At 65.5% G+C, this 57,671-nt stretch carries 50 protein-coding genes and 1 pseudogene (2 of these 51 running past the window's edge); 24 read left to right on the top strand and 27 right to left on the bottom strand.

All coding sequences use genetic code 11. The annotated features are described in order from the left end of the window. A protein-coding gene (locus tag FLL57_RS10900; RefSeq protein ID WP_235677273.1) for a beta strand repeat-containing protein crosses the window boundary here: on the bottom strand, positions 1-4,298 show its 5' portion. The gene continues 559 nt to the left of window position 1, outside the view; only the first 4,298 of its 4,857 coding nucleotides appear in the window; the start codon lies at positions 4,296-4,298; the stop codon falls past the left edge of the window. A 707-nt stretch (positions 4,299-5,005) separates the two neighbouring features. On the opposite strand from FLL57_RS10900, the gene FLL57_RS10895 reads away from it, so the two are divergent. Further along, positions 5,006-5,641: a phage tail protein gene (locus FLL57_RS10895; protein WP_013502053.1), complete on the top strand. Its 636-nt coding sequence runs from the start codon at positions 5,006-5,008 to the stop codon at positions 5,639-5,641. A gap of 68 nt (positions 5,642-5,709) precedes the next feature. On the opposite strand, the gene FLL57_RS10890 is transcribed toward FLL57_RS10895, so the two are convergent. Beyond that, complete coding sequence (locus FLL57_RS10890) at positions 5,710-5,997, bottom strand: DUF6916 family protein (protein WP_013502054.1); 288 nt, start codon at positions 5,995-5,997, stop codon at positions 5,710-5,712. Between the two features lie 123 nt (positions 5,998-6,120). Between FLL57_RS10890 and FLL57_RS10885 the strand changes: the two genes are divergently transcribed. After that, the gene (locus FLL57_RS10885; protein WP_142882899.1) at positions 6,121-6,693 is read left to right on the top strand and encodes a GNAT family N-acetyltransferase; all 573 of its coding nucleotides are present in this window, start codon (positions 6,121-6,123) and stop codon (positions 6,691-6,693) included. 85 nt (positions 6,694-6,778) lie between these two features. Here the strand turns inward: FLL57_RS10885 and FLL57_RS10880 are convergent, their stop codons facing one another. From FLL57_RS10880 to radA, 5 genes are all read right to left on the bottom strand, one after another. Continuing rightward, positions 6,779-8,005, bottom strand: a complete 1,227-nt coding sequence (locus FLL57_RS10880) for an ABC transporter substrate-binding protein (RefSeq protein ID WP_013502056.1) — start codon at positions 8,003-8,005, stop codon at positions 6,779-6,781. A gap of 83 nt (positions 8,006-8,088) precedes the next feature. After that, positions 8,089-8,832 carry an SDR family NAD(P)-dependent oxidoreductase gene (locus tag FLL57_RS10875; RefSeq protein WP_013502057.1) on the bottom strand — a complete coding sequence of 248 codons (744 nt, stop codon included), beginning with the start codon at positions 8,830-8,832 and terminating at the stop codon, positions 8,089-8,091. Between the two features lie 149 nt (positions 8,833-8,981). Continuing rightward, positions 8,982-10,511: an amidophosphoribosyltransferase gene (purF, locus tag FLL57_RS10870; protein WP_142882898.1), complete on the bottom strand. Its 1,530-nt coding sequence runs from the start codon at positions 10,509-10,511 to the stop codon at positions 8,982-8,984. 23 nt (positions 10,512-10,534) lie between these two features. Next, a complete protein-coding gene (locus tag FLL57_RS10865) occupies positions 10,535-11,170 on the bottom strand; it encodes a CvpA family protein (protein WP_013502059.1) in 636 nt (211 codons plus the stop codon). A 213-nt stretch (positions 11,171-11,383) separates the two neighbouring features. Next, a complete protein-coding gene (radA, locus tag FLL57_RS10860; protein ID WP_142882897.1) occupies positions 11,384-12,841 on the bottom strand; it encodes a DNA repair protein RadA in 1,458 nt (485 codons plus the stop codon). Between the two features lie 150 nt (positions 12,842-12,991). Here radA and FLL57_RS10855 point away from each other — a divergent pair, with 150 nt between their 5' ends. Together FLL57_RS10855 and FLL57_RS10850 are read left to right on the top strand one after the other, a co-directional pair. Next, positions 12,992-13,384 carry a NifB/NifX family molybdenum-iron cluster-binding protein gene (locus FLL57_RS10855; protein ID WP_142882896.1) on the top strand — a complete coding sequence of 131 codons (393 nt, stop codon included), beginning with the start codon at positions 12,992-12,994 and terminating at the stop codon, positions 13,382-13,384. A 106-nt stretch (positions 13,385-13,490) separates the two neighbouring features. Continuing rightward, positions 13,491-13,745: a hypothetical protein gene (locus FLL57_RS10850; RefSeq protein ID WP_142882895.1), complete on the top strand. Its 255-nt coding sequence runs from the start codon at positions 13,491-13,493 to the stop codon at positions 13,743-13,745. A 134-nt stretch (positions 13,746-13,879) separates the two neighbouring features. Here the strand turns inward: FLL57_RS10850 and alr are convergent, their stop codons facing one another. Together alr and FLL57_RS10840 are read right to left on the bottom strand one after the other, a co-directional pair. Next, complete coding sequence (gene alr / locus FLL57_RS10845) at positions 13,880-15,127, bottom strand: alanine racemase (protein WP_013502063.1); 1,248 nt, start codon at positions 15,125-15,127, stop codon at positions 13,880-13,882. Positions 15,128-15,194: 67 nt separating this feature from the next. After that, the gene (locus FLL57_RS10840; RefSeq protein WP_013502064.1) at positions 15,195-16,691 is read right to left on the bottom strand and encodes a replicative DNA helicase; all 1,497 of its coding nucleotides are present in this window, start codon (positions 16,689-16,691) and stop codon (positions 15,195-15,197) included. Between the two features lie 381 nt (positions 16,692-17,072). On the opposite strand from FLL57_RS10840, the gene FLL57_RS10835 reads away from it, so the two are divergent. Next, a complete protein-coding gene (locus tag FLL57_RS10835) occupies positions 17,073-17,294 on the top strand; it encodes a hypothetical protein (protein WP_235677257.1) in 222 nt (73 codons plus the stop codon). 22 nt (positions 17,295-17,316) lie between these two features. On the opposite strand, the gene FLL57_RS10830 is transcribed toward FLL57_RS10835, so the two are convergent. Beyond that, on the bottom strand, positions 17,317-18,570 hold the full coding sequence (locus tag FLL57_RS10830) for an SAM-dependent methyltransferase (protein WP_142882894.1): 1,254 nt from the start codon (positions 18,568-18,570) through the stop codon (positions 17,317-17,319). A gap of 433 nt (positions 18,571-19,003) precedes the next feature. On the opposite strand from FLL57_RS10830, the gene FLL57_RS10825 reads away from it, so the two are divergent. Then, on the top strand, positions 19,004-19,798 hold the full coding sequence (locus FLL57_RS10825; RefSeq protein WP_235677290.1) for a hypothetical protein: 795 nt from the start codon (positions 19,004-19,006) through the stop codon (positions 19,796-19,798). Between the two features lie 112 nt (positions 19,799-19,910). Further along, positions 19,911-21,281: pseudogene (locus FLL57_RS10820) on the top strand (IS1182 family transposase). A gap of 128 nt (positions 21,282-21,409) precedes the next feature. Here the strand turns inward: FLL57_RS10820 and rplI are convergent. The 4 genes from rplI to rpsF all read right to left on the bottom strand — a co-directional run bounded on the left by rplI (position 21,410) and on the right by rpsF (position 23,830). After that, complete coding sequence (gene rplI, locus FLL57_RS10815) at positions 21,410-21,997, bottom strand: 50S ribosomal protein L9 (RefSeq protein WP_142882893.1); 588 nt, start codon at positions 21,995-21,997, stop codon at positions 21,410-21,412. Positions 21,998-22,033: 36 nt separating this feature from the next. Further along, the gene (locus FLL57_RS10810) at positions 22,034-22,984 is read right to left on the bottom strand and encodes a hypothetical protein (RefSeq protein WP_047307113.1); all 951 of its coding nucleotides are present in this window, start codon (positions 22,982-22,984) and stop codon (positions 22,034-22,036) included. Between the two features lie 124 nt (positions 22,985-23,108). Further along, positions 23,109-23,348, bottom strand: a complete 240-nt coding sequence (gene rpsR / locus FLL57_RS10805) for a 30S ribosomal protein S18 (protein WP_011158623.1) — start codon at positions 23,346-23,348, stop codon at positions 23,109-23,111. Positions 23,349-23,353: 5 nt separating this feature from the next. Then, positions 23,354-23,830, bottom strand: a complete 477-nt coding sequence (gene rpsF, locus FLL57_RS10800) for a 30S ribosomal protein S6 (RefSeq protein ID WP_011158622.1) — start codon at positions 23,828-23,830, stop codon at positions 23,354-23,356. Between the two features lie 713 nt (positions 23,831-24,543). On the opposite strand from rpsF, the gene fabD reads away from it, so the two are divergent. The 7 genes from fabD (at position 24,544) to gmk (ending at position 31,278) form a co-directional block, all read left to right on the top strand. Then, positions 24,544-25,503, top strand: coding sequence for an ACP S-malonyltransferase (gene fabD, locus FLL57_RS10795; protein WP_142882892.1), 960 nt, complete (start codon positions 24,544-24,546; stop codon positions 25,501-25,503). Positions 25,504-25,522: 19 nt separating this feature from the next. Continuing rightward, complete coding sequence (fabG, locus tag FLL57_RS10790) at positions 25,523-26,260, top strand: 3-oxoacyl-[acyl-carrier-protein] reductase (protein ID WP_142882891.1); 738 nt, start codon at positions 25,523-25,525, stop codon at positions 26,258-26,260. A gap of 304 nt (positions 26,261-26,564) precedes the next feature. Further along, positions 26,565-26,804 carry an acyl carrier protein gene (locus FLL57_RS10785; RefSeq protein ID WP_002716125.1) on the top strand — a complete coding sequence of 80 codons (240 nt, stop codon included), beginning with the start codon at positions 26,565-26,567 and terminating at the stop codon, positions 26,802-26,804. 96 nt (positions 26,805-26,900) lie between these two features. Next, positions 26,901-28,166 (top strand): beta-ketoacyl-ACP synthase II, encoded by a 1,266-nt coding sequence (gene fabF / locus FLL57_RS10780; protein WP_142882890.1) that lies wholly within the window; start codon positions 26,901-26,903, stop codon positions 28,164-28,166. Between the two features lie 203 nt (positions 28,167-28,369). Then, positions 28,370-29,623, top strand: coding sequence for an endolytic transglycosylase MltG (gene mltG / locus FLL57_RS10775; RefSeq protein ID WP_013502075.1), 1,254 nt, complete (start codon positions 28,370-28,372; stop codon positions 29,621-29,623). Positions 29,624-29,725: 102 nt separating this feature from the next. Further along, positions 29,726-30,613: a YicC/YloC family endoribonuclease gene (locus FLL57_RS10770; RefSeq protein ID WP_013502076.1), complete on the top strand. Its 888-nt coding sequence runs from the start codon at positions 29,726-29,728 to the stop codon at positions 30,611-30,613. A 2-nt stretch (positions 30,614-30,615) separates the two neighbouring features. After that, entirely contained in the window at positions 30,616-31,278 is a 663-nt protein-coding gene (gene gmk / locus FLL57_RS10765; RefSeq protein WP_013502077.1) for a guanylate kinase, read from the top strand. A gap of 4 nt (positions 31,279-31,282) precedes the next feature. Here the strand turns inward: gmk and FLL57_RS10760 are convergent, their stop codons facing one another. From FLL57_RS10760 to lptF, 8 genes are all read right to left on the bottom strand, one after another. Then, positions 31,283-32,479, bottom strand: a complete 1,197-nt coding sequence (locus FLL57_RS10760) for a hypothetical protein (protein ID WP_142882889.1) — start codon at positions 32,477-32,479, stop codon at positions 31,283-31,285. A gap of 168 nt (positions 32,480-32,647) precedes the next feature. Next, complete coding sequence (locus tag FLL57_RS10755; protein WP_013502079.1) at positions 32,648-33,706, bottom strand: alcohol dehydrogenase; 1,059 nt, start codon at positions 33,704-33,706, stop codon at positions 32,648-32,650. A 16-nt stretch (positions 33,707-33,722) separates the two neighbouring features. Beyond that, on the bottom strand, positions 33,723-34,586 hold the full coding sequence (rsmA, locus tag FLL57_RS10750) for a 16S rRNA (adenine(1518)-N(6)/adenine(1519)-N(6))-dimethyltransferase RsmA (RefSeq protein WP_142882888.1): 864 nt from the start codon (positions 34,584-34,586) through the stop codon (positions 33,723-33,725). Further along, complete coding sequence (gene pdxA, locus FLL57_RS10745) at positions 34,583-35,596, bottom strand: 4-hydroxythreonine-4-phosphate dehydrogenase PdxA (protein ID WP_142882887.1); 1,014 nt, start codon at positions 35,594-35,596, stop codon at positions 34,583-34,585. The genes rsmA and pdxA overlap by 4 nt, the downstream gene beginning before the upstream one ends. 61 nt (positions 35,597-35,657) lie before the next feature. Continuing rightward, the gene (locus FLL57_RS10740; RefSeq protein WP_013502082.1) at positions 35,658-36,584 is read right to left on the bottom strand and encodes a SurA N-terminal domain-containing protein; all 927 of its coding nucleotides are present in this window, start codon (positions 36,582-36,584) and stop codon (positions 35,658-35,660) included. A gap of 74 nt (positions 36,585-36,658) precedes the next feature. Further along, positions 36,659-39,166, bottom strand: a complete 2,508-nt coding sequence (locus FLL57_RS10735; RefSeq protein ID WP_142882886.1) for an LPS-assembly protein LptD — start codon at positions 39,164-39,166, stop codon at positions 36,659-36,661. Further along, positions 39,166-40,251, bottom strand: a complete 1,086-nt coding sequence (gene lptG, locus FLL57_RS10730; protein ID WP_013502084.1) for an LPS export ABC transporter permease LptG — start codon at positions 40,249-40,251, stop codon at positions 39,166-39,168. The genes FLL57_RS10735 and lptG overlap by 1 nt, the downstream gene beginning before the upstream one ends. A 13-nt stretch (positions 40,252-40,264) precedes the next feature. Next, on the bottom strand, positions 40,265-41,431 hold the full coding sequence (gene lptF, locus FLL57_RS10725) for an LPS export ABC transporter permease LptF (protein WP_013502085.1): 1,167 nt from the start codon (positions 41,429-41,431) through the stop codon (positions 40,265-40,267). A 400-nt stretch (positions 41,432-41,831) separates the two neighbouring features. Here lptF and FLL57_RS10720 point away from each other — a divergent pair, with 400 nt between their 5' ends. The 3 genes from FLL57_RS10720 (at position 41,832) to FLL57_RS10710 (ending at position 44,446) form a co-directional block, all read left to right on the top strand. Then, the gene (locus tag FLL57_RS10720; RefSeq protein WP_142882885.1) at positions 41,832-43,334 is read left to right on the top strand and encodes a leucyl aminopeptidase; all 1,503 of its coding nucleotides are present in this window, start codon (positions 41,832-41,834) and stop codon (positions 43,332-43,334) included. 9 nt (positions 43,335-43,343) lie between these two features. Continuing rightward, on the top strand, positions 43,344-43,796 hold the full coding sequence (locus tag FLL57_RS10715; RefSeq protein ID WP_013502087.1) for a DNA polymerase III subunit chi: 453 nt from the start codon (positions 43,344-43,346) through the stop codon (positions 43,794-43,796). Positions 43,797-43,909: 113 nt separating this feature from the next. Then, positions 43,910-44,446, top strand: a complete 537-nt coding sequence (locus tag FLL57_RS10710) for a hypothetical protein (protein WP_041807242.1) — start codon at positions 43,910-43,912, stop codon at positions 44,444-44,446. A 226-nt stretch (positions 44,447-44,672) separates the two neighbouring features. Here the strand turns inward: FLL57_RS10710 and FLL57_RS10705 are convergent, their stop codons facing one another. Then, a complete protein-coding gene (locus FLL57_RS10705) occupies positions 44,673-46,550 on the bottom strand; it encodes an ABC-F family ATP-binding cassette domain-containing protein (protein ID WP_142882884.1) in 1,878 nt (625 codons plus the stop codon). 146 nt (positions 46,551-46,696) lie between these two features. Here FLL57_RS10705 and ndk point away from each other — a divergent pair, with 146 nt between their 5' ends. After that, a complete protein-coding gene (gene ndk, locus FLL57_RS10700) occupies positions 46,697-47,119 on the top strand; it encodes a nucleoside-diphosphate kinase (RefSeq protein WP_013502090.1) in 423 nt (140 codons plus the stop codon). 74 nt (positions 47,120-47,193) lie between these two features. Beyond that, complete coding sequence (locus FLL57_RS10695; RefSeq protein ID WP_142882883.1) at positions 47,194-48,015, top strand: TerC family protein; 822 nt, start codon at positions 47,194-47,196, stop codon at positions 48,013-48,015. 80 nt (positions 48,016-48,095) lie between these two features. On the opposite strand, the gene FLL57_RS10690 is transcribed toward FLL57_RS10695, so the two are convergent. Continuing rightward, on the bottom strand, positions 48,096-48,869 hold the full coding sequence (locus FLL57_RS10690) for a Crp/Fnr family transcriptional regulator (RefSeq protein ID WP_013502092.1): 774 nt from the start codon (positions 48,867-48,869) through the stop codon (positions 48,096-48,098). Positions 48,870-49,350: 481 nt separating this feature from the next. Here FLL57_RS10690 and FLL57_RS10685 point away from each other — a divergent pair, with 481 nt between their 5' ends. After that, a complete protein-coding gene (locus tag FLL57_RS10685; protein WP_013502093.1) occupies positions 49,351-49,554 on the top strand; it encodes a cold-shock protein in 204 nt (67 codons plus the stop codon). A gap of 63 nt (positions 49,555-49,617) precedes the next feature. Here FLL57_RS10685 and purN read toward each other — a convergent pair whose 3' ends face one another. Both purN and purM read right to left on the bottom strand, forming a co-directional pair. Next, positions 49,618-50,271, bottom strand: coding sequence for a phosphoribosylglycinamide formyltransferase (gene purN, locus FLL57_RS10680; protein WP_142882882.1), 654 nt, complete (start codon positions 50,269-50,271; stop codon positions 49,618-49,620). An 8-nt stretch (positions 50,272-50,279) separates the two neighbouring features. Continuing rightward, positions 50,280-51,353 (bottom strand): phosphoribosylformylglycinamidine cyclo-ligase, encoded by a 1,074-nt coding sequence (gene purM, locus FLL57_RS10675; RefSeq protein ID WP_142882881.1) that lies wholly within the window; start codon positions 51,351-51,353, stop codon positions 50,280-50,282. Between the two features lie 263 nt (positions 51,354-51,616). Here purM and FLL57_RS10670 point away from each other — a divergent pair, with 263 nt between their 5' ends. The 4 genes from FLL57_RS10670 to ppx all read left to right on the top strand — a co-directional run bounded on the left by FLL57_RS10670 (position 51,617) and on the right by ppx (position 56,759). Beyond that, positions 51,617-52,162: a CDP-alcohol phosphatidyltransferase family protein gene (locus tag FLL57_RS10670; protein ID WP_013502096.1), complete on the top strand. Its 546-nt coding sequence runs from the start codon at positions 51,617-51,619 to the stop codon at positions 52,160-52,162. 43 nt (positions 52,163-52,205) lie between these two features. Continuing rightward, on the top strand, positions 52,206-52,883 hold the full coding sequence (locus tag FLL57_RS10665; RefSeq protein ID WP_013502097.1) for a chromosomal replication initiator protein DnaA: 678 nt from the start codon (positions 52,206-52,208) through the stop codon (positions 52,881-52,883). Positions 52,884-53,030: 147 nt separating this feature from the next. Continuing rightward, positions 53,031-55,241 (top strand): RNA degradosome polyphosphate kinase, encoded by a 2,211-nt coding sequence (locus tag FLL57_RS10660; protein ID WP_142882880.1) that lies wholly within the window; start codon positions 53,031-53,033, stop codon positions 55,239-55,241. 12 nt (positions 55,242-55,253) lie between these two features. Continuing rightward, positions 55,254-56,759, top strand: a complete 1,506-nt coding sequence (ppx, locus tag FLL57_RS10655) for an exopolyphosphatase (protein ID WP_142882879.1) — start codon at positions 55,254-55,256, stop codon at positions 56,757-56,759. A gap of 12 nt (positions 56,760-56,771) precedes the next feature. Here the strand turns inward: ppx and FLL57_RS10650 are convergent, their stop codons facing one another. After that, on the bottom strand, positions 56,772-57,671 hold the 3' portion of the coding sequence (locus FLL57_RS10650; RefSeq protein ID WP_142882878.1) for a bestrophin family protein. The gene runs 24 nt beyond the window's last position; the window shows 900 of its 924 coding nt (coding positions 25-924); the start codon falls outside the window, past its right edge — the gene reads right to left on this strand; it ends in the stop codon at positions 56,772-56,774.

The raw sequence follows: 57,671 nt of genomic DNA, 5'->3' as shown, positions 1-57,671 counted from the left end.
CACGCGGCATAGGAGCCGATCGTCCAACCGTCGCCCCTGAGCCGGCCGTTGAGCGTGTCCGACCTGTAGTCGAAGGTCTCGTAGCCGCCGAGCAGGCCGATCAGGAAGTCCGGCGACGGCTTCCGGGTCAGTCCGATCAACGCGTTGACCTGGTTGCCGGATAGCACCGAGGTGGCCCCGGTCGCATTCCATTGGCCGATGCCGGCCCCCTTCACCTCGGCCCACATCAGCCAATCCTTCGGCTCGGTCAGTCGTTTGGCGGGGGCCTTGGCGGAGGAGCTGCGATCGATCGCTGCGAAGGTGTCGTCGAACCGTGAGCGACCGCGCCCGGCCGGTCCGGGGATGCCGATGCCGAGCCCGATCGCCGGGGTGGCGGGCCCGTCGCTGCGCAGGCCAGATCCCGGCCAGCGGCTCTCGATCGCGCTGGCCGTGGTGCCGGCTCTGCCTTGCGACAGATCGTCGGTGAAGTTCAGGCGCAGGCCCGTTCCGGACGGGGTGATCAGTTCGCCTCCGTCGTTGAAGCCTTCGGAGATCGCGGTGTCGATAGCGCCGGAGATGGCCGCACCGGAGGTTTGCGCGACGGTCTTGCTGGCCAGGATCTGCATGGCGCGCAGCTTCAGGCTGTCCTGAGGCGTGTTCACGGCCTGCAGCAATGGCGGCGAGGCGCTGGCGGCGAAACTGGCGTTGGCCGCGAAGGCCGCGACGATGGTATGCGACCCGACCGTCAGGCTGCTGGTGGTGAGCGTCGCGGTGCCGCCCGACAGGGCGACCGAGCCGATCGTGACTCCGCCATCGGTGAAGGTGACGGTGCCGGTGGGGACCGCGCCGCTTGCCGTCACCGTCGCGGTGAAGCTCACCGCCTGACCCGCCTCGCTGGGGTTGCGCGACGAGGAGAGGGTGGTGGTCGTGGCTGCCACGATGTAGCTGAACAGTCCTGCGCCGGTGCTGCTGCCGCCGGGAGTGGTGACGGTGACGTCGACGACGCCGACCGCATGGGCGGGGGTGGTTGCGGTCATCGAGGTTGCGCTTGTCACGCTGACGGCGGTCGCCGCGGCACCGCCGAAACTGACCGCGGTCGCGCCGGTCAGGTTGCTGCCGGTGATCGTGACTGAGGTGCCGCCCACGCTCGGACCGCTGGCCGGACTGACCGAGGTGACCGTAGGGCCGGCCGCGTAGCTGTAGAGTCCTGCTCCTGTGGCGGTGCCGCCCGGTGTCGTGACGACGACATCGACGGTTCCCGCGGCGTGGGCCGGGGTGGTCGCCGTGATTGTGGTGGCATTGACGACGATGACGTTGGTAGCGGCGGCGCCACCGATGGTCACGGCCGTTGCGCCGCTCAAGTTCGTTCCAGTGATGGTCACCGAGGTGCCGCCACTGATCGGGCCTGCTGCGGGCGCGATCGACGTCACGGTCGCTGTCGCGATATAGGTGAAGCCTCCGGTCGAAGTGGCTGAGCCGCCGGCTGTGGTCACCACGACGTCGCGTGCGCCCGCGGAGCCCGCCGGCGTCGTGATCATGATCGAGGTCGCCGTATTGGTGCCGAGCGTTGCCGCCGCCCCGCCGACCGTCACGGCAGTAACGCCCGAAAGGTCGGTGCCGGTGATCGTCACCGACGTGCCGCCGCCTGCCGGGCCCGAGTTCGGCGCAATCGTGCCGATCGTCGGGCCTGCCACATAGGTGAATCCTGCGGTGGACGTCGTCGTTCCTCCGGCTGTGGTCAGGACGACGTCGCGTGCACCGGCGGTGCCTGCTGGCGTCGTGATCACGATCGATGTCGCTGTGTTGGTGCCGAGCGACGCGGCAGCGCCGCCGATGGTAACGGAAATCACGCCGGCAAGATCGCTGCCGGTGATGGTGACGGAGGAGCCGCCGCCGGTGGGCCCCGAGCTGGGCGAGATCGTGCTGATCGCCGGCGGACCAGCATAGGTGAAGCCGCCGGTCGAGGTGACCGATCCGCCGGCGGTCGTCACCACGACGTCGCGTGCGCCGGCTGTGCCGGCCGGCGTCGTCACGACGATCGACGTCGACGTGTTGGTGCCGAGCGTTGCGGCCGCGCCGCCAATGGTGACCGAGGTGACGCCTGACAGATTGGTGCCGGTGATCGTTACCGATGTTCCACCGGCGGTCGGACCCGCATTCGGCGAAACCGTGCTGATCGACGGCGACAGGATATAGGTGAAACCGCCGGTCGAGGTGACGGAGCCTCCTGCCGTGGTCAGCACGACATCACGCGCGCCGGCGGTTCCGGCCGGGGTGGTGATCTCGATCGACGTCGACGTGTTGGTGCCGAGCGTTGCGGTCGCGCCGCCAATGGTGACCGACGTGACGCCGGACAGGTTGGTGCCGGTGATAGTGACGGAGGTGCCGCCGCCCGTGGAGCCGGAACTCGGCGTAATGGTGCCGATCGTTGGGGCCGCCGCATAGGTGAAGCCGCCGGTCGATGTGACCGAGCCGCCGGCCGTGGTCAGTACGACATCGCGCGCGCCTGCAGTGCCGGCCGGCGTCGTGATCTGAATCGAGGTGGATGTATTGGTGCCGAGGGTCGCCGATGCGCCGCCGACCGTCACCGACGTAACGCCGGACAGGTTGGTGCCGGTGATGGTGACGCTGGTACCACCCGCTGTGGGGCCGGCACTCGGGGAAATCGTGCTGATGGCCGGACCGGCGATGTAGGTGAAGCCGCCGGTCGAGGTCACTGAGCCGCCGGCCGTGGTCAGAACGACGTCGCGCGCGCCGGCGGTTCCGGCCGGGGTGGTGATCTGGATCGACGTCGACGTGTTGGTGCCGAGCGTCGCCGCGGCCCCGCCCACGGTCACGCCGGTCACCCCTGACAGGTTGGTGCCGGTGATAGTCACCGAGGTGCCGCCTGCCACCGGGCCGGAACTGGGCGATATCGTGCCGATGGTCGGCGCCGCGACATAGGTGAAGCCGCCGGTCGAGGTCACTGAGCCGCCGGCCGTGGTCAGAACGACGTCGCGTGCGCCGGCCGTACCAGCCGGCGTTGTGATCTGAATCGAGGTCGACGTATTGGTGCCGAGTGTCGCCGCGGCTCCGCCCACGGTCACGCCGGTCACCCCGGACAGGTTGGTACCGGTGATGGTCACCGAGGTGCCGCCCGCCACCGGGCCGGAACTGGGGGAGATCGTGCCGATGGTCGGCGCGGCGATATAGGTGAATCCGCCGGTCGACGTCGCCGAACCGCCGGCCGTCGTCACCACCACGTTCTGCGCGCCTGCCGTGCCGGCCGGGGTTGTGATTGCGATCGAAGTCGAGGTGTTGGTGCCGAGCGTCGCTGCGACGCCGCCGACGGTCACGCCTGTGACGCCCGACAGATCGGTGCCCGTAATGGTGACGCTGGTGCCGCCCGCGACCGGGCCCGAGTTCGGCGTAATCGTGTCGATCGTCGGGGCTGCCAGATAGGTGAAGCCGCCGGTCGAGGTGACCGAACCTCCCGCTGTCGTCAGCACGACGTCGCGCGCGCCGGCTGTGCCGGCCGGCGTTGTGATCTGAATCGATGTCGACGTATTGGTGCCGAGTGTTGCCGCTGCTCCGCCGACGGTCACGCCGGTGACCCCGGACAGGTTGGTGCCGGTGATGGTCACCGAGGTGCCGCCTGCGACCGGGCCGGAACTAGGCGAGATCGTGCCGATGGTCGGCGCCGCGACGTAGGTGAACTGATCGTTTGAATTGGTCGGGGATGTGCCGGTGGCGTTGGTCACCGTAACGTGGACCGTCCCGGCGCTGCCGGCCGGCGAGGGCACGACGATCTGTGTCCCGGAACTGCTGGTGAAACTGGAACTCGGCACCGACGTCGCGCCGAAGCTCACCGACGTGGCGCCGGTGAAATTCGTGCCGGTGATGGTCACCGAGGTGCCACCCGCCGTGGGGCCTGAGGACGGCGCGACCGCGGTGACGGCCGGGGTGCCTGCCGCGGTGCAGGTCGCTGCAAGCGAAACGCTACCGGTGAATCCTTGGAAATTCCCGTAAAATGCCTCTGCATAGAGCCCTGAGGTCGAGTCGATGTCACTGACGTCGATCGACGTCAATTGGTATTGCCCCGTGACGCTCGACGAAAAGCCGCCGCCTGTGTTGTTGTTGAAGCCCGTTGGTATTCCGAAGCTGAAGTCGGCTAGAAAGCCTGCCTCGATCGATCCGGCCGTCGGGTTGATGGTGACCGAATAGTTGATGATGTCGCCCGTAGCGAACCCTGTGACCTGTGTGCTCTTGTAGCCCTGCCCATCATCCGGCGTATCGGGCGTCGAAAACGAGACCGTGTAGTTGAGTGCGCCGCCGTTCACGGCGTTGCAGCCCGCAGACGCCGCCCAGCTCAGCGAGGGTGCCAGTGCGGCCAACGCGCAGGCCGATGTCGCCAAAGCAAGGATACGGGCCCGGCGCGCCAGCGGTACAATCAGTCTGACCGCCGTCGCGGAGACCCCTGCGGCGTGGAGCCGCCATCCGAGCTGACACCTGAGCTTCTGTCGGATCTGCCGTCGGAGCTGTGGCTCTGATCTCAGCTCCACAGTTTCAAAAGCAAATTCAGTCGACGCTCTCTGTTCGGCTCGTGGACCGGCCGACGATATGCGTTCATCCAGTTGCATGTCGTTCGCCGCTGCTTGGCACGCCGCCGTGCCATTCAAATAATTGCAGTTGCTGTACGGACGAGGCTCAGAGTTGTAACGAGTCGATTGTTCGCATTAGGAGGTGTGTGGTATCAAGTACAACCAGCAATTGATCGTGCGAAATTCGATCGTCAGATGCAAGAAGGTAACAGGTCGTCAGTTTGTGCCGCTACAGCATGGTTTCGTGAATAGCACGTAGCGGTGTGTCGGTGCCGCGCGCTGATGTTTGTAGGTACTTTGATAGTTGTGAAACAGCTTGGTTGTGCGCCGCAACGCTTCTGCTGCTCGGCAGAGATGTGACTAACAGGATGGATCGGATTCGGAATGGCGGGATGCGGGTGCCCGCGTTTTTACACCCGATCATTGACTGAGCGAGGATGGATCAGATGGCAGAAGCATTCATTGGCCAGATCATGCAGGTCGCCTTCAATTTTGCTCCGGTCGATTGGGCGGTCGCAGCCGGACAGACGTTCAACGTCACGCAGAACCAGGCCCTGTTCGCACTGATCGGTGGAACCTTCGGCGGTGACGGGCGAACCACCTTTCAGCTTCCCAATCTTCAGTCCCGGGTGATCATCGGCTCCGGGCAAGGACCGGGTCTCAGCAGCTACGCCTGGGGCGCGCATGCCGGTGTGGAGCGCGTGACGCTCACGCAGGCCAACCTGCCGGCGCATTCACATGCCGCGGTATTTACCCCCACAGGTAGTGGCAGCGGCGGAGCAGCGGTGGTTCAGGCGTTGACGGGCGCACCTGTCAGTTCGCTGTCGGCCACGCCGGCCGCCGGCTCCCAACTGGCGAATACCGGTCCGACGGGAGCCTCGCAGCCGAAGATCTACGCGCCGGCTGGTACATCGGGCACACCGGTCAATCTCGGTGGTGTGAGCGGTGGCGGAGGTGGGATTACCGGAGGTACGGTCCAGATCGGCAACACCGGCAGCAATGTTCCGGTCGAGACCTTGCCGCCTTATTTGGCGCTCCGAACCAATATCTGCCTGTCGGGTCTCTATCCGGTGCAGGATTGATCGGTCCGTCTTCAGGGCCCGCGGCGGCAGTGCCGTCGGCCCCTGAAGGTGGCTGTCGTCGATTTGTCTCAGTTGAAGACAGCCTGGTATCGGCGTCGGCCGTTCTTCGGTTGCAACTGGGAAATCAGGATGGTGTAGGGGCCGCCCCGGCCGCAATCGAATTCATAGGCGGCATCGAGCAGGTAGACGTCTTCCGGTGATTCAAAGAACAGGCTGAACGGCTCGCGCTCGGCGCCGATGAACACCGGCTTGCGCTGCAGCCTGACGAGCGTGATTTCAACAGGCTCGGGGACGGTCGCGATACGGACGCTACGTCCCACCCATGGTTCGAAGTCTTCGGGCTTCATCAGATACATCTGCCACCTCGATCACTGCAATGTCGTGGTCGACAAAACTGATTATCGCCTTAGCTGTGGACGTCATCCCGCGTCAATGCGGCACCGCAAAGCACGAGTGCGTCGATTATTTCGGAAGTGGTGATGAGCAGCATTGCGGCGCATGTCCGACTGCCGACGCCGGGGTTGGCGATTCGACCGGCGCAGGCCGCGGACGATGTGTTCTGCCGTTGCCTGTCCGACGCCACGCTCCGCGCGATGTTCGCGTCCATGGGGCTGCCGGAGCCGCTGCTTGCGACATTGCTCGCGCAACAGTTCGAGGCGCAACGCATCGGTTATCGGCGGAGCTTTCCGGCCGCGGAGTATTTCGTCATCACCGAGCGGGAAGTTGCTGTGGGTCGGGTCGTCGTTACAATCGATCCGGCCGAGGCGGGGCTGTGCGACGGCAGCGACGTGGACGGTGAAGCCGCGGCTCGATCCTGGGGCAACCGGGCGCTCCGGATCGTCGATATTGCGCTGCTTCCGGCAGCACAGGGGCGCGGCATTGGGCGCGAAGTCATCGCCGGTCTGGTCGGGGCCGCAGAAGCGATCGGTTTGCGGCGGCTGACGTTGTCGGTGCAATCGTCCAATGACCGGGCGCGCAGTCTGTACCTCCGGTTGGGTTTCATCGAGACCGAAGGCGAGGGATATCTGCACATGACGAGGCGGTTGGGCTGATCAGGTCGTGGCATGCGCCGCTCCTGAAAGCAAATGGCCGGGCACAAGCCCGGCCATTCAGAATCGGCAGCGTTGACCGCGAGACTTACTTCTTCACCAGCGGACACTCGCTCTGGGACAGCGGTCGCGCGGCGTCCTCGGCCGAGATATCGGCGATCTTCTTGTAGTAATCCCACGGCCCCTTGGACTCGGCCGGGGACTTCACCTCGAACAGGAACGCTGGGACCATCCGGCGGCCGTCGGCGCGGATCACCGACTTGCCGAACGGCACGTCGTCGGCCGGGATCTCCTTCATCTTGGCGACGACCTTGGCGCCATCGTGCGGATTGCCGCCCATCGCCTCCAGGGTCTTGAGATAGTGAAGCACCGCCGCATAGACGCCCGCCTGGGTCATCGAGGGTCTGGCGTTGTTCTTGGCCAGTTTCTGGAAACGATCGGCGAAAGCGCGGGTGTTGTCGTTGAGATCCCAATAATAGGACTCGGTGAAAGTCAGGCCCTGCGCGGTCTTCAGCCCGAGCGAATGCACGTCGTTGATGAACAGCAGCAGCGCCGCGAGCTTCTGTCCGCCCGCGGTGATCCCGAATTCGGAGGCCTGCTTGATCGAGTTGGTGGTGTCGCCGCCGGCATTGGCGAGGCCGATCACCTTGGCTTTCGACGCCTGCGCTTGCAGCAGGAACGACGAGAAGTCGGGTGTGTTCAGCGGGTGCTTGACGCTGCCGAGAACCTTGCCGCCGTTGGCCTTGACGACCGCGGTCGTATCTCGCTCCAGCGCGGCGCCGAACGCGTAGTCGGCGGTGAGGAAGTACCAACTGTCGCCGCCGGCTTTGGTCAAGGCCTGTCCGGTGCCGTTCGCCAGCATGTAGGTGTCGTAAGTCATCGAGATGGTGTTGGCGTTGCACGCCTTGCCGGTCAGGTCGGCGCTGGCGCCGCCCGAATTCATCAGGATGGCGTTCTTTTCCTTGACCAGATTGCTGATCGCCAGCGCGACGCCGGAGTTCGGCGTATCGGTGATCAGGTCGACCTTGTCGACATCGATCCACTGCCGCGCCAGATTGACGCCGATGTCCGGTTTGTTCTGATGATCGCCGGAGACCAGATCGATCTTCCAGCCCTTCGCTTCCAGACCTGAATCGGCGATCGCCATCTTGGCTGCGACCACCGAATTCGGACCGCCGATGTCGGCATAGAGGCTCGACATGTCGTTGAGCACGCCGATCTTGGCGGTCTTGTCACCGGACTGCGCAGCAGCCGGCGCGGTCAACGCCGCACTCACCAACGCGGCCGCGATGGCGTGCGAGAACACTCCTCTCATCACTTCCCCCTCTGTATGGCTGGCTGATTGACACGCGGATGTTTCCCCGCTTGCCGTCAGTCAATCGCGCTGCCGGGGCGAAGTCAATCGGCCAGAGGGTCTTTCAGGGAGCGGGAGGGGCCGTCGAACAGCTTGCCGGTTTCGGTGAAGGACGGCAGGCACAGCGGCAGCAGCAGTTCTGCGGCCTGGTCCGGCGTCGGCAGGGTCTCCGGATCTTCGCCTGGCATCACGTTGGCGCGTAGCTTGGTGCGGGTCGGGCCGGGATCGAACAGATTGATGCGGATCGGCGTGGTATTGGCCGTTTCCTTGGCCCACACCTGCACCAGCGTTTCCAGCGCCGCCTTCGAGGCCGCATAAGGGCCACGATAGGCCGGCGCCTTGCCGCCGGCGCGCGAGGTCAGGAACACCGCACGGCCGGCGTCGGATGCCCGCAACAGCGGTTCCATGCAGCGGACGAGCTGGAAGTTCACATTGAGGTTGATGCCGATCACGTCGAGCCACGGCTTCAGATCGATATGGCCGAGCGGCGATGATGGTCCGGCGATACCGGCGTTGCCGACCAGCACGTCGAGCTTGCCGTGGCGTTCGTAGATCGTGCCGCCGAGCCGGCCGATCGCCTGATAGTCGGTGAGATCCAGCGGGACCAGCGTCAGCGGATGGCCGCCGTCCTTGCGGACCTCGTCATCGAGCTCTTCCAGCCCGCCCTGGGTGCGGGCGACGGCAATCACATGGGCGCCGGCCTTGGCGAGCGCCTTGGCGGTGGCGTAGCCGATGCCGCGCGAGGCGCCGGTGACGAGAGCGATGCGGGAAGCGAGAGGTTGGGTCATGGCGAGGTCCGGCTCAAGATATATCGGACTTCCTCATACGCGGACCGGACCCGAGTATCCATCCTCTAAAAGAGGTATCTTCAAACGCTGGGTTCAAAGCAAACGCCGCCACCGGCGAAGCCGGTGACGGCGTTTGGGCAGATCGCAGCTCAGCTCGCTTCGGCCAACAGCGACAATTGCCGCGGCGCCGATTCGGTCTGGTTGAGATCGGTGAGGCCGGTCGGATAGTCGCCGGTAAAGCAGTGGTCGGTAAATTTCGGCAGCGCCGGGTCGCGGCCCGGTTCGCCCATTGCGCGGTAGATGCCGTCGACCGACAGGAAGGCCAGCGTGTCGGCGCCGATCAGGTCCCGCATCTCTTCGAGCGAATGCGTTGCGGCGAGCAGGCCGGCGCGGTCCGGCGTGTCGATGCCGTAATAGTCGGGATGGGTGATCGGCGGCGAGGCGATGCGGAAGTGCACCTCGCGGGCGCCGGCATCGCGCATCATCTTGACGATCTTCCTGGACGTGGTGCCGCGGACGAGGCTGTCGTCGATCAGCACGATCCGCTTGCCTTCGATCGCGGCGCGGTTGGCCGAGTGCTTCATCCGCACGCCGAGTTCGCGCACGCTCTGGGTCGGCTGGATGAAGGTGCGGCCGACATAATGGTTGCGGATGATGCCGAGCTCGAACGGCACGCCCGACTGGCGCGAGTAGCCGATCGCCGCCGGCACGCCGGAATCCGGCACCGGTACCACCACGTCGGATTCGACGTGGCTCTCGACTGCGAGCTGGGCACCGAATGCCTTGCGGACGTCGTACACCGAGCGGCCGCCGACGATCGAATCCGGACGCGCGAAATAGATGTACTCGAAGATGCAGGGGCGGGGCGCCTGCGGCGGGAACGGCTTGTGGCTGGTGACACCGTGGCGATCGAACACGATGACTTCGCCGGGCTCGACGTCTCGGACGTAACGCGCGCCGATGATGTCGAGCGCGCAGGTCTCCGAGGCGAGGATCGGGCAGCCGTCGAGCTCGCCGAGCACCAGCGGGCGGATGCCCAGCGGATCGCGGGCGCCGACCAGTTTCTTGTTGGTCAGCGACACCAGCGAGTAGGCGCCTTCCAGCGCCCGCAGCGACTCGATGAAGCGTTCGATGAAGCGTGTCTTCTGGGAGTGCGCGACCAGATGCAGGATCACCTCGGTGTCGGTGGTCGACTGCATGATCGCGCCGCTGCGGATCAGTTCGCGCCGCAGGGTGAGGCCGTTGGTGAGATTGCCGTTGTGGCCCACCGCGAAGCCGCCGGCATTGAGCTCGGCGAACAGCGGCTGGACGTTGCGCAGGATGGTCTCGCCGGTGGTCGAATAGCGGACGTGGCCGATCGCCGAGTTGCCGGGCAGCCGCGCGATCACGTCGGCGCGGGAGAAGGTGTCGCCGACCAGGCCGAGCCGGCGCTCGGAATGAAACCGGCCGTTGTCGAACGAGACGATGCCGGCAGCTTCCTGGCCGCGGTGCTGCAGGGCGTGCAGCCCGAGCGCGGTGATCGCTGCGGCCTCGGGGTGGCCGAAAATGCCGAACACGCCGCACTCTTCGCGCAGCGTGTCACCATCGGTATCGAAAACGGTATCGTCGAGGATGTGCTGGTCGCGAGCGTCCGAAGCGGGCGTTGCGGCGTCGTCGGAAGAGCTGGGCATCGCGTCCATCGCGCCTCTCTTGTGGGACACGCTCAGCGCGTGGCCGGTTTGCCCTCTATCAGGTTTTTCAGGCCGTCACGGGCGGGTTTGCTGTAGCCGTCATTGGCACCGGGCGCAGCCGAATCCTCGGTCTGCTGCTGGTCTTCGTCCGGCTTGTTCTTCTTGAACCGCTTCAAGATGGTATTTTCAGGGTCGTCCGGCAAGAGCGTCATCAGCCAGTCACCGGTTCCTTGCAGGACGGTGCGCGACTTGGCGTTGGTGACCCATTCGGGGCGCTGCTTGTCCGGCACCAGCCAGTTGAAGAACAGATACGCCACCACCACGATCAGCAGGCCGCGGGCCAGACCGAACATAAAACCGAGGGTGCGATCGAGCGCGCCAATGCGCGAATCCAGGATCATGTCCGAGATCCGCACCGTGATGATCGACACGATGATCAGCGTGCCGAGGAAAACGCCGGCGATCACCACGATGGCCGCGACCGTCTCGGACGAGAAATAGGTCCGGGCCATCGGCATCAGCTTCTGGAACGCGTACAGCGTCACCAGCGCGGCCGCGCCCCAGGCCGCGATCGACAGCACTTCGCGCATGAAGCCGCGCACCATCGCGAGCAGGCCGGACACCAACATCACCGCGAGAACGACGAGATCGAGGATGGTAATCGGCATCGGCAGGTCAGGTCCGCTCGGTCAGCACAACGGCGAATCGGCGTGCACGGGGTCGGCACAGGTGACGGTGGTATGGCACGCGGCGCAAGGCGAGAAAACCACCCCGGTCCGCCTCGCCACAGCAATGTTCCGCTGGGTTAAAGCTTGGTGGCCGGATACGTTCAGCTTGCGCGGGCGTTGTATAGCGGCGCGCCCCCGAAACGTCACGCCGCTTCAACCCTCCTGGCGCCGGAATCGCGCCGGTGTTGCATTTGAGGCAGCTTTGGTCCGCGGCGTACCATCGTCGTGGCTCCGCCGCGTGCCGCGCGCGGCGATGTCCGCGACCAGGCTGGACAGCCCGCCGACCGATTGCAGCGCCAGCCCGGCATCGGCCGGAGCTTCGCCGCGGGTCTGTTCCGGCAGCACCGCACGGGCGAAGCCGAGCTTGGCGGCTTCCTTCAGCCGGGCCGGGGTCTGCGCCACCGGGCGAACCGCGCCCGACAGCGAGATCTCGCCGAAATACACCGCGTCCGGCGGCAGCGGCGCGTTGGCCAGGGACGAAACCAGTGCGGCGGCGGCGGCGAGGTCGGCGGCGGGCTCGTTGATGCGCAGGCCGCCGGCGACGTTGAAATAGACGTCGTAGCCGCTCAGCTTGACGCCGCAATGCGCCTCCAGCACCGCCAGCACCATCGACAGCCGCGCCGAATCCCATCCGACCACCGCGCGCCGCGGGGTGCCGAGCGTCGAAGGGGCCACCAGAGCCTGTAATTCCACCAGCACCGGGCGGGTGCCTTCGATCCCGGCAAACACCGCGGTGCCCGGCGAGCCGAGATCGCGCTCCGACAGAAACAGCTCGGAGGGATTGCTGACCTCGCGCAGGCCCAGCCCGGTCATTTCGAACACGCCGATCTCGTCGGTGGGACCGAACCGGTTCTTCACCGAGCGCAGGATCCGGAACTGCTGCGATCCTTCGCCCTCGAACGACAGCACCGCGTCGACCATGTGCTCGACCACGCGGGGGCCGGCGATCTGGCCGTCCTTGGTGACGTGGCCGACCAGGATGATCGCCGCGCCGGTCTTCTTGGCGAAGCGGATCAGCGCCTGCGCCGAGGCGCGGACCTGGGTCACCGTACCCGGCGCCGACTCCACCGTGTCGGTCCACATCGTCTGAATTGAATCGATCACGATCAGCTTCGGCGTCGCGCCTTCGGACAGCGTCGCGATGATGTCTTCGACCGAGGTCTCGGCGGCGAGTTCGACAGGTGCGGAGGCGAGGCCCAGCCGTTCGGCGCGCAGCCGGACCTGCGCGATCGCTTCTTCGCCGGAGATGTACACGGTGCGATGTCCGGCCTTGGCCATCAGGCTGGTGGCCTGGGTCAGCAGCGTCGATTTGCCGATGCCGGGATCGCCGCCGACCAGCAGCACCGAGCCGCGCACGAAGCCGCCGCCGGTGACGCGGTCGAGTTCGGCCATGCCCGACGGCAGCCGCGGCGCGTCGTTGCTCTTGCCGGCCAGCGACTCCAGCTTGAACGTCCGGCCGCGGCGCTTGGCGCGGATCGACACCGGCACCGCGTTGTCGCCGGCCTCTTCGACCAGCGTATTCCACTCGCCGCACGCCTCGCATTTGCCCTGCCAGCGATTGAACGCCGCGCCGCAGTTCTGACAGACGAAGGAGGAGGTGGCTTTGGCCATCGCGTGCTCGGGTGGACCGGGGACAGATACATTCTTGATGTTCACATTTTGTTCTGTTCGTCAACGGTCCAGCAGACAGACACCGAAGTTTGTTCGAGAATGCGGTGGACTCCGGGCGCCCGCCCGGGGCGTATTTGGGGAAGTGAGGACATGAAAATCGCCATTCCAACCAAGGATTGGCTCACCATCAGCGGCCACGCCGGGCAGGCGCCGCGCTGGCTGGTCTATGATCTGGCCGGACACAGCGCCGGCGAGCCGTTGCCGGCACCGGCTCGGATCGAATTGGTGAAGGAGCAGCTTCCCCATTACTTCAAGGACGACGGCCCGCATCCGCTCGACGGAGTCGAACTGATCGTGGCCGGGAGCGCTGGCGACGGCTACGTCCGCCACATGAAGAAGCGCGGCGCCGACGTGCTGCTGACCGGCGAGACCGACCCGGCGACCGCGATCGATCTGATCATCAAGGGCGAAGATCTGCCCGATCAGAGTTTCGACATCACCACCACGCTGTGCCGATTGCGCGATCTGTTCGCGCGTCACTGAGCTTCGGGGCGCGCGGCGCCGGCGGAGGGAGCATCACCACCGCCGCAATGATCCGCCCCCGGGGACGCTTCCGGAACGGCCGCCGCTCGGCTACGTTCAATCCGCTATGCGAGACGACAGACATCGGGACTACGAGCGGCGGAAGTGGCGGCAGGTCGCCGGCCATTTCGCGATGGGCGCAGCGTTCGGGGCGCTGTTCGCGGGCATCGTGCTGTACAACAATTACTTCGGCCTGTCGGGCGTGATCGCCACCAGCGAAGCGCCGACCCTGGTGCGGATCGTCTTCGTGGTCGGTGTGTCCGGTTCGTTCGCCTTCATGGCGGCGATCACCGGATTTCTGTTTTTGGTCCACGAGGATTGAGCCGGCTGGCCGATCCGGTGACAGGCTTCGTCATCGCGAGCGCAGCGAAGCACCCAACCGACGCGGTGGACTGCGCTCGGGATCGCTTGGTCGCTGCGCTCCTCGCAATGCCGCTGAGAGTTCGTGCTTGGGACTCAGCCGGCCGAGGCGGTGGGCAGGCCGTCACCCTCGGCAGGCTTGTTCTCCGGCTTGGCGTCGCCGCCCTTGTAGATCCGGGTGTAGCGCGGTCCGAGACTGGTCAGCACTTCGTAGCCGATCGTGCCGAAGTGATGGCCGAGTTCGTCGACGGTGATGCCGTCGCCGATCAGGGTCGCCATCATGCCGCGCCGGGCGGCGTTGGCGGGCAGGTCGGTGACGTCGACCGCGAGCAGGTCCATCGAGATGCGGCCGGCGATCGGGCAGCGTTCGCCGGCGATGATCACCTCGGCGCCGCGGGTGCCGTCGCTGGAGCCGGCGGCCCGGAAATAACCGTCCGCATAACCGGCCGACAGCACCGCGATTTTGCTCGGGCGCCGTGCGCTCCAGGTCGCGCCGTAGCCGACGGTGTCGCCGCGCTCGACGCTGCGGACCTGCACGATCCGCGCCTTCAGGTCGACCACCGGCTGCATCGGATTGTCGGCTTCCGGCGTGGGATTGATGCCGTACAGCGCCGCGCCGGGGCGCACCAGATCGAACGCGAATTGCGGGCCGAGGAAGATCCCCGAAGACGCCGACAGTGACGCCGATACGCCGGTGAACTGACCGGCGATTTCGCGAAATGCGGTCACCTGCCTGGCGTTCAGCGGATGATTGACGAGATCGGCGCAGGCGAGGTGACTCATCACCAGCGTGATGCCGTGGTCGCCGGCGACGATCCGCGGCACGATGCCTTGCGCCTCGGTGATCGTCAGGCCGAGCCGGCTCATCCCGGTGTCGATGTGCAGGGCCGCGCCGCCGCGCCAGCCGGTGCGGCGGCAGAACACGTCCCATTCGGCCAGTTCGTACAGATCGCCGATCACCGGTTGGCAGTTCAGCCTGGCGAATTCGTCGCCGGAATACGGAAAGAACCCGTCGAGGACGTAGAGTGTCGCCTCCGGTGCGACCTCGCGCACTGCGCGGGCTTCGCCGAGCGTCGCCACGAAGAACGTCTTGCAGCCCGCGCCGAGCAGAGCCTTGACCACCGGGCCGGCGCCGCAGCCATAAGCGTCGCCCTTGACCACGCCGGCGCATTCCGACGGCACCGCGGTCTTTTCGAGCTTGCGCCAGTTCGCAACCAGCGCGTCGAGATCGATGGTGAGAATGCCGGAAGCGGCCGCGGTGGCCGCGGCGAACTCGGCGGCTTTTCCCGCCTCCGGTGTCAACAACTCGGCAACGGTAGCGTTCGGATCGGGGAGGATGTGCATGGCGCACCTTATGCTTTGCCTGCGGCCCGTTCAACGGCAGCCGGCGCGGCTCAGGTCCGCTCCGGCGTCAAATACGTTCCGGCAGGTGGCTGTCGTCGGTGAGATCGCTGAAGCGGGTGAACTGACCTTCGAACTGCAGATCGACGGTGCCGGTCGGACCATGACGCTGCTTGGCGATGATCACTTCGGCCTTGCCGTGGACCAGCTCCATGTCGGTCGCCCACTTCTCATGTTCGGGAGTGCCCGGCCGCGGCTCCTTGTTCTGCAGATAGTATTCTTCGCGGTACACGAACATCACCACGTCGGCGTCCTGCTCGATCGAACCTGATTCACGCAGGTCCGCGAGCTGCGGTCGCTTGTCGTCGCGGGATTCGACCTGACGCGAAAGCTGCGACAGCGCGATGACCGGGATGTTCAATTCCTTCGCCAGCGCCTTGAGGCTGGTGGTGATCTCGGTGACTTCCTGGACGCGGTTGTCGCCCTTCTTGCTCGAGCCCTGCAAGAGCTGGATGTAGTCGACCACCAGCATGTCGAGGCCCTTCTGCCGCTTCAGGCGGCGGGCGCGGGCGGTGAGCTGCGCGATCGACAGGCCGCCGGTTTCGTCGACGAACAGCGGCAGCGACTGCAACTCGATCGAAACGTCGCGGATCTTGTCGAAGTCGGCTTCCGAGATGCCGCCGCGGCGGATCTTGCTCGAGGCGATCTCGGCCTGCTCGGCGAGAATACGGGTCGCGAGCTGTTCGGCCGACATTTCGCAACTGAAGAAGCCGACGATGCCGCCGTTGACGGTCTTGGTCGAGCCGTCCGGCTGCACCTCGCCGCGATAGGCCTTGGCGACATTGTAGGCGATGTTGGTGGCCAGCGCGGTCTTGCCCATACCGGGGCGCCCTGCGAGCACGATCAAGTCGGAGTGCTGCAAGCCGCCCATCCGGGTGTCGAGGTCGCGCAGTCCGCTGGAGATGCCGGACAGCTTGCCGTCGCGCTGGAACGCCTTCGCCGCCATGTCTACGGCGGTGGTCAGCGCCTGGGAGAATTTCTGGAAACCGCCGTCGTAGCGGCCGGATTCCGCCAGCTCATACAGCCGGCGCTCGGCGTCCTCGATCTGATTGCGCGGGGCGAAGTCGACCGGAGCGTCGTAGGCGACGTTGACCATGTCGGTGCCGATGCCGATCAGATCACGGCGCAGCGACAACTCGTAGATCGTCCGCCCATAGTCCTGGGCGTTGATGATGGTGGTGGCTTCGGCGGCAAGCCGCGCCAGATACTGCGCGACCGTGAGGCCGCCGAGATCGAGATCGGCCGCCAGGAACGTCTTCAGCGTGACCGGGGTCGCGATCTTGCCGGCTCGGATGATGCTGGCCGCGGTTTCGAAGATGGTCTGATGGATCGGCTCGAAGAAATGTTTCGGCTCGAGAAAGTCCGACACCCGATAGAACGCATCGTTGTTGACCAGGATCGCGCCCAGCAGGGCCTGCTCGGCCTCGATGTTGTGGGGCGCGGTCCGGTATGCCGGCACGCCGGGTTCCGGCGCAAGCTTCAGAACGTTCGAATCGGTTGCGGCCATAGCTCTCGAATATCGGGTCGAATTTGTCGGATGCGGGGCGCGACTAAAGCGCCGATTTCGGCGGGAGCGAAAGCCGCATTCGCGCGTTATGCACCAGCGCGACAAGAGTGTGGATGACCGCTGGAGCGGCCGTACCCCGTGCTTGACGCGTTCCGGCCGCGGCGGCGGAAGGCTTGAACCTTCTGCCGTTGTCCGGCGACAGTTCAAAATGAACGGTCGAGACAGATCGAACCGCTCCGGTCGGGGATTCGTAAGAATTTTCGGCGAGGATAGCGGAAGACGCGATCATCGAGGCGCCCACATTGTGGGAAGCTCCAACAAGGTGACGCGACACAGGGCAAGAGCGTCGAGGACTCCGCAGCCGCTCGCGGATCACCTCGGATGATGGACACAGCGCAGATGGCACAGCAGTATTGCCACCACCACTCCGATCGCGATTGGCTGAACTTGCTGATCGACTCCTTCGAGCGCGCATCGGCCGAAGAGGCCGAGCACAGGTTGTCCGACAGCGCGTTGGTGTGCGCTGCGCAGGCCCATCTGGCACGGCCGCTGCCGCAAGAAGCGGATCGGGAAGGTTGCCGCCGACTGGTGAACTGCAGCTAGCGCATGATGCCGGCCGGCGCTCTTACTCGCCGGCGAGTTGCAGCCGCGGTGGACGCTCGTTTTCGATCGACGCCAGCCGCCGCTCTTCCGCAGCGATATAGTCTCGCGTGATCGGCACCACGCCCTGGCGCCGCGTGAGCTGGATCTGGAACACCATGGTGTTCTGTTTGCGAAACGACATTTCCGCAGCCGCCAGATAGAACTCCCACATCCTGACGAAACGGGCGTCGTACAGCCGCTCCGCTTCCTCGCGACGGGCCAGGAAGCGCTCGCGCCACGCCCTCAGCGTTTCGGCGTAATGCAGCCGCAGGATCTCGATGTCGCAGACCAACAATCCGGCGCGCTCGATCGCCGGCAGCACCTCCGACAGCGCGGGCAGATAGCCGCCGGGGAAGATGTACTTGGCGATCCACGGATTGGTGAAGCCGGGCCCTTCGGAGCGGCCGATCGAATGCAGCAGCATCACGCCGTCGTGCTCGAGCAATTCGGCACAGCGTCGGAAGAAGGCGTCGTAATGTGCGACGCCGACGTGCTCGAACATGCCTACGGAGACGATGCGGTCGAACGGGCCGCCGGGGACGTCGCGATAGTCCTGCAACATGAAGCGGGCCCGACCGGCAAGGCTGCGCTCGGCCGCGCGGGCGTTGGAGACCTGGAGCTGCTCCTGCGACAGCGTCACGCCGGTAACGTCTGCGCCGCAAGTCTCCGCCAGATACAGTGCCAAGCCGCCCCAGCCCGAACCGATGTCGAGTACCCGCTGCCGCGGGGCGGCGAGCAGCTTGGCGGCGATATGCCGCTTCTTGGCGAGTTGAGCGTCATCGAGGCTGGCGTCGGGCGTTTCGAAATAGCCGCAACTGTATTGCCTGTCGGAGTCCAGAAACAGCGCGTACAGCCGGCCGTCGAGATCGTAGTGACGTGCGACATTGTCGCGCGATCGGCCGCGCGGGTTGAACTGGTGCAGCGTCCTGGCCCAGTAGCGGACCAGCCCGTGAAATCTCGCCCAGTCCGGTGTCCAGTCAGGCTGATCCATTGCCACAGCGAGCAGGTCGGCGATCGTGCCGTGCTGCATCACGAGGCCGCCGTCCATGTAGATCTCGCCCAGGGCGAGCTCCGGATCGCGCAGCAGGCGACGTTGTGCCGCGGCGCTCGTCAGCCGTGCGTGCACCGGCTCTCCGGTGCCGTCTCCGCAAGTAAATGTGGTGCCGCTCGCGGTGGTGAAGACGATGGTGCCGCGTTGAATGAAGCGGCTCAGCAGCAGACGAAACAATCCGTCCATCGGCAGGCCTCGCTCTCGGGCGCCGACCCTGAGCAGCGCCTCGACTGCTACAACACTGGCCTTGCGGCTTGTTCCTGTCGCGTCGCCGCAAGCACCGCGATCGAAGTATAGTCAAGCATCGCAGGTATCATTAGTGACATGAGCGTGAGGCTGAGCTGCTGCCTCATTTCATGCACCGTGATGTTCCATCTCTGCGCTTCCAATCATCTCACAATTCGCTAAAAGGTCACCGCCGCGGCTGCGGTGATTTTTTGCATCGGAGGGCTAAATGGTAAGCCGATCGCTCAGTTCGGTAGCGGTATTGCTCGTGCTCGGGGTTGCCGTCGCACAGCCCGCCCGAGCCCAGAATTTGGAAGCGGGCAAGAGCTCGGCGCAAATCTTCTCGAGCACCTGCGCCGTCTGTCACAAGAGCCCGCGCGGGCTGCTTCGGACGGTGCCGCCGAACGCCGCAGCGTCGTTCCTCAGGCAGCACTACACCACCAGCAGCGACATGGCCGCCATGCTGGCCGGCTATCTGGTCGCCAATGGCGGCACCGATGCGCGTGGCAGGCAGGACGCCCGTCCGGAGTCGAGGGCGCGCCGGCAACGCCGGGGGGCCGAGGAAGCCGCCAGGCCCGAAGAGGTCGCTCCTCCCCAGCAAGCCGAAGAAGGAAAGAGCCAGCGTAGCCGGAACACCAAACGCCGCCCCGCGCCGCCGGTCGAAACAGAGGAGCCGGCCGCTGCGCCGGCTGCAGAAGCCGAACCCGCAGCGGCGCCTGCGCCCGAGGCCAAGACCGAGAAGAAGCGCGGCAAGGCCAAGCGTACCCGCGAGAAGCCGGCCGAGCCCGCTGCCGCAAAGCCGGACACCCCTGCGTCCGAGCCGGGCAAAGAGCCGGGTAAGGAACCGGGCAAGGAGGAGGCGGGGTCTGCGCCCAAGCCCGGTGCGACCAAGCCAGCCGCTGCGCCGGCTGCCGAGACCCCGGTGCGCTCCGATCCGGTACCCGCAGTAACCCCGGCACCGAAGGCGGCCGAACCCGAAACGCCGAAGCCTCAAACCTCCGAGCCTTCGGGGAACAAGCCACCTGAGTCGGCGGCGCCCGTGTCCGCCCCGGAACCGAAGCCGGCTCCGGCTCCTTCGCCGGCGGGGCCGCCGGCCGAGAAGTCGTCCGAGACTGTGCCGGCGCAGCCGCAGCCGTCCACCGAGTCGGCGCCGTCGACCGGCTCGACCGAGGCGCCGGCCGCGAAATAGTCCGCTCGCTTCCTGGTCGAAGATAGAAAAAGCCCGGCCTGATGCGATCAGGCCGGGCTCAGACTGCTGACAAACTCCTCGCCATTGGCGGGGAGTTTTGATTCCATGGGTGATGCTTCGCAAACCCTCACCGCAACAGACTTCGATCGAGATGGTCAGTCTCGACGGTCTGGTTCCGAAGGATCACCTGCTTCGCAAGATCGACGCGGTGATCGATTTTTCGTTCATCCACGATCGGGTCGCCGGGCTGTATTGCCCAGACAACGGCCGGCCGCCGCTCGATCCGACGCTGATGTTCAAGGCGCTGTTCATCGGCTACCTGTTCGGCATCCGCTCCGAGCGGCAGCTGGTGCGCGAGATCGAGGTCAACGTCGCCTATCGGTGGTTTCTGGGGTTGAAGCTGACCGATCCGGTGTTCGACGCCTCGACGCTCAGCCAGAACCGGCGGCGCCGCTACAACGACACTGCGGTCGCGCAGGACATCTTCGACGCGATCGTGACCCAGGCGATCGCCAAGGGGCTGGTCGATGGCACGGTGCTCTACACCGATTCCACGCATCTGAAGGCCAACGCCAACAAGAACCGCTACGACACCGCAGTGGTCGCCAAATCGCGGGCCGATTACTGGGATGATCTGGACGCCGCGATCGAGGCGGATCGCGCGGCCCACGGCAAGAAACCCCTCCCGGAGAAAGAGCGACAGCCGGTCGAGAAGGAGACCAAGGTGTCGCGGACCGATCCGGATGCCGGCTACATGGTGCGCGAAGGCAAGCCGAAGGGATTCTTCTACCTCGACCACCGCACCGTCGACGGCCGGCTCGGGATCATCACCGATACACACGCCACGCCGGCCAACGTCCACGACTCGATCGTCTATCTCGGCCGGCTCGATCGCCAACGGCAACGCTTCGGCTTTGATGTCGCCGCCGTCGGCCTCGACGCCGGCTATGCCACCTCAGGAATCGCCCACGGCCTGGAACAGCGCAACATTCCGGGCGTCATCGGCTATCGCCGGCCAACCCCGCCGCGGCCCGGCATGATGCCGAACAAGGCCTTCGCCTATGAAGCGGAGCTGGACAGCTATCGTTGCCCGCAGGGACAGTTACTCAGCTACTCCACCACCGATCGCACCGGCTACCGCCACTACAAGAGCGATCCTGCGATCTGCAAAGACTGTCCGCTGCTCGCCTCGTGCACGTCGAGCCGCAACGCGGTTCGTCTGATCACCCGCCACGTCTGGGCCGAGGCCCGCGAGCGCACCGACGCCAACCGTCTAACGCCCTGGGGCAAGCGCATCTACAAACGCCGCAAGGAGACGGTCGAACGTTCCTTTGCCGACGCCAAACAGCTCCATGGCCACCGCTAAGCGCGCTTCAGAGGCCTGGTGGCCGTCAAATGCCAGTGCCTGCTGGCAGCCGCCGCCCAGAACATCAAGAAGATAGCCCTCGCACTGGCCACCGGGCCAATTCCCGCGCCAGGCTGAGACACCGGGCGCTGCGCCACTCGCCAAAAACAAAACCCCGCCGAAAATCGACTGGGTTTGTCAGCGGTCTGAGCCCGGCCTGATGCGATCAGGCCGGGCTTTCATTTTGATCGGACGCGAGCAGTAGCTTACTGCTCGGCCGGCTGCTCTTCGCCGAACTGCGCGTCCGGATCGAAGAATTCGCCGGCGGCGGCCAGCGCCTCGGCGGCGGCGTCTTCGTCCTCGCGGCGGCTGGAGATGTCTTCACCGCGATTGATCCGCTCGGCTTCCTCGGCGCTGCGCGCCACGGTGACGGAGACGGCGACTTCCACTTCGGGATGCACCGCGACCTGGATCGAGTGCTTGCCGATGGTCTTGATCGGCGCGTCGAGCAGCACCTGGCTGCGGTCGATCTTGACGCCTTCGGCATCGAAGCTCGCGACGATGTCGCGCACCGAGACCGAGCCGAACAACTGGCCGCCTTCCGACGCCTGGCGGACCACCACCACGTTCTGACCGTCGATCTTCTCGGCGACCTTGGCGGCTTCGGCCTTGGCGGCGATGTTGCGCGCCTCGAGGTCGGCCTTCATGTGCTCGTACTTCTCGCGATTGGCGGCGGTCGCACGCAGCGCCTTGCCGCGCGGCAGCAGGAAGTTGCGCGCAAAACCATCCTTGACGCGAACCAGTTCGCCCATCTGGCCGAGCTTGGCGACGCGTTCCAGCAGAATGACTTCCATCGTGATCTCCTTAGTCGTGTGTTTGCGAATGTCGTTTCAGTGAGAGGGTGGAGGCGGCATCGAGCGGCGCTGGAAGTAGCGCTGCCGGAGATTGAGAAAGGCGTCACCGAGGCCGAGCACGATCAGGCCGACCGCGGGCCACAGGAAGATCAGCATCAGCGCGTAGGCAGAGCTGAGCAGGAACAGGCGGTTGCGCGCCGCCATCGTCACGGTATGCAGCGTCGCGGCGCCGGTCAGTCCGTAGGCCACGAACAACGCTGCACTGATCGTCTTGCCGAACATCGACGTCAATCCGCCGACGAAGCTCAGGGCCAAAGCCAGCGACAGCACCGCCAGCGTCAACGGCGGCAGCGTCACGGTCCGCAGATCCGGCCAGGGCCGGCCCAGCCGGTTGGAGGCGGCGGTGATCTTCGCCGCCAGCCACAAATTCAGCGTCAGTGTCAGCATCGCCACCGTCGCGGCAGCAGGCGGCGCGATTGCCGCCAGCGCGTCGATCAGGGCGGCGTCGCTGCCGGGCGTGCTGCGCGGGCCGAGGGCGCGCTGCAAGCCGCTGCGCAGGCCGTCTGCAATCGCGGCGCCGTCCGTGCCGAGGGAAAACAAGGCCGCCATCGTGGTGGTCGCCGCGAATCCGGCCATCCACACGACCAGTCGGCCGATCGGGTACCATTCCAGCGGCGCCGCGTCGCCTTGCGGGGCATCGGCAGGACGCGCCAGCAGCGCAAGATGGCCGAGCCAGCACGCCGGGACGGCGATGGTGAGGAGAAAGGCGATGGCGTAAGGAAAGCTGACGAGCGCAGCGAGGCCGGCGGCGGCGATCAGGCCACCGATTGCGGCTGCGACCACGCCCCAGCCGAGCGCGGCCACCATCAACGGCAGCGGGGCCAGGTAGAACAGCAGCAGTGCGATCAGCGCGCCGGAGACGATCGAGGCGAACATCAACGCCGAAGCACAGCCGGCGGCGAGCGCGATCAGGACTTGAAACATCATTAGCTGTCCCGCTCCCTTCGAGCGGTTAGAGGCGTTTCGCCCCAACCATCGGCGACCGGACGACCCGGAAGCCTTATGAAAATTCGAAGGGCCCCGCGGCGCGGACGCCGCGAGGCCACTTCGATCAGCGGATCACGTAGGGCAGCAGACCGAGGAAGCGGGCGCGCTTGATGGCGCGCGCGAGCTCGCGCTGCTTCTTGGCGGAGACGGCGGTGATGCGGCTCGGCACGATCTTGCCGCGCTCCGAGACGTAACGCATCAGCAGCTTGGAATCCTTGTAGTCGATCTTCGGCGCATTCGCTCCCGTGAACGGGCAGGTCTTGCGGCGGCGGAAGAACGGACGGCGGGCACCTGCTTCAGCCATGATGCTTACTCCTCGACTGCTGCTGCGGGGGCGTCGGCGTCTTCACGCGGACGGCGCGGACCACGATCGCCACGGAAACCGTCGCGGTCGCCACGGCCTTCGCGATCACCGCGGAAACCACCCTCGCGGGGGCCACGGTCGTCGCGTTCGCGATCCCGATCGGCCTTGCGCATCATCGCCGAGGGGCCTTCCTCGTGTTCGTCGACGCGCACCGTCAGATAACGGATGACGTCTTCGTTGATCCGCTCCTGGCGCTCGATTTCGGAGACCACCGCGGCCGGGCCGTCGATGTTCAGCAGCACGAAATGCGCCTTGCGGTTCTTGTTCATGCGGTAGGTGAGGGAGCGCAGGCCCCACGACTCGGTCTTGGTGACCTTGCCGCCGAGACCTTCGATCACGCCGGTGATCTGGGTGGTGAGCTCTTCGACCTGCTGGGCGCTGGCATCCTGGCGCGCCAAAAAGACATGCTCATAAAGAGGCATGGTTGTCCTTTCTCGTGTTAGCGCAGAACCGGCGGCAAGCCCTTCGAACCCTTCGGAAAGGACTCGACTGCTCAGAAGGCGGAAGCACGGGACGACGAGCCGACTGGCCCTGCCGCATCAAAATCGCCAAGGATCGAAAAGCCCTGCGGAGATCGTGATAAAGCCGTCCGTTCAGCTCCCGGCCGGGATCTGCGGATGCGCCGTTATACGGATTTCGGCCGCCTTGGCAAGGGACGGAATTTGCAGTGTCGACCACAGGTCTGCCGGTTCCGGGGGCTGCTGGCCAGACGAGCGATCCGAATCAGTCCTATTCGCCGGGCATGCCGCGATGGAGCGACGGGACCGCATGCCGGGGGCGGGGGCTCGTTATGCCGTAAGACGGCGGTGTGTACAAAAGCCCGCCTTTCTCAAAAGCAATTGTCGTTCGCTGATCCATCGCATGAGGAATATTCGTCCATCGGGCTGGCGATTGCGTCGCTGGATCGGCATTGATCAGTTTCCGAGGAACGGTCGTCATGCCGTTGTGCGGTCACCCTTTTCACGCTGCCGACAGCGCATCCTCCCGAGCTGCTTATGAGGCCCCTCCACATCGGCCGCAGCAAGCCTGTGCTTCGCAGCCGGAACGAACGGATGTTAGACAGCAGTCAACTTGACACGACGGGGCCGGGCGGTGTCTTACGGCCCCGACTTCAGAGACAGGTTCAGGAATCCAGATGACCGCAGCATTCACCTTTCCGGGGCAGGGGTCGCAGGCCGTGGGCATGGGCAAGGCGCTCGCCGATGCCTTTCCGGCGGCGCGGGCGGTGTTCGACGAAGTCGACGCTGCGCTCGGCGAAAAGCTGACGGCGATCATTTGGGACGGTCCGGCCGAAACGCTGCAGCTCACCGAGAATGCACAGCCGGCGCTGATGGCGGTTTCGCTGGCGACGATGCGGGTGCTGGAGGCCGAGGCCGGAGTGTCGGTCGGCAAGGACGCGGCTTTCGTCGCCGGTCATTCGCTCGGCGAATATTCCGCGCTCGCGGCCGCTGGAAGCCTGAGCGTGAGCGACACCGCGCGCCTGCTGCGGATCCGCGGTCAGGCGATGCAGAAGGCTGTACCGGTCGGCGTCGGCGCAATGGCGGCGCTGCTCGGGCTCGATTACGACACCGCCGTCGCGGTGGCGGCCGAAGCGGCCCAGGGCCAGGTCTGCCAGGCCGCCAATGACAATGGCGGCGGTCAGGTCGTCGTCTCCGGCCATAAAGATGCGGTGGAGCGCGCGGTCGAGATCGCCAAGGGCAAGGGTGCCAAGCGCGCGATGCTGCTGCCGGTATCCGCTCCGTTCCATTGTTCGCTGATGCAGCCGGCGGCCGAAGCGATGGCCGAGGCGCTCGCGGGCGTCACCATCAAGGCGCCGGCGGCTCCGCTGGTCGCCAACGTCCTGGCGTCGCCGATTACCGATCCGGATGAAATCCGCCGCCGTCTGGTCGAGCAGGTTACCGGCACGGTGCGCTGGCGCGAGTCGGTCGCCTTCATGGCGTCGCAGGGCGTGAACCGGTTTCTGGAGATCGGCGCCGGCAAGGTGCTCAGCGGCTTGGTGAAGCGCATTGCCGATGGTGCGACCGGTATTTCCGTAGGCGGCCCCAACGACATCGCGTCGGCCAAAGACGCGCTGGCGGCCGAACGTTCGGCGTAAGCCGGCACAAGGAGGCGAGATGTTCGATCTGACAGGCAGAACCGCGCTGGTGACCGGCGCAACCGGCGGCATCGGCGGTGCGATCGCCCAGGCGCTGCACGGCCAGGGCGCCACCGTGGCGATCTCCGGCACGCGGCGCGAGGCGCTCGACTCGCTGGCCGCCAAGCTCGGCGAACGAGTCCACGTACTGCCGTGCAATCTGTCGGACGCGGCCGAGGTCGAGGCGCTGGTGCCGGCGGCGGCCGAGGCGATGGGCGGGCTCGACATCCTGGTATGTAACGCAGGTATCACCCGCGACAATCTGTTCGTGCAATTGCGCGACGAGGATTGGGACGAGGTGATCAAGGTCAACCTCACGGCGACCTTCCGGCTGACGCGCGCTGCCACCAAGCTGATGATGCGCAAGAAGTTCGGCCGCATCATCGCGATCACTTCGGTGGTCGGCGTCACCGGCAATCCGGGGCAGGGCAACTACACGGCATCGAAGGCCGGGCTGATCGGCATGATCAAGACCCTGGGCGCCGAATACGCCAAGCGCAACGTCACCGCCAACTGCATCGCGCCGGGCTTCATCGCGACGCCGATGACCGACGTTCTCAACGACAAACAGCGCGAAGCGATTCTCGGCAAGGTGCCGGCCGGCAGGCTGGGCACGCCCGAGGACATCGCCGCTGCGGCGGTTTATCTCAGTTCGAACGAAGCCGCCTACGTCACCGGTCAGACCATTCACGTCAACGGCGGGATGGCGATGATCTGAGGCGATCTGCGAGCCTGTGGCGACGCGCGCGGCCCTCCGCCCGTCGCCCCGGACTTGTGGTCAATGCATCGGAAGTATGATAACCGAAGCACCGGCGGACAGGCAAAAGAAGGCCATTGCAGGAAGTCCAAACCCTGTATATTGGCGATGGGGAGCCTGCCGCCCTTGTGGTCGGCTTCGACCCGGGGACGGGGGCAAAATCAACACACTTCGCGATGCGACGGGAACTTAGCGAGTTGACGCACCACGATGGCTCGTATCGTCTGTCGGTCGGGTCGAAACGGAACAGCACGGGGTTAAATACATGAGTGAGATTGGCGAGCGGGTTAAGAAGATCGTGGTCGAACACCTTGGTGTCGAACCCGAGAAAGTGGTCGATAGCGCCAGCTTCATCGACGATCTCGGCGCCGACAGCCTCGACACCGTCGAACTCGTGATGGCGTTCGAAGAAGAGTTCGGCTGCGAAATTCCGGACGATGCCGCCGAGACGATTCTCACCGTCGGCGACGCCACCAAGTTTCTCGAAAAGAACGCGAAGAGCTGACGCTCCGCGCGATGTGATGGAAGCCGGCCGGACCGCATCACGGCGGTCCACCGGCTTCTTGCTTTGCATTGCGCATTGGACGCCGGAGTGCTGGAGATGAGACGGGTTGTCGTCACGGGCCTTGGCATGGTCTCGCCGCTGGGCTGCGGCGTCGAAACGACCTGGAGGCGTGTTCTCGCCGGCGAGAGCGGCGCACGCAAGATCGAGGCGTTCGAGGTCTCCGATCTCGCCAGCCAGATCGCCTGCATCATTCCGCGCGGCGACGGCACCGAAGGCACTTTCAATCCCGACCAGTGGATGGAGCCGAAAGACCAGCGCAAGGTCGACGACTTCATCGTCTTTGCGATGGCGGCGGCTCGCCAGGCGCTCGACGACGCCGGCTGGCATCCGTCCACCGAAGAAGAGCGCTGCGCCTCGGGCGTGCTGATCGGCTCCGGCATCGGCGGTCTGCAGGGCATCGCCGAAACCGCGCTGCTGCTCGAGCAACGCGGTCCGCGCCGGATTTCTCCGTTCTTCATTCCCGGTCGCCTGATCAACCTCGCCTCCGGCTACGTCTCGATCGAATTCGGCCTCAAGGGACCGAACCATTCGGTCGTCACCGCGTGCTCGACCGGCGCACATGCGATCGGTGACGCGGCCCGTCTGATCGCGCTCGGCGACGCCGACGTGATGGTCGCCGGCGGCACCGAATCTCCGATCAGTCGTCTGGCGATGGCCGGCTTCGCTGCGGCGCGCGCGCTTTCGACCGGCTTCAACGATTCGCCGCAGAAGGCGTCGCGGCCCTACGACAAGGATCGCGACGGCTTCGTGATGGGCGAGGGCGCCGGCATCGTCGTTCTCGAAGAGTACGAACACGCCAAGGCGCGCGGCGCCCGGATCTATGCCGAAGTGATCGGCTACGGCCTGTCGGGCGACGCTTATCACATCACCGCGCCGAGCTCCGACGGCGACGGCGCGTTCCGCTGCATGAGCGCCGCGATCAAGCGCGGCGGCATCGCGGTGTCGGACATCGACTACATCAACGCGCACGGAACCTCGACGCCGCTCGGCGACGAGATCGAACTCGGCGCGGCGCAGCGCCTGCTGGGCAATGCCGCGTCGCGGGTGTCGATGTCGTCGACCAAATCGTCGATCGGTCATCTGCTCGGCGCCGCGGGCGCGGTGGAGGCGATCTTCAGCGTGCTGGCGATTCGCGACAACGTCGCGCCGCCGACGATCAACCTGGACAACCCGTCGGTCGACACCGCGATCGATCTCGTGCCGTGGAAGCCGCGGTCGCGCGAGATCAACGTCGCGTTGTCGAACTCGTTCGGGTTCGGCGGCACCAACGCTTCGCTGCTGTTGCAGCGGGTGCCGAACTAGACGCGCGACTCGTCATCCACCGTTTGGCCGCAATCGCTGCTAAACCCTACGGGGTCCGTCAGTTTCGGCGTATGATCGGTTGCAGCCCTCATCCGTCTGGATAGAGTCCAGTCCGGACATGCCATCGATGTCGTGATCCAGGATGTCGCCGGTGTAGTGTTGCGCCGGTCCCAATGCGAGCCGACAGGATTCAGGTTGCACCGATGAGTGAAAGGCCGCCGATTTCGCCGAGAAGCCCACGCGCGGCACTCGAGCCGGAGCAGCTTCCGCCGCCGCCGAAGCGGTCGGACCATGCGCGCAATCCGCTGGTGATCGTCGGCAACGCGATCATCACGTTCATCGTCGTGGTGATGATCGGCGCCGGCGGCCTGTACGTCTACGGCAAGAACAAGCTGGAAGCGCCGGGTCCGCTCGCGCAGGACAAGACCGTCAACATTCCGCAGCGCGCCGGTCTCGACGACATTGCGCAGATCCTGAAGCGCGAAGGCGTGATCGAAGACGGCTGGCTGGTGTTCGCGGGCGGCGTGATCGCGCTGCGGGCTCGTACCGAACTGAAGCCGGGCGAGTATCTGTTCCAGAAGAACGCCAGCCTGCGCGACGTGATCGGCACCATCGTCGAGGGCAAGGTGGTGCAGCACGCGGTGACGATTCCGGAAGGGCTGACATCCGAGCAGATCGTCGAGCGGCTGTCCGACAACCCGATCTTCACCGGGAGCATCCGCGAAATTCCGCGTGAAGGAACGTTGCTGCCCGAGACTTACAAATTCCCGCGCGGCACGCCGCGCGAACAGGTGCTGAACCGTCTGCAGCAGGCGCAGAAGCGCATCCTCGGCGAGATCTGGGAGCGCCGCAATCCGGACCTGCCGATCAAGACGCCGGAGCAACTGATAACCTTGGCCTCGCTGGTCGAGAAGGAGACCGGAAAGTCCGACGAGCGCACCCGCGTCGCCGCCGTGTTCGTCAACCGCCTGCAGAAGAAGATGCGGCTGCAGTCCGACCCGACGATCATCTACGGTCTGGTCGGCGGCAAGGGCACGCTCGGCCGTCCGATCAAGCGCAGCGAGATCACCCAGCCGTCGCCGTACAATACCTACGTGATCGACGGACTGCCGCCCGGGCCGATCGCCAATCCGGGGCGGGCTTCGCTGGAAGCCGCCGCCAATCCGGCACGCACCCGCGATCTGTATTTCGTCGCCGACGGCAGCGGCGGTCACGCGTTCAGCGACAGTTACGAGCAGCACCAGAAGAACGTCGCCAAGCTGCGCGCTCTCGAACGCCAGCAACAGAACGATACGGTTGAGCCGGCGGAGGAGCCGGCGTCGAGTGCTGCCGCGCCGGCGCCCGATGCCGCAGCAGACCCTGCGGCCACCGCGGCGACCACCGGCTCGCCCAAGGCCAAGTCCGGTGCGCAGAAGCGACGCGTCCGCAACGGGACGCCGAATGGCGCAACCGAGTAGGTTACACGCGGACGGATGTTCACATCGCGGCTGGGTTTGCGTTAAGTTCCGCGAACCCTCGCGGGACGATTCTCAACCCTGAAATCCGGAGACAGTGACGCGATGTCGTTATCGAGCATGACCGGATTTGCACGCAGCCAAGGCGCCAGCGGCCCTTATGTGTTCGACTGGGAGTTGAAGTCGGTCAACGCCAAGGGCTTCGATTTCCGGATGCGTCTGCCGCCCGGTTGGGACGACATCGAGCCTTCGGTGCGCAAGCGCGCCGCGGAAGCTCTGTCTCGCGGCACCGTGTACGCCAACCTCACGGTGAAGCGCGCCAATGCGGCATCGACCGTGCAGATCAATCAGGATGTGCTGGCGTCGGTGCTGAAGGTCGCCGGAGAAATCGCCGGCAAGGTCGACGCGGTCGCGCCGAGCATCGACGGACTGCTCGGCATCAAGGGCGTGATCGAAGTGGTCGAACCCGAGGCCGACGAGGCCGAGGACAAGGCCGCACGCGTTGCCGTCGAGGCCGCCTTTGCCGAAGCGCTGGATAGTCTCGTCGAGATGCGCAGGCGCGAGGGTGCCAGCCTTGCCGCGGTGCTGGCGCAGCGCCTGGGTGAACTCGAGGCGCTTGCCAGGCAGGCGGAAGCCGCGCCGGGGAGAAAGCCGGAGGCGATCAAGGCGCGGCTCGCCGAGCAGATCGCGACGCTGCTCGACGCCTCCGATCGGTTCGATGCAGACCGGCTGCATCAGGAAGCGATCATGATGGCGACCAAGGCCGACATCCGCGAAGAACTCGACCGCATCGCCTCGCACATCGCCCAAAGCCGCGAGATGCTGGCCAAGGGCGGCGCCGTCGGCCGTCGGCTCGACTTTCTGGCGCAGGAGTTCAACCGCGAAGTCAACACCTGTTGCTCCAAGTCGATCGATCTGGAACTCACCAATGCGGGACTGGCGATGAAGAACGTCGTGGAGCAGTTCCGCGAGCAGGTTCAGAATCTGGAGTGATCATGAGCGACGGAGCGGCGGTCGGACACAATGGTGTCGAGCGGCGCGGCGTGATGTTCGTGTTGTCGTCGCCGTCGGGCGCCGGCAAGACGACACTGTCGCGGATGCTGGTGAAGGAAGCGGCCGGTCTGCAGATGTCGGTATCGGCCACCACGCGGCCGATGCGGCCGGGTGAAGTCGAAGGCCGCGACTACTTCTTCGTCGATCGTCCGAAATTCGACGCGATGGTCGCCGCCGGAGAGTTTCTCGAATGGGCGAACGTCTTCGACAATTGCTACGGCACGCCGCGCGCGCCGGTCGAGGCGGCGCTGGCCTCCGGGCGTGACGTGTTGTTCGATATCGATTGGCAGGGCACGCAGCAATTGCGCAGCCATGCTCCCAACGACGTGGTCAGCGTGTTCGTGCTGCCGCCCTCGGTGCAGGCGCTGGAGCACCGCCTGCACACCCGCGCGCAGGACAGCCACGACGTCATCCAGGGCCGGATGAAGAAGGCCGGCGACGAGATGAGTCATTACGACGCTTACGACTACATCGTCGTCAACGACAATGTCGGTATCGCATTCGAGTCCGTGAAGGCGATCCTGCGGGCCGAGCAGCTCAAGCGTGAGCGCCAAATCGGCATCGACGCTTTCGTTCGCGATATGCGTCAGCAGCTCGAAGGCTGACGGCTCACGCCGCCGAGCGCTTCTGCGCCAGCGCCAGCAACTGCTCGATTTCGTCGGCCGCGGGCGGACGCACGTCGCGGACCGGATCGCCGGTCGCCTCGGAGGCGCGCTGAGGTTCGAGTGCGGACTGCGGTTCGAGGTCGCCGCGCACGGCGGCGCGGGTGTCTGCCGCGCCCGGCCGAACCCTGTCGTTGGCGACGTGACGCTGGCGCGCAGCCTTGATCCAGGCCGGCGGTTCGTTCTCGTCTTCGTCCTGTACGGGATATTCGACCGCCCGCTGCGCGGCCGGCCGATGTGACGGCGCGTCGAGGTCGATCGGGCTCGACCTGAAATCCTGAGCGTAGATGCCGGTGTCGACGAGCTCGGTCCGGCCTGCCCAAAGGTCGGGACGCTCGCCCGGCTCGCGCCGTGCGATCGGTTCGCTGCGTCCGAACTTCATCAACACAGCGGCGATCCCTCCCGCAACCGCCAGAGCCGCGAGGAGGGCGCCGATCAAGGTGGCGAGCGTGCTCGCGCTCATCGATCCGTCCGCGGTGGAGGCAGGCGCCGATTTCGCCACCGGCTTGGCCGCCTTGCGTAGCTTGTCGGTGACATTGGCATTGGCTGGAAGACCGCCGGCCACCGGATCCGACCAGCGTTCGTTCATCGTCGGTGGCGGCGCCCCGGGCGCTGCCTCCGGAGCGGGTGCCGCGGTCTGTTGGGCGGACTCGGCGGGCGGCGCCCACACCGGCTCGGGGAATGGCGAACTGGTCGCGGCGTTGCCGGGACCGGGCGCTGGCGCCGGCTGGTGCGGCGCGACGTACTCCGCCCGGGCGTCGGCGACCGACGAGCGTATCGGAGCGGTTGCAGTCTGTGCGGAGCTCGATGCGGGCGGCGTGGAGGCGGCGGGGATCTCGGGCTTGGACGATGGGCTCGCCGGGGCCGCGGTCGAGGCTCTGTCGTTGCCGGCCGGGTCCGCTGCGCCTGGTTCTGCCGCGGCTACGGCGGCCGGTGTGGCGTCCACCTTGCGCACGTACCAGCACTTGCGCTTGTTGGCGTGATCAGTCCGGTAGTACCAATGACTGCCGGCGGGCGTCGGCCCGTTCGGCGCCGACAGGCAGGTGTCTGCACGAGCCGCGTCGAACGGGGCTGTCGTGAACGCGACGGCTGCGATCGCGCCGGCACCCGCAACTAACAGCGATTTCGCGGATCGGTTGTGCATGACATTCCCCATTCTGACACGGATGACGGAGCTTCTGTGCGTCCGTTTTTTCCGCGACAATTGGGGTCGCAATATGCCGACAATCCGGTGAGGGTGAGACAATTGGCGACCGCAGCGTCGGGCGTGGGGAACCCGAAAAACGCTGCGGTCGGGGAAACGGCCGAGTGATTAGTTCGTCAGCATGATGCGGCCGACCACCTTGCCGGCGCGGAGCTGATCGATCCACTTCTGCACGTCCTGCATCGGCTCTTCCTTCATCGGCGTCGGCTTGATCTTGCCGGCGCGCGCGAGCGCGAGCAGTTCCTTGGTCTCTTCGAGCGTACCGACCATGAAGCCTTCGACGGTCATGCGCTTGTAGATCCACTGCACCATCGGCAGCGAGAACTGACCGCCCATCAGACCGGACACCACCACCTTGCCGCCGCGCGCCACCGTGCTGACCGCGAAGTTCATCGACTTGTCGTTGCCGGCGAAATCCACCACGCCGTCGAAGCCGCCATCGGTCTCCTTGAAAATACGCTTGGCGACGTCGGGCTCGGAAGGATCATAGGCGACGGCCGCGCCGTTCTTCAGTGCGGCTTCGCGCGCCGCGGGGCTGAGATCCGCCACCGCGATCGGCTGCTTGAACATCGCCTGGGCCAGCGACAACCCCATCATGCCGACGCCGCCCAAGCCCACCAGCAGAAGGTTGCGCTGGCGCGGCCGGTCGACAAGACGCTTCAGCGCGCCGTAAGCGGTGATGCCCGAGCACATCAGCGTCGCGGCGACGTTGGTCGGCAGCGGATCGTAGTCGAGCAGATACTTGGCATCAGGTACCAGCACGTGGGTTGCGAAGCCGCCGTCGATCGAAACGCCGAGGAAGCGGTTCTTGGCGCACAGGTTCTCGTCGCCGGCGAGGCAGTCGCGGCATTTGCCGCAGCCGATCCAGGGAAACACCGCCTTCCTGGTGCCGATCAGATCCTGGGGCGCGTCGGGACCGACTTCGGCGACGACGCCGGCGATCTCGTGGCCGAGGGTGAACGGCAGCGTCATGCCGCGCGTCGTATCGAGCTTCTTGCCGCCGCCGAGATCGGCGTAGCCGTCCTGAATGTGCAGGTCGGAATGGCACAGGCCGCAGCGCTCGATCTTCACCAGCACTTCGCGCCCCTGCGGCTTCGGCGCATCGATGATGGTCTCGCACAGCGGGGCGTCGAATTTCACCAGAGACTGGCGACGCATCTGCGTCATGTCGGGGTTCTCCCTTTCAGGCTTGTGTTTTTGTGGCGCGACTATTGGACAATTCGTTCGCCATGGCAACAAACCCGGAGACCGGCACGGTCTCGGCGCGGCGTGCCGGATCAATCCCGGCAGCGGCCGTGAGCTGGGCCGGATCGACGCCGAGCGACTTGAGGCTCTGACGCAGCATCTTGCGGCGCTGGCCGAACGCAGCGGCCGCGACTTGTTCGAGCGCTGCGCGATCGCAACGCTCCGGCTGCGCGCGCGGCACCAGCCGCACCACCGAGGAAGTCACCTTGGGTGGCGGCACGAAGGCGGATGGCGAAATGTCGAACAGCATTTGCGTTTCTGCGCGCCAGTTCGCCAGCACCGCCAGCCGTCCATAGGCATCGTCGTCCTGATGGGCGACGATGCGCTGCGCGACCTCGCGCTGAAACATCAGCACCATCATCTCGTACCATGGCGGCCACGGCTCGGCGCAAAGCCAGCCGATCAGCAGCGGGGTCGCGATGTTGTAGGGCAGGTTGGCGACGATCCTGGCGCGCTCGCCGTTCAGCATCGGGCGCGGATCGAATTCCATGGCGTCGCCACTGACGATGTCCAGCCGGCCTGGGTAGTGGGCGGCAATCTCTTCCAGAGCGCCGAGCGCACGCTCGTCGCGTTCGATCGCGATCACGCGCTTGGCGCCGGTCGCCAGCAGGGCGCGAGTCAATCCGCCGGGGCCCGGGCCGATCTCGACCACGGTGACACCGTCCAGCGGTCCGGCGGCCCGCGCGATGCGGGCGGTGAGATTGAGATCGAGCAGGAAGTTCTGGCCGAGCGATTTACGCGCGGCCAGATCGTGTCGCCGGATCACTTCGCGCAGCGGCGGCAGATCGTCGATCGCGCTCATGCTGCTTTGGCCGATGCCATGCGGGCGGCGAGCTTCAGCGCCGCGATCAGGCTCGACGGATCGGCGCGGCCGCTGCCGGCGATGTCGAACGCCGTGCCGTGATCCGGCGAGGTGCGGATGAAGGGAAGGCCGAGCGTGACGTTGACGCCTTCGTCGAACGCGATGGTCTTGATCGGGATCAGCGCCTGGTCGTGATACATGCAGATCGCGCAGTCGTAGGTCTTGCGCGCGGCGGCATGAAACATGGTGTCGGCGGGGAGTGGACCGCGGGCGTCGATGCCCTCGCGACGTAGAATGTCGACGGCCGGCGCGACGACAGATTGATCCTCGTGGCCCAACGCCCCGTCCTCGCCGGCGTGCGGATTGAGGCCGGCGAGCGCCAGCCGGGGCCGCGCGATGCCGAGCCGGTCGCGGATGTCTCGGGCGACGATCCGCGCGGTCGACACGATCAGTTCGGTGGTGAGCTGGGCGATCGCGTCGCGCAGCGACAGGTGGATCGTGACCGGCACCACGGCGAGCGACGGGCACCACAGCATCATCACCGGCTGCGGCACGACGCCGTCGCGCTTCGCTAGTTCGGCGAGAAATTCCGTATGACCCGGATGGCGGAAGCCGGCCTTGTACAACACGCTCTTGGCGATCGGATTGGTGACGACGGCTGCCGCGCGGCCGTCCCGGACATCGGAGACCGCGTGCTCGATCGATCCGATCGCGGCGGCTGCGCTCGACTCGTCCGGCCTGCCGGGAGCCGCGGTCGCGCGCTGTCCGGTCGCGACCACGGGGAGGGCGTTCGCAAATCCGACGGTGGCATCTTCCGCGGTGACTTCGGCCACAGCGACGTCGAGGCCAAGCAGGCTCGCGCGCCTGGAGACACAGCCGGGATCACCGATCAGATAGAACGGAGGAAGGTCGTGTCGTTCGCGTTGCAGCCACGCCGCCAAGGCGATGTCTGGACCGATCCCCGCGGGCTCGCCGAGCGTCAGCGCCAGTGGTTTCGGCAATCCGGTCAAAGTCGACTCCACGGCGCGGGACGCCGGCTCTCCATGCTGCGACCACGCCGCCCGAAGAGGATCAGCGATACTCGATCATCGCGGCTTTGCGCACTTCCTGCAAATAGTCCTTGGACTTCGCCAGGAATTTCTCACCGAACAGCTTCTCGCGGATTTCGCGCTTTCGCGGGGTGTCCGCGGTCGACTGCTTGCGTCCGCACAGCGCCACCATCTCGACGCCCTGTTTGGTGACTTCCGGAGCGGTGAGGTGACCGACAGGCGTCTTGTCGAGGACGTCGCGCAATGCCGGCGGCAGATCGGCGGAGGTCTTGACCACCGTTCCGCGGATCGCGGCATTCGGCATCGCCTTGAAAATCCGGTCGGCCTCTGCACAGCTCGTGATGCGGCCGCGGATCTGCTCCGCCTCCTTGCGGCGGGTATCGAGCGAACTCGAGCCGGAGCCGCGCGATACGATCATCACGATCGGACGGAGCTGGTACTCGTAGCTTTCGACGGCCTTGGAGTCGTCGTTGCCCTTGAGCTGCGCTTGAATTTCGCGCTCGCTGACCTGCAGGCTGTCCTTGAAGCGGCCACGCACCAGGCTGCCCCAGACCATCTCCGCCTTGATGCGCGACTTCAGCGTATCCGGGCGAATGCCTTGAGCGGCCAGCATATTGGTCATCTGCGCGGTGCTCATCCGCATCCGCGAGGCCATTGTGGCGAACGACGAGTCGATGTCCGAATCGGACGGATTGACGCCGTACTTCTTGCCTTCCTTGATCTTGACCTTCTCGTCGATCAGGTCGTCGAGCACCTGCTGCCGGCTCTCGTTCTTGTGAGACATTCGGTTCAGCTTGGAACGCTGCTCGATATCGAAGTTGGTAATGGGTTCTCCATTGACCATCACCACGATCGATTGAGCCTGCGAGGGCCCGGTTCCAAGACCCAGCGTCGCCGCCGCGCAGCACAGCACCAAGCCGATGATGCGAAGGGAAAGCTTGCTCATCATGAGTCGCGTTTGCCTCTCAGCCGTTCGGGTTAAGGGGGCGCGATCCGGAGATCGGTTCGACCCTGCGCGGCGCGCTATCGGCCGAACCCGCCGCTCGACGCTGCAGACACGCTCTGCTGCATCGACGTCATGCCGATCGTCCTCAGTCCAAGCTGGAGCATGACCGAGTGATTGAGCGTCGGCGTCGTACCGTAGTTGGTGTACGAATAGCCGGTGACGTAGTTCACCGCCAACACGAAGCAATCGTCCACGTAACCGGCGCCGACGATATATTGGTTGATCTTGTTGGCTTCAAGATCCCACCGCGCGCCGCCGGAGACCACCCAGTTCGACGCGAGCTTGAACGTGCCGGTTCCAAGAATGCCCTGCCGGCGCGTCAGGAAGCCGAGATCGGGCTGGGCGGCGTAGTTGCCGTAGATCATGCTCACCGACCAGCGATTGAAGCTGGCGTTCGCCTCGGCCTCGAACCGCTCGACGTTGAAGGTCGCTTCATTGAAGCGGGCGCGGGTGGTGAACTTGTAGGTCGAGTTCGGCGAGTAGGACACCCGGCCGACATAGTCGGATTTCGGCTTGGCCAGACCGGAGTCGAGGCCGGTATTGGTGATGTCCGCGACCGCGAACGAATTCAGGCCGAACAATTGATAGGACTGGCCGAACAGCACGTTGACCGAGCCGCCCTGATCGAACTGCGTCGTCGCCTGGACGCCGACATTGGCGCGGCCGCCGCCTTCGACCCGATCGTAACCGGAGAATTTGTCGACGCTGAACAGGTTGCTGGTGTCGAACACCATGGTCTGAGCGTCTTCGTTCGGCAGCTTGCCGGCGTAAGACTCGTTGGGGCGGATGATCACTTGCGCGATCGGCTCGATCGTGGTGGTGCCCCAGGGCTGCACGTTGATGAACGGGTAGCGATATTCCAGACCGACGGTCGGCATCAGCCGCATCGTCTGGGTGTCGCCGGGGGTCAGATAGTTCGACACGCCCGGCTGGTTCGAGATCGAAGCGTCGATCGCATCGGCGCGCAGCGACGCGAACGGCGTCCAGATCTGGCCGTAGGGATCGGTGAACGAGCGCCGCCAGTCGGCTTGCGCCGTCAGCCGCGTGTAGGTGCCGGGAACGCCGCGCAGCAGGCAGCTCGACGGCAGTCGGGCCGCCGGATCGGCAGAGGTGTTGAGGCACAGTCCGGTGGTGTTCGCGATCGTCGTAACCGGATCGAACTGCGCGGTCTGCCGGCTCAGGCTGGTCAGGTTCAACTTGTAGCTGAACTCGCCGCCGAAGATGTTCTGATCGAGCGTCTTCGAATAGTCGAGCACCGGGTGGATCACCGGGATCTGGCCCTGAATGTCCGCCGCCGCCCAGCCGAGATAGTGGATCGCCCGGATGTCGAAATACGACCGGTTGCCGACGCCGGTCAGATAGATCTGCGACGTCGCCTCGGTGCTTTGGTTGAGGAAGGTGCCCCAACTGTCGCGATACTGCGCCAGACGATAATCGAGGAAGAACGCGCGATCCGACATCAGCACGCCTTCCCAGCCCCACACCCATTTGTCGTTGAGTGCGAACTGGCCCTGGGTATCGACGGCGCCGCGGAGGTCGCGGTTGCCGGGGGCGGTGCCGAACGCGGCGGGATCGGACTGGTTGATGCCGTAAGCGCGGATCTGGTACGAGCCGTCGAGCAGGCGCTGCCGGAACTCGCCCTGCATCAGCACACCCTGCTTGGTGGTGATGCGCGGGGTCAGCGTCAGGTCGTAATCCGGCGCCAGCGCCCAATAGAACGGGATCTCGAATCCGGAGCCGAACGTGGTGTTGCTGGTGTAGAACGGCATCAGGAAGCCGGTCTTGCGCGTCACCGTCGGGTCGGGCGTCGACAGGAACGGCAGATACGCCAGCGGGACGCCGAAGAACTCGATCCTGGCATCCTCGAAATACAGCATCTTGTCGGTCTGGTCGTGGATGATCCGCGCGCCCTTGACCTGCCACAGCGGCGGCTTTTTCGGATCGTCCTTGCACGGCGCGCAGGCGGTGTAGACGCCGTTCTGAAACACGTTGTAGTTGCCGTCGGTGCGGTCCGCGCGCGAGGCGGCGATCCGGGTGTCCTGCGCAGTGTCGACGCGCAGCGAATCGACGAAGCCGTCGCGATAGTCGTCCGACAGATCGAGGAAATTGGCGTAGGTGATCTTGCCGTCCGCGTCGGTCATGCGGACGTTGCCCTCGGCGCGCAGCCGCTTGGTGTCCTGGTCATAGACCAGCCGATCGGCCTCGACCGTGGTGCCGTTGTAATACATCTGCACGTTGCCGACCGCGGCGACGCGCTTGTTATTGTAGTCGTAATTGACCTCGGTGGCCTGGACCAGCATCTGGCCGTTGTTGGCCGCCGGCGGCGGCTTCGGCCGGGCAGGGCGCGGATTGTAATTGTAGCCCTGGGCGGAGGCGGACTCGATCGCGAACGTCTGCACCGCGCCCGCGAGCGCGATCACCGCGAACGGCGTGAGCAGGGCAGCCGCGACCGCGCGTTCCCGGCGCATCTTCATGCGCCGACGCCGGGTCGACAGCTTTCCTCGGAGGGCGGCCATCGCAGCCACTATCCGTCCTCCTGATAGAGCAAGGCCAAAAATCCGGCGAGGCCGCCCACGCACACGGGCAACCATGCCGCAGCAAGCGGATGCATCAGTTCAGCCTTACTCAAATCCTCGGTCACTTTCGACAGGATATAGAGCAGAAAGCCTGCCGCCACGCCACTCAAAACCATCTTTTGCACGCCACCGAAACGGAAGAATCGCAAGCTGACAGAAGCAGCTAGCATGACCATCGCAGCCAACAAAAACGGCTTTGCCAACAGCTTGTGGTACTGCAGCCGGTAGCCGGCTGTCGCAAATCCGGAGTTTTCCGACGACTTGATGTAAGCCGGAAGTTGCCAAAATGACACACTTTCGGGGGTGGCAAAGCTGTTCCGAACCTGGGCCAGGGTGAGAGAGGTCGGCAGTTCCATGGTATCCTGATCTGTCGGAGCGCTGTCCAGCGTATAGCGCCGTACGCTTTTGAGCAGCCAGTGGCCTGGTTCCAGCACCGCTTCGCGGGCTTCGATTCGGTCCCTGAACTGGAAATTCGGGTCGAACCGGAAAATCGTGATTCCGGTCAGCACGGCTCCCTGCTGCTGGCTGCGGGCCGCGTTGATGATCGCCTGACCGTCGGGATTGACCTGATTCATCCAGAATCCGTTGGCATCCTGCAGACCGCCGGTATTTTCGCCGAACATTTCGGCTTCCATCTGCTTGGCGCGTTCCTGCATGTGCGCCGACAATGGATTGAATATCGTGGTCGCGACGATGCCGATCGCGATCGCGCTCCAGAGGGCGGGGGAGATGAACTCCCAGGCGGACAGCCCGGCGGCGCGCGCCACCACCAGTTCGAGGCTGCGCGACAGCGCCAGATAGCAGGTCATACCGCCGATCAGGATGCAGAATGGCAGCAACCGTTCGAGCAGTTGCGGCACGCGGCAGAACGACGCCTGGGCGACGTAGAACGCCGAGACGGCCAGCCCGCCCGCCCTGCGCAGCAGATCGACATAATCGACAAACACCAGCAGCACGAACAACCCGAAGAACACCCCGAGCGAGGCGACCACGAAGCGGCGGGCGAAATAGCGTCCAAGCGTGTTGACCACCATCATGCGCCTCGCATCAGGCCGTCGCCGGGCGCCGGATCAACCGGAGCAGCGAGGTGTTGACGGCGCGCAGCGCCTCGGTCAGCCGAGCCGGTGGCTCAAGCGCTATGTTGCGTTTGATCAGCCAGAGGCAGATCGCGATCGCCACCGCCAGCAGCAGATATTGCAGGCCCGCGACGTAAGGCGTCTTGTTGGCGATCACCGACAGGGCGAATCCGGCCAGCCGCACCACAAACGCCACCAGCACCGCGCCGATCATCGAAAAATTGCGGCTCTGCCGCGTCGTCCGCGGGAGCCCGAGGAACGCGAACGCCACCGTGGCAAAGAAGAACGGATAGATCGGCGCCAGCAGGCGGTCGTGCATTTCGGACCGGAATTCCGTCGGCAACCTCGCCAGCAGCGGATCGTCGGCCGGGGGGAACAGCAGCTCCCACAGATAGCGCTCGCGGATGCCGTAGGAGACGTCCCGGGCGCGCGAGAATTTGGACATGTCGAAGGCGTAGCGGCTGAACGCCACCAGCGTGGGTTCCTGCTTGCCGGCCTGGAAACGTTCGAGATGGCCGTCTTCCAGCACCAGGAACGAGCCTTTCTCGTTCTTCAGGACGGTGCCGTGATCGGCGATGATGCTGATGCGCTCGTTGGGATCGCGGGCGTCGTCGATGAACACGCCGACCAGAATGCCGCCGGGCTGGCGTTCACGGACCCGAATCGTCAGTCCTGGCTCGAGCTGGGCGAAGCGTCCGGGCTGCAGCACGTTGGCGAGCACGTCGGCGGTAATTTCGCTGTCCCACCGGGCAATCCGGCGCAACCCGTCCGGCGCAATATAGGCGCCAATCACCGTCACCAGCGCGGCAACCACCATGGTGGCGTAGAAGAACGGCCGGAACAGCCGGATCGGTGACAGCCCGGCGGCATTCATCACGATGATCTCGGAATCGACGGCGAGCCGGTTCAAGGTGTGCGCCACCGCGATCATCAGCGCGATCGGCGCGATCACCAGCACCAGCACCGGGACGGCGAGGCCGGTCAGGCCCAGAAAGGTGATGATGGTCTGGCCCTGGCTGGTCATCAGGTCGATGCCGCGGAGCGCCTGGGTGATCCAGATCACGCCCGTCAGGCTACCCATCACCACCGCGAACGACACCAGGGTCGTGCGGAAGATATAGCGGTCGATGGAGCCCATCGCTCAGTACGATCCCCTTGCATCCGGATTCTGCGGCCGCCCGGATTCATGATGAATCCTCCCCTGGGCGGAAAGCCCGGCCTTGTCCCAGGTTGCCACTACCATCTGTCTGATCTGTCAACAAAATGGCGGGGCCGCGGCATGCTGGAGATATGGTTAAAGGTGCGCGACTGTCTCCGGAAGACCACAGATCGCGCTCGCACGCAACGCTCCGGCAACCGGGCCGGGGCCGCCGGTATCCGCCGGTTCGTCCGGTGACACGCAATCCACTTTCCTGTGAAAGGAGCGAGGCTTCAGATGTTGTCTTGACTCGACGCCTCAACCCTCCAAAACAACGTCTTTGGACCCGCGCCTGCCGGATCGTCTTTGCAGCCGACAGCCTGCCTGAGGAGGAATGCCCATGCCCGACGCCGTCAAGGTCGGTTTCGTCCCGTTTTCTGCGCCCGCGCGCGGCACGCTGATCGTGTTCTGCGACGACGCTCTGAAGTTCGGCGCGGCGGCGACCAAGGCTTTGGGCGCGGCGATCGCCACCGTCAAGCGGGCGGCTGCCACCAGCCAGTTCAAGGGCAAGTCGGGCTCGGTGCTGGACCTGCTGGCGCCGGAGGGTGTGAAGGTCGGCCGGCTGATCGTGATCGGCGCCGGCAAGGTCGCGTCGATCAAGGACCACGATCTGCTGAAACTCGGCGGCACGGTCGCGAGCAAGATCGGCGCCGGCGATCAGGCCGTGACCGTCATCGGTGAACTTCCCGGCGGTGCGATGAAGCCGGAGCAGGCGGCTGCGCTCGCATCGGGCATCCGCCTGCGCGCCTACAAGTTCGACCGTTACAAGACCAAGAAGAAGGACGACGACGCCGGCTCGGTGAACGCCAGCGTCTCGATCGCGATGGCGGATCCGGCGGCGGCCAAGAAGGCGTTCACGCCCGACAGCCATGTCGTTGACGGTGTCATTATCGCCCGCGAGCTCGTCAACGAGCCGCCGAACGTGCTGTATCCGGAAGAGTTCGCCAAGCGCGCGGCGCAGCTCAAGAAGCTCGGCGTGGAAGTGCAGATCCTCGACGTCAAGGCGATGGCCCAGCTCAAAATGGGCGCGCTGCTCGGCGTATCGCAGGGCTCGGCGCACCCGGGCCGCACCGTGATCATGCGCTGGAACGGCGGCAAGAAGGGTGAGCAGCCGATCGCCTTCGTGGGCAAGGGCGTCTGCTTCGACACCGGCGGCATCTCGATCAAGCCGTCGGCCAGCATGGAAGACATGAAGGGCGACATGGGCGGCGCGGCCTGCGTCGTCGGCCTGATGCACGCGCTCGCGGCCCGCAAGGCCAAGGTCAACGCGGTCGGCGCGATCGGCCTGGTCGAGAACATGCCGGACGGCAACGCGCAGCGGCCGGGCGACATCGTCACCTCGATGTCGGGCCAGACCATCGAGATCATCAACACCGACGCCGAGGGCCGTTTGGTGCTGGCCGACGTGCTCTGGTACGTGGCGCAGAAGCACAAGCCGAAATTCATGGTCGACCTGGCGACGCTGACCGGCGCCATCATGGTGGCGCTCGGCACCGAATATGCCGGCCTGTTCTCCAACAACGATCAGCTCGCGGAACGTCTGACCGCGGTCGGCCAGTCGACCGGCGAGAAGGTGTGGCGGATGCCCCTCGGATCGGAATACGACAAGCAGATCGACTCCCAGTTCGCCGACATGAAGAACACCGGATCGCGCAACGGCGGCTCGATCACCGCGGCGCAATTCCTGCAGCGCTTCGTCGACGGCACGCCGTGGGCGCATCTCGATATCGCCGGCACCGCCATGGGCGCGCCGAAGAACGACATCAATCAGAGCTGGGGTTCGGGTTATGGTGTCCGCCTGCTCAACCAGCTCGTGGCGGAGTACTACGAAGCCAAGAAGTAAGCGCTCGCGATGACCGAAGTGCTGTTCTATCATCTCCAAGGCAGGACCATCGAACAGGTGCTGCCGCCGCTGCTCGAGAAATCACTCGCGCGTGGCTGGCGGGTGGTGGTGCAGTCGACATCAGAAGAGCGGGCCGACGCCCTCGACGGCCATCTGTGGACCTATCGCGAGGATTCGTTTCTGCCGCACGCCACTTGGCGGGTGGCGGATGCGGCCCAGCAACCGATCCTGCTGACCGCAGGTGACGGCAATCCGAACGGTGCCAAGGTCAGGTTTCTGGTCGACAACGCGGCGCTGCCCGAAGATTCGGACAGCTATGAGCGGATGGTTCTGCTGTTCAACGGCGACGACGACGAGGCCGTGGCGATGGCCCGCGACGCCTGGAAGCAGTGTAAAGCGAGGGCGTTCGACGTCACCTATTGGCAGGCGGACGAGGCCGGCCGCTGGCAGCGGCGGGACTAGGCGAGGGCGGGATGCCGACGCCGCCGCCCGAGGTTGCGGTGAGGTCGTCACGGTGGTGCCGTAAATCGATGATTGGACAAGTGCTTAAGATGTCTATTGGGGCGCGTTCGACCGTGTATCAGAAGTTTTCCTTTCGGCCGTTGTTCGTCACGCTCGCGGTCGCGGGGCCCTTGCTCGCAGGCTGTTCCGGCACGCCGGAATTTCTATCGCGCGATGCCGAGTGGTTCTCGAAGCCGGGCCGAGTGTTCATCAAGAACATCTCGATCGAGACGCCGCCTCTCACGCCGGACAAGCCGATCACCCCGGACGATCTCGTCAGCGCCGATGGCCGCTGCCCCGGTATGGCGCCCGCGCCGGGTGACCCCAATGCACCGCAGGACGGTCAGGTTACGCCTCTTTCCCAGGGCGGAACGGTCGCCCTCGGCCACACCGAATGCGACGTCGCGCGAGGCCTTGGGGCGCCGGATCACGTGAGCCTTTCGACCAACGAGCGCGGCGACCGTTCGACTGTTCTGACCTACAACCGCGGCCCTCGTCCCGGCATCTACGCCTTCACTGCAGGCCGGTTGACCTCGATCGAGCGCGTTCAGGAGGCTGCGCCGGAGCGCAGGCCGGCGCGAGGCAAGCGCCGCAGCGCTCAATCGGGTTAGAGCGCTTCATCGATTGATTGAAGCGATCCGACCTTTCCGAAGGCACTGAGTCCTCATCCTGAGGAGCCCGGCGAAGCCGGGCGTCTCGAAGGATGGCGCAACGCATCCCCTGCGTCACATGGTTCGAGACGGCGCTTTGCGCCTCCTCACCATGAGGTTGTGCCTGTTGTGAGCACTCCGAAGCGCGGTGTCGATTCTATTCAGAATAGAAATGCTGTAGCGGCGTTCAGCTTTGCGCGGCGTCCTGCGCCGCGCTCGCTTCCAGCCATTTCTCTTCTGCGGCCTGTAGTGCGGCCTGCGCATTGGCGCGCGCTGTGCCGAGCTGCGCCGCTTGTTTCGGATCGCGGGTAAAGAGGTCGGGAATCGCCAGCGCCGCATCGATCTTCTCGATGATCGCGGTGATCCGGTCGATTTCGGCTTCGGCCTCGGCGATCTGCTGTTTCAGCGGCGCCGTCTTCTTCGGTTTCGGCTCCGAAGCCTTGGCGCTGCCGTCGTCAACCCTGCGGTCCTTGGTATCGGAAGACGTGTTTCGCGCCCCGCGGGACGACAGCACGGCGCGACGATATTCGTCGAGGTCGCCGTCGAACTGCTTCACCTTGTGATCGGCCACTACCCACAACCGGTCCGCACAGGCGTCGATCAGATAGCGGTCGTGCGACACCATGATCACCGCGCCGGGGAAGTCGTTGATCGCCTCCGCCAGCGCCGCGCGGCTGTCGATGTCGAGGTGGTTGGTCGGCTCGTCGAGGATGATCATGTTCGGGCCGTAGAAGGTCGCGAGCCCGAGCAGCAGCCGCGCCTTCTCGCCGCCCGACAGGCTCTTGACCAGGGTGTCGGCCGCCTTGCCGGAGAATCCCATGGCGCCGGCGCGCGCCCGGATCTTGCTCTCGGGCGCGTCCGGCATCAGCTTGCGGACGTGATCGTAGGTCGAGCCGTCCTCGTTCAATTCGTCGAGCTGGTGCTGCGCGAAATACGCGATCGATAGTTTGTCCGCGCGCGTCACCGATCCCGAGAACGGCGCCAGCCGGTTCGCCAGCAGCTTGACCAGCGTCGACTTGCCGTTGCCGTTGGCACCGAGCAGCGCGATCCGGTCGTCGGGATCGATCCGCAGCGTGACGTGGCGCAGCACCGGATGTTTCGGGTCGTAGCCGACCGCGACGTTGTCGACCGCGATGATCGGCGGCGACAACGTTTTCTCAGGGGCGGGAAAGTTGATCTCCGGAGTGTCGTCCGCCACCAGCGGCGCGATCGGCTTCATCTTCTCCAGCATCTTGACGCGCGATTGCGCCTGCCGTGCCTTGGTTGCCTTGGCCTTGAAGCGATCGACGAAGTCCTGAAGATGCTTGCGCCGCGCCTCGTCACGCTTGGCGTTTTTCGCGTCCAGCGCGAGTTTGTTGGCGCGGAATTCCGCGTAGGCCGAGTAACTTCCGCGGAAGTGAACCAGCCGGCCGCGGTCGAGATGCAGGATCTCATTGACCGACGTATCGAGCAGATCGCGATCGTGGCTGATCACGATCACCGTGCGCGGATAGTTCGCGAGATGGTCCTCGAGCCACATTGTGCCTTCGAGGTCGAGATAGTTGGTCGGCTCGTCGAGCAGCAACAGGTCGGGCGCGGCGAACAGCGTCGCGGCCAGCGCCACCCGCATCCGCCAGCCGCCGGAGAACTCCGAACAGGAGCGAGCCTGGTCTGTCGCGGAAAAGCCGAGGCCGCTGAGAATGGCACTTGCGCGCGCCGGGGCCGAGTGCGCGTCGATGTCGACCAGCCGGGTTTGAATGTCGGCGATGCGATGCGGGTCCTGAGCGGTCTCGGCCTCGTGCAGCAGCGCCGCCCGCTCGACGTCGGCGGCCAGCACCACCTCCAGAAGCGTCTCGGGGCCGTTCGGGGCCTCCTGGGCGAGGCTGCCGATCCGCCAGCGCGGCGGTAGGGTGATGCGGCCGGTCTCGGTGGCCAGTTCGCCGCGGATGGCGCGGAACAGGGTCGATTTGCCGGCGCCGTTACGGCCGATGAAGCCGACGCGTGCGCCGGGGGCGATCTGGACCGAACTCTGGTCGATCAACAGCCGTCCGGCGAGCCGGATCGAAATGTCGGTAAGCGTGAGCATGGCGCGTTTTGGCCGGGTCGGGCCGCAAAGGCAACCGGATCGAGTGGGCGGGGGGCCGATGAATCGCGACCCGCAGCTTGCCGGAGCGCGGCGGCGTGGATATAAGCCCGGCAACTCCTCCCACCCTTAGCTTTCAAGGACATTCCATGGCGATCGAACGGACTTTCTCGATTCTCAAGCCCGATGCGACCGAGCGCAACATCACCGGCGCGATCAACGCGCTGATCGAACAGGCCGGTCTGCGGATCGTCGCCCAGAAGCGGATCCGCATGACCCGCGAGCAGGCTGAGACCTTCTATGCGGTGCACAAGGAACGCCCGTTCTTTGGTGAACTGGTCGACTTCATGATCTCCGGCCCGGTCGTGGTTCAGGTGCTCGAAGGCGAGGGCGCGATCGCCAAGTACCGCGACGTGATGGGCGCGACCGATCCGTCGAAGGCGGCTGACGGCACCATCCGCAAGGCGCACGCCAAGTCGATCGGCGAGAACTCGGTGCACGGTTCGGACGCGGCGGAAACCGCCAAGATCGAAATCGCCCAGTTCTTCTCCGGCAACGAAATCGTCGGCTAAGCATTACCACGTCGGACGTTCCCGGCCGCTGATCATCGGCGGCCGCGGGACCCCGGCGACATCGGGGAAAGACCGTGGACTGGGTGCTGCACGTCTTCGACCCCGCGACCTTCTGGTCGATCGTCGCGCAATTCAAGAGCGACGTTCAGCAGCCCGAATTCTGGATTTCCGTCGGCAAGATCATCTGGATCAACGTGCTGTTGTCAGGCGACAACGCGCTGGTGATCGCGCTCGCCTGCCGCGGGCTCAAGCCGCATCATCGGCTGTGGGGCATGGTGCTCGGTGCCGCCGCCGCCGTCATGCTGCGCATCATTTTCACCGGCATCGTCGCCACCCTGATGGAGTGGCCGTATCTCAAGCTGGTCGGCGGCTTGGCGCTGCTGGTGATCGCCGCCAAGCTGGTGGTTCCTGACAACGAAGACGAAGACAGCGTTCGAGCCGCTTCGCATCTGCTGCACGCGGTCCAGATCGTGGTCGTGGCCGACATCATCATGAGCCTCGACAACGTCATCGCCGTTGCAGCGGCTGCTGACGGCAATGTGGTCCTGCTGATCCTCGGACTCACGATCAGCGTCCCGCTGATCGTGGCAGGGGCGGCGCTGATCCTGATGGTGCTGGAGAAACTGCCGGTCCTGGTGTGGGCGGGGGCGGCGCTGCTCGGCTGGATCGCCGGGCAGGTGATCGCCACCGATGCCGCCGCACTTCCGTTCGTGCACAAGCTCGATGCACCGATCGGCACTCAGCTCGATGCGCTGTTCGGCATGATGGGAATGTACACGCACCTCGCCGGCAACGGCACCGTCGGCGAACATTTGTTCGCGGTGTCCGGCGCCGTCGTCGTTCTGATTGCGGGATCGATCTGGCGAAGCCGGCAGTCGGCTGCGCAGAGCGCCTGACCGCGGTCTGCGGTTGCCGGATAAAAAAAGCGAGCCGGGCTGGCTCGCTTCATCCTTGGAACGTGAGACGAGGGGTGCCGTCAGGCCGTCCCGGCAATCACGCCGTGGCTGTGATCAGCTCCATTGTGGCCGCCGCACTCCACGGTGCGGGTGCGATCGTAGGCTTCACGGACGATGTGGTAGCAGTCGCAGGTCCGGTTCTCCAGCGCTTGGCGATCGACGATCCGCACCGCTCCGCGCCGCTTCTCGACCACGCCTTCCGCCTCGAGCTGAAGCAGCGCATTGGTGATGCTGGCGCGCCGAACGCCCATGCTGGCGGCAAGCAGCTCGTGCGTGATGTACAGCACGTCGCTCTGAATGCGATCGTTCGCCAACAGCAGCCAACGCGCCAGGCGCTGATTGATCTCGTGCTTCGCCGCGCACAGCACGCTCTGCGTATTCTGGGCGATCAGCGCCGGCACATAGCGAAGCATCTCTTCGCGGATCTGCGGCCGGTCAGCGATCACCCGGGCCAGATCATCGGCTTCGATCCTGAGCGCAGTCCCCGGCATGCACACCACCGACCGCTGCGACGAGACCTCTGCGCCCAGAACCAGCGGCACGCCGACATAGCCGAAGTAGCCGACCATGGCCGTCTCGACGAAATCGGTGCGGGTTCCAGAAAGGTGCGACACGAGGCCGTCTTCGATGAAGTGCACGCATTCGACGCGGCGGTTGGCTTCCTGCAGCACGGCACGCCCACGAAACTCGACGGGCCGGAGCAAAGGCTTGAGCGCTTCGAAATCGTCCGGTGCAAGTTGTGCCAGAACTCGATTTCTCACTACAGGAGAGCTTGCTTGAAGATCGTTCGCCAAGATCTGAACGGCTCCTTGGTGGTGTTGTTTCTACTTTGGAACCGAGTCCTCTCGGCCCGAAGGGAGCTTACCGGACAGAGGCGGGGGTGGCCACGTTCGAAAGTGTCCTAAATTGTCGCATCCTTGCCGCGATAACGGCACAGTTCGGCGGTGCAGCAAATCTTGTCAGCAGAGACGCAGAGCATCTGTAGTCGAAACAGGCAGCCGTCTGCCGACCGAACTACGCTTTGCTATAGATTGCAGCGCGGATTGCTTCGGAACTGATCAGTCGCGCTGCGTACTACGCGATCTCTGTCAGTTGGATCGTGCGAGGCTTGCTATACCACAAATTTCGTGTTGCAATTGACGCGCAATCGGATCTGGCCCCCTCGGCTTTATGTTTCGCGACTGGGAAATCGATAACGCATTGGGTTCGCCGTTTGTGGCGTGGCACGCGGGCAGCGTGCCGCGTCTTTTTTGTATCTAGATCGGGAGGCAGGCGATGCAAAAGGGCACCGTCAAATGGTTCAACCCCACCAAGGGGTACGGCTTCATCCGTCCGACCACGGGTGACAAGGACGTTTTCGTCCATATTTCAGCGGTCGAGCGTGCTGGGCTGAGCACGCTCAACGAGAACCAGGCGATCGAGTACGATCTGGTCGAGAACCGTGGGCGCACGTCGGCGGAGAACCTGAAGATCTCCTAATCTGAAACGCCGCTGTTGTCGGACTGCCCCCGGTCGAAAGCCGGGGGAACTTCGTGTATCCGATCACTCTGCCGCGGGCGAGATCAGCGTTCGCGCCGGAGCGTTGGGGGCCGACGTCCGGCACAGATCGCCGTCGAACCGCAGCAGGCCCTCAGCCAGCAGCCGCAGCGCTTCCGGGTAGATGCGATGCTCGACCGACAGCACACGCGCAGCCAGCGTGTCCGGCGTGTCGTCGTCCTGCACCGGTACCGCGCCCTGCACGATGATCGGGCCGGCGTCGGTGTCGGGCGTGACGAAGTGCACGGTGGCGCCGGAGATCTTCACGCCAGCGCGCAGCGCCTGTCCGTGCGGATCGAGACCGGGGAACGACGGCAGTAAGGACGGATGGATGTTCAGCATCCGGCCGTACCAACGCTGCGCGAATTCGGCGGTGAACAGCCGCATGAAGCCGCCGAGGCAGATCAGCTCGATTCCCCGTGCGTCGAGCTCAGCCTGCAGCACGGCTTCGAAGCCGGCTCGGTCCTTGCCGAACGGCTTGCTTTCGATCACCACGGTGGCGATGCCGCTGCGTTCGGCGATCGCAAGACCGCCAGCGGTGGCCACGTTGGAGATCACCACAGCGATTTCGGCTGGAAACCCGTCCTCAGCGGCGGCGTCGATCAGCGCGGCCATGTTGGAGCCGCGTCCGGAAATCAGGATGGCAACGCGGGGCTTCATCGCGGAACTCACAGGGCGAGATCGAGGTGGCCGTCATAGACCACCCGCTGCTCGCCCTTGGCGGCAATCACCTGGCCGAGCAGATGCACGCTCTCGCCGCTTGCGGTCAGGCGTTCGATGACCTCGTCGGTCGCGTCAGCCTTGACGATCGCGATCATGCCGATGCCGCAATTGAAGGTGCGCAGCAGCTCGAGCTCGGCGATCCCGCCTTGCTCGGCGAGCCATTTGAACACCGGCAGCACCGGAATCCGCGGCAGGTCGATGCCGACGCCGAGATGCTTCGGCAGCACCCGCGGGATGTTCTCGGTGAAGCCGCCGCCGGTGATGTGGGCGAGGCCCTTGATCGCGCCGGTGTCGCGGATCGCCTGCAGGCACGACTTCACATAGAGCTTGGTCGGCGCCAGAAGCGCACCGCCGAGCGTCATCACCGGCGAAAACGGCGCCGGCGCGTCGTAGGGCAGGCCGGATTTCTCGACGATCTTGCGGACCAGCGAGAAGCCGTTGGAATGGACGCCGGAAGACGCCAGTCCGATCACCACGTCGCCCTCGGCGATGTCCTTCGACGGCAGCAGCGTGCCGCGTTCGGCGGCTCCGACCGCAAAGCCGGCGAGATCGTAGTCGCCGTCCTTGTAGAGGCCCGGCATTTCGGCGGTCTCGCCGCCGATCAGCGCACAACCGGATTCCCGGCAGGCTTCCGCCACGCCTGCGACGATCTCAGCGGCCGCGACCGGATCGAGCTTGCCGCAGGCGAAGTAATCGAGAAAGAACAGCGGCTCGGCGCCCTGCACGACGAGGTCGTTGACCGACATCGCCACCAGGTCGATGCCGATGCCGGTGTGCAGGCCGGCGTCGATCGCCACCTTGATCTTGGTGCCGACGCCGTCGGTCGCCGCGACCAGCACCGGATCCTTGAAGCCGGCCGCCTTCAGATCGAACAGTCCGCCGAATCCGCCGATTTCGGAGTCCGCGCCGGCGCGAGCGGTCGCGCGCACCATCGGCTTGATCAGATCGACCAGCCGGTTGCCCGCATCGATGTCGACGCCGGAGTCGGCGTAGGTGAGGCCGTGCTTCCGCTCGGTCATGCCCGGTTTCCCAATTCAAGCTGTGCGGCACCCGGGCGACATCGCCAGGGCGAAGCCGCCGTCGTTCCACCAAACGCGAGGACGCTAGACCTAAGTCCCGCTTGTCCGCGCCCGGCCGATGTTTTGGGGTGGTTACGTCGGATTCCGCCAGCGTGCAATGGCTCGCAAGGGGGCCCAGCATGGTCTATGTAGAAAACCAGCCCGCTCCATCGACGAAAGTCGATATTCTTCGGCGGATTTGGGCCGGAAGTCGGGAGCGTTGTGTGAGCATTCCGAACATCATTACGCTCTGCCGCATTCTGCTGGTGCCGGTCGTGGTCTGGGCGATCGCGTCGAATGAAATGGAGATCGCTTTCGCGGTGTTCGTGGTGGCCGGCGTCAGCGACGCGGTCGACGGATTCCTGGCCAAGCGGTTCAACATGGCCAGCGAGCTGGGCGCGCTGCTCGATCCGCTCGCCGACAAGGCCCTGCTGGTCTCGATCTATGTCTCGCTCGGGATCTGGGGCGCGATCCCGCGCTGGCTGGTCATTCTGGTGGTGTCGCGCGACATCATGATCGTCGGTGCGGTGATGATCTCCTGGGTGTTCGGTCGTCCGATCCCGATGAAGCCGCTGATGGTTTCCAAGCTGAACACTGTCGCCCAGGTGTCGTTCGCCGCCCTGGTGCTTGGGGCGCTGGCCTTCGCCTTCGAGCCTGCGCCGTACGACCTGCTGCTGATGGCGGCGGTGACCGTCTTGACCTTGCTTTCCGTCTCCCTCTATCTCGTCGAGTGGATGCGGCACATGAGCACGATCGAGCCAGGCCGTTGACCGCGTCGGCCGGCCGCGTTTTCGGGCCGGCATGGAGCGCCCTGTGGCAGTTCGCGTTGAACCTCGACAACTAGCTCTCGATCTGCCGCACGCCGAAAGCCTGTCGCGCGAGGATTTTCTGGAAGGCTCGGCCAACACCGCGGCGCTCTCTTTGATCGAGAGTTGGCCGGACTGGCCCAACCGTATCATGATGCTGGTGGGCCCCGAGGGCAGCGGCAAGAGCCATCTGGCCGCGATCTGGGCCGAGCTCGCCGGAGCGCGGTCGACCGCGGCGCAGGCGTTGAATGCGGCGGCGGTGCCCGGCGCGCTGGCGACCGGCGCGGTGGTCGTCGAAGACCTTGCCCCGGGCAGCTTCGACGAACGAGCGCTGTTCCACCTGATCAACATGGCCCGCGAAGACGAAGCCTATGTGCTGTTCACCGGCCGCCTCGCGCCTTCGGCCTTTCCGGTGGAGTTGCGCGACCTGAAGTCGCGGTTGCGTGCGGTGCCTGTGGTCTCGCTACTGCCGCCCGACGATGCGCTGTTTCGTGCCCTGATCGTCAAGTTCTGCGCCGACCGGCAGATGTGCATCGACGCCGGTCTGGTCGGCTATCTGGCCAACCGGATCGACCGTTCGTTCGTCGCGGCACGGCGCGTGGTCGAGAAGCTCGACACCATGGCGCTGCGGCTCGGCCGGCCTGTGACACGGGCACTGGCGTCCGAGATTCTGCGCGACGATTGAGCAGCCTGCGGCAATGATGCCGCCAGCGCGCCGCTTGACGGCTTCTGTGCCTCGTTTCTCAATGTCATGGAAACGTCATGCCACGTCCGCATTGTCTCGCGGCGCCGCAGCCGCGGCGCGCTACATCCTGGTCTGGATCGATTCCTCATGGACTCCGAGCAAGTGATTGCGATCGAAGAGAAAAAAGGCGAGGCCGAGCCGGCCTCGATGGTTGCAGCGGGCCCCGAGCGATTCATCAATCGCGAGCTGTCATGGCTGCACTTCAACCGTCGGGTGCTCGAAGAATCGGTCAATCCGCACCATCCGGTGCTGGAGCGGGTCCGGTTTTTGTCGATTTCGGCCAACAACCTCGATGAGTTCTTCATGGTCCGCGTCGCCGGTATCAAGGCGCAGATCCGCGAGGGCATCACTGAACGCAGCCCGGACGGGCTGACGCCGTCCGAACAGCTTGGGCTGATCAACGAGGCTGTTTCGAAGCTCGCGAGCGATCAGCAGTCGATCTGGCGCGAGTTGCGCGGGGTGCTGGGCGATCACGGTATTCTGTTGCTGGACGGAAAGGACGTCACGAAATCGGAGCGCGCTTGGGTGGAGGATCATTTCCTCCACAACATTTTCCCGCTGTTGACGCCGCTGGCGATCGACCCGGCGCACCCGTTCCCGTTCATTCCGAGCCTCGGCTTCACAATCGGCCTGCAACTGGCGCGGGTGTCCGACGGCAAGCCGATGAATGCGTTGATTCGGATGCCGGCGCGGATCGACCGTTTCATCCGTCTGCCCGGGAATGGGCGCGACCAGACTGTCCGGGTGATGACGCTGGAGCAGGCGACCTCGCTGTTCATCGGACGGCTGTTCCCCGGCTACCACGTCAAGGGGCAGGGCTCGTTCCGGATCATCCGCGACAGCGAACTGGAGATCGAGGAAGAGGCCGAGGATCTGGTCCGGCTGTTCGAGACCGCGCTGAAGCGCCGCCGCCGCGGGTCGGTGATCCGGCTCGAAGTGGATTCGGCGATGCCCGAAGAGCTGCGGGTGTTCGTGCAGCGCGCGCTCGGCGCCGCCGACGACGAGGCATTCCTGGTCGACGGCGTGCTGGCGATGAACGAGCTGTCGCAGCTCACCCGGGTCGATCGCCCCGACCTCGAATTCGTGCCCTACGTGCCGCGGCATCCGGAGCGGGTCCGCGACCATGGCGGCGACATCTTCGCGGCGATCCGGCAGAAAGACCTGATCGTCCACCATCCGTATGAATCGTTCGACGTCGTCGTCCAGTTCCTGCAGCAGGCGGCGCGCGATCCCGACGTGGTCGCGATCAAGCAGACGCTGTACCGGACCTCGAACAACTCGCCGATCGTCCGCGCGCTGGCCGAGGCCGCCGAGGCCGGCAAGTCGGTCACCGCACTGGTCGAGCTGAAGGCGCGGTTCGACGAGGAAGCCAACATCCGCTGGGCGCGCGACCTGGAGCGCGCCGGCGTGCAGGTGGTTTACGGCTTCCTGCAGCTCAAGACCCACGCCAAGCTGTCGCTGGTGGTGCGGCGCGAGGGCGGCAGTCTCACCACCTACATCCACACCGGCACCGGCAACTACCATCCGGTGACGGCCCGTATCTATACGGACCTGTCGTACTTCACGTCCGATCCGATCCTCGGCCGCGACGCCGCGCGGGTGTTCAACTACATTACCGGCTATGCCGAGCCGAGCGACATCGAGAAGATGGCGGTGTCGCCGATCACGTTGCGCAAGACCATGCTGGCGCACATTCGCGGCGAGACCGACTTCGCCCGCAACGGCAAGCCGGCGGCGATCTGGCTGAAGATGAACTCGCTGGTCGATCCGGAGATCATCGACGCGCTGTACGAGGCATCGCGCGCCGGGGTGACGGTCGAACTCGTGGTGCGCGGCATCTGCTGCCTGCGGCCGGGGGTGCCGGGCCTGTCCGACAACATCCGGGTGAAATCGATCATCGGCCGGTTCCTGGAGCACGGCCGCATCTACTGTTTCGGCAACGGTCACGGACTGCCGAGCGCCAAGGCGGCGGTGTACATCTCTTCGGCCGACATGATGCCGCGCAATCTCGACCGCCGGGTCGAGGTGCTGTGCCCGATGCTGAACCCGACCGTGCATCAGCAGGTGCTGGAACAGATCATGGTCGCGAACCTGAAGGATACCGAGCAGAGCTGGCGGTTGTTGCCGGACGGTTCGTCCACGCGTATGAAGGCCGGCAAGGGCGAGGAGCCCTTCAACGTCCACAACTACTTCATGACCAATCCGAGTCTGTCCGGCCGTGGGAAGTCGCTTCAGGAATCCTCGCCCCGCCGGCTCACCCGGCGTGCCGAGCGCCAGCAGTCCCAGCAATCCTCCTGAGGGACTCCGACGTTGAGCAAGCAGCCGCGCAGGCGCGACCCCAGCGTCGCCGTCATCGACATCGGCTCGAATTCGGTGCGCCTCGTGGTGTACGAGGCGCTGGCCCGCAGCCTGGTCACGGTGTTCAACGAAAAGGCGCTGTGCGGGCTCGGGCGCGAGGTGCAGACCACCGGGCTGCTGACCGAAGACGCGGTCGGCAAGGCGCTGGTTGCGCTGAGGCGGTTTCGCGCGCTGATCCGGGTCATGAAGGTCGGCAAGGTGTTCGCGATCGCCACCGCCGCCTGCCGCGACGCCAAGAACGGGCCGGACTTCATCGCCGAGGCTGAGCGGATCTGCGGCGTCACCATCGAGATCCTGTCGGGACCGCGCGAAGCCAAGCTGTCGGCGCTCGGGGTGATCTCAGGTGTGCACAAGCCGAACGGCGTGGTCGGCGATCTCGGCGGCGGCTCGCTCGAACTGATCGACGTCCGCGGCAATGCGGTGCGCAAGGGCGTGACGCTGCCGCTCGGCAGCCTTGCCCTGCAGGACGCCTCGCAGAAATCACTCAAGCGTGCCGAGCGGATCGCTCAGCAATTGCTGTCGGAGGCGGGGCCGCTGAAGACCGCCCGCGGCCGCACGTTCTACGCGGTCGGCGGAACCTGGCGCGCGCTCGCCCGCATCCACATCATCCAGAGCGGCCATTCGCTCAAAGTGATGCATGGCTATTCGATCTCGGCGGCGGAAGCGCTGCGCTTCGCGCAGCGGCTGCGGGTGTTGGTGGCGGCCAATCAGCTCGCCGATATCGAGGTCATCGCCGACGCGCGGCGTCCGTTGCTCGCCTATGCGGCGGTCGTGCTCGAATACGTCATCCGGATCGCCAAGCCGAAGACGATCGTGTTCTCGACCTACGGCGTGCGCGAAGGGTTGCTTTACGAGCAATTGTCGCCGGAGGAGCGCGCCAAGGACGGGCTGCTGTGCGCTGCGCAGAATCTGAATCTGCTGCTGTCGCGATCGGCGCGTCATGCCGAGGAGCTGATCGAGTGGACCGACCGGCTGTTCCGCGTCGCCAAGGTCAAGGAAACCGAAGAGGATCGCCGGCTGCGGCGCGCGGCCTGCCTGATGTCGGATGTCGGCTGGCGGGTGCATCCCGATCATCGCGGCGAACAGACTTTGTCGCTGATCGCGAACGCCAATTTCGGCGACGTCACCCATCGCGACCGCGCCTTCATGGGGTTGTCGGTGTACTACCGCTACGCCGGCTTCAGCGAGCAGAACGAACCGCCGATGTCAGCGCGCGAACTGGTGACCGAAGCGCTCGACGAGCGCGCGCGGCTGCTCGGGGCGGCGTTCCGGGTCGCGCATCTGATCAGCGCGGCGCGGCCGGGGGTGCTGCCGGCGACGCATTTTCGCACCGAGGGCCGCAAGCTGATGCTGGTGTTCGAGCATAGCCTGGTCGATCTGGTCGCCGACCGTGTCGGCAGCCGGTTCAAGCAGCTCGCCAAGATGGTCGGGCGCTCAGGGACGATCGTGCTGCGCTGAAGCCCGCGCGGCTTACACCAGGATGTGGTCGACCGGCGCCGGCAACGGCGGCAGGTCGGTTTCGCCGAGAGCTTCGCGCAGATTGATCTCGATGGTGTCGGCCAGCGCCGCGATCGGCAGATCGTTGGGGAGTTGGCCGAACGGCTCTTCCAGCTCGGAGCCGAGCGCGTCGAGACCGAAGAAGGTGTAGGCCGCCAGCGCGGTGGCGAACGGCGTCAGCCAGCCGAGGGTGTTGGCGAAGCCGAACGGCAGCAGCAGGCAGAATACGTAGGCGGTTCGATGCAGCAGCAGCGAATAGCCGAACGGCACCGGCGTCGAACGGATGCGTTCGCATGCGGCCTGCACCATCGCCATCTGGCCGATGGTGCGATCGATGATCTGGAACGGGATGTCGCGCAATTCGCCGCTGCGATGCAGGGCAGCGAGTTCGGCCTGCATCGCCGAGAGGATGACTTCGGGCGCGTTGCGGCTGGCCTCATAGCGCGCGCGGGTCTCGGCGCTAAGGTGGCGCGTCACCTTGGTGGTGTCGCTTCCCGGGCGAAGGTGCAGCACCAGCGCCCGGGCGAACGCCATCGCCAGCGTCAGCAGCTTCTGGCGGCTGCGCTCCGGATCGGCGCCGGAGCAGGGCAGGATCTGCGTCTGTCGCGCCAGATTGCGGCTGAGACAGATCAGTTCGCCCCAGTGGCGGCGCGCTTCCCACCAACGGTCGTAACAGGCGTTGTTGCGGAAGCCCATGAAGATCGACAGCGCGATGCCGAGCACCGTGAACGGCGCGCTGTTGAAATCCGAGACGAGGCCCGGATAGGCGTGGTGCGCCCACACCACCGCGACCGACAAGGCGGCGATCAGCAGGGCCTGCGGAAAGATCCGCTGCACCACCGAGCCTTGAACCAGAAAGAAGAGCTGAAGCAG

The sequence above is a fragment of the Rhodopseudomonas palustris genome, from assembly GCF_007005445.1.
In the GTDB taxonomy this organism is placed as follows: Bacteria; Pseudomonadota; Alphaproteobacteria; order Rhizobiales; family Xanthobacteraceae; genus Rhodopseudomonas; species Rhodopseudomonas palustris_G.
The sequence above is the reverse complement of the archived record's forward strand: the minus strand, read 5'-3'. Positions and strand labels throughout refer to the sequence as shown.

Coding starts and splice junctions, on each gene's coding strand:
- FLL57_RS10770 (WP_013502076.1), top strand. CDS start 29,726: ATGTCGTTATCGAGCATGACCGGATTTGCACGCAGCCAAGGCGCCAGC.
- FLL57_RS10660 (WP_142882880.1), top strand. CDS start 53,031: ATGGACTCCGAGCAAGTGATTGCGATCGAAGAGAAAAAAGGCGAGGCC.
- lptF (WP_013502085.1), bottom strand. CDS start 41,431: ATGGGCTCCATCGACCGCTATATCTTCCGCACGACCCTGGTGTCGTTC.
- FLL57_RS10755 (WP_013502079.1), bottom strand. CDS start 33,706: ATGACGCAGATGCGTCGCCAGTCTCTGGTGAAATTCGACGCCCCGCTG.
- FLL57_RS10810 (WP_047307113.1), bottom strand. CDS start 22,984: ATGATGTTTCAAGTCCTGATCGCGCTCGCCGCCGGCTGTGCTTCGGCG.
- FLL57_RS10880 (WP_013502056.1), bottom strand. CDS start 8,005: ATGAGAGGAGTGTTCTCGCACGCCATCGCGGCCGCGTTGGTGAGTGCG.
- FLL57_RS10835 (WP_235677257.1), top strand. CDS start 17,073: ATGATGGACACAGCGCAGATGGCACAGCAGTATTGCCACCACCACTCC.
- rpsR (WP_011158623.1), bottom strand. CDS start 23,348: ATGGCTGAAGCAGGTGCCCGCCGTCCGTTCTTCCGCCGCCGCAAGACC.
- fabF (WP_142882890.1), top strand. CDS start 26,901: ATGAGACGGGTTGTCGTCACGGGCCTTGGCATGGTCTCGCCGCTGGGC.
- FLL57_RS10865 (WP_013502059.1), bottom strand. CDS start 11,170: ATGCCGATTACCATCCTCGATCTCGTCGTTCTCGCGGTGATGTTGGTG.
- purN (WP_142882882.1), bottom strand. CDS start 50,271: ATGAAGCCCCGCGTTGCCATCCTGATTTCCGGACGCGGCTCCAACATG.
- FLL57_RS10875 (WP_013502057.1), bottom strand. CDS start 8,832: ATGACCCAACCTCTCGCTTCCCGCATCGCTCTCGTCACCGGCGCCTCG.
- FLL57_RS10855 (WP_142882896.1), top strand. CDS start 12,992: ATGAAAATCGCCATTCCAACCAAGGATTGGCTCACCATCAGCGGCCAC.
- FLL57_RS10850 (WP_142882895.1), top strand. CDS start 13,491: ATGCGAGACGACAGACATCGGGACTACGAGCGGCGGAAGTGGCGGCAG.
- FLL57_RS10885 (WP_142882899.1), top strand. CDS start 6,121: ATGAGCAGCATTGCGGCGCATGTCCGACTGCCGACGCCGGGGTTGGCG.
- FLL57_RS10760 (WP_142882889.1), bottom strand. CDS start 32,479: ATGCACAACCGATCCGCGAAATCGCTGTTAGTTGCGGGTGCCGGCGCG.
- mltG (WP_013502075.1), top strand. CDS start 28,370: ATGAGTGAAAGGCCGCCGATTTCGCCGAGAAGCCCACGCGCGGCACTC.
- FLL57_RS10785 (WP_002716125.1), top strand. CDS start 26,565: ATGAGTGAGATTGGCGAGCGGGTTAAGAAGATCGTGGTCGAACACCTT.
- FLL57_RS10720 (WP_142882885.1), top strand. CDS start 41,832: ATGCCCGACGCCGTCAAGGTCGGTTTCGTCCCGTTTTCTGCGCCCGCG.
- gmk (WP_013502077.1), top strand. CDS start 30,616: ATGAGCGACGGAGCGGCGGTCGGACACAATGGTGTCGAGCGGCGCGGC.
- FLL57_RS10740 (WP_013502082.1), bottom strand. CDS start 36,584: ATGATGAGCAAGCTTTCCCTTCGCATCATCGGCTTGGTGCTGTGCTGC.
- FLL57_RS10705 (WP_142882884.1), bottom strand. CDS start 46,550: ATGCTCACGCTTACCGACATTTCGATCCGGCTCGCCGGACGGCTGTTG.
- fabG (WP_142882891.1), top strand. CDS start 25,523: ATGTTCGATCTGACAGGCAGAACCGCGCTGGTGACCGGCGCAACCGGC.
- purM (WP_142882881.1), bottom strand. CDS start 51,353: ATGACCGAGCGGAAGCACGGCCTCACCTACGCCGACTCCGGCGTCGAC.
- rplI (WP_142882893.1), bottom strand. CDS start 21,997: ATGGAAGTCATTCTGCTGGAACGCGTCGCCAAGCTCGGCCAGATGGGC.
- radA (WP_142882897.1), bottom strand. CDS start 12,841: ATGGCCAAAGCCACCTCCTCCTTCGTCTGTCAGAACTGCGGCGCGGCG.
- rpsF (WP_011158622.1), bottom strand. CDS start 23,830: ATGCCTCTTTATGAGCATGTCTTTTTGGCGCGCCAGGATGCCAGCGCC.
- fabD (WP_142882892.1), top strand. CDS start 24,544: ATGACCGCAGCATTCACCTTTCCGGGGCAGGGGTCGCAGGCCGTGGGC.
- FLL57_RS10890 (WP_013502054.1), bottom strand. CDS start 5,997: ATGTATCTGATGAAGCCCGAAGACTTCGAACCATGGGTGGGACGTAGC.
- FLL57_RS10830 (WP_142882894.1), bottom strand. CDS start 18,570: ATGGACGGATTGTTTCGTCTGCTGCTGAGCCGCTTCATTCAACGCGGC.
- rsmA (WP_142882888.1), bottom strand. CDS start 34,586: ATGAGCGCGATCGACGATCTGCCGCCGCTGCGCGAAGTGATCCGGCGA.
- alr (WP_013502063.1), bottom strand. CDS start 15,127: ATGCACATCCTCCCCGATCCGAACGCTACCGTTGCCGAGTTGTTGACA.
- lptG (WP_013502084.1), bottom strand. CDS start 40,251: ATGGTGGTCAACACGCTTGGACGCTATTTCGCCCGCCGCTTCGTGGTC.
- FLL57_RS10840 (WP_013502064.1), bottom strand. CDS start 16,691: ATGGCCGCAACCGATTCGAACGTTCTGAAGCTTGCGCCGGAACCCGGC.
- purF (WP_142882898.1), bottom strand. CDS start 10,511: ATGGACGCGATGCCCAGCTCTTCCGACGACGCCGCAACGCCCGCTTCG.
- FLL57_RS10685 (WP_013502093.1), top strand. CDS start 49,351: ATGCAAAAGGGCACCGTCAAATGGTTCAACCCCACCAAGGGGTACGGC.
- FLL57_RS10715 (WP_013502087.1), top strand. CDS start 43,344: ATGACCGAAGTGCTGTTCTATCATCTCCAAGGCAGGACCATCGAACAG.
- FLL57_RS10895 (WP_013502053.1), top strand. CDS start 5,006: ATGGCAGAAGCATTCATTGGCCAGATCATGCAGGTCGCCTTCAATTTT.
- ndk (WP_013502090.1), top strand. CDS start 46,697: ATGGCGATCGAACGGACTTTCTCGATTCTCAAGCCCGATGCGACCGAG.